The 57671-nt window shown below is 47.0% G+C and carries 51 protein-coding genes and 1 pseudogene (1 of these 52 cut by a window edge); 33 read left to right on the top strand and 19 right to left on the bottom strand.

Going from position 1 to position 57671, the window contains the following annotated elements:
• Positions 1-1510: the 5' portion of an EAL domain-containing protein gene (locus tag OU793_RS04505; RefSeq protein WP_005478689.1), read on the bottom strand. Its footprint begins 926 nt before the window's first position; the window shows 1510 of its 2436 coding nt (coding positions 1-1510); the start codon lies at positions 1508-1510; its stop codon lies off the left edge, out of view.
• 213 nt (positions 1511-1723) lie between these two features.
• The gene (locus OU793_RS04500) at positions 1724-2632 is read right to left on the bottom strand and encodes a DMT family transporter (RefSeq protein WP_140103875.1); all 909 of its coding nucleotides are present in this window, start codon (positions 2630-2632) and stop codon (positions 1724-1726) included.
• Positions 2633-2801: 169 nt separating this feature from the next.
• Between OU793_RS04500 and rmuC the strand changes: the two genes are divergently transcribed.
• The 7 genes from rmuC (at position 2802) to tatC (ending at position 8987) form a co-directional block, all read left to right on the top strand.
• Positions 2802-4346, top strand: coding sequence for a DNA recombination protein RmuC (gene rmuC / locus OU793_RS04495; protein ID WP_029856048.1), 1545 nt, complete (start codon positions 2802-2804; stop codon positions 4344-4346).
• A gap of 78 nt (positions 4347-4424) precedes the next feature.
• A complete protein-coding gene (gene ubiE / locus OU793_RS04490; RefSeq protein WP_005456853.1) occupies positions 4425-5204 on the top strand; it encodes a bifunctional demethylmenaquinone methyltransferase/2-methoxy-6-polyprenyl-1,4-benzoquinol methylase UbiE in 780 nt (259 codons plus the stop codon).
• An 11-nt stretch (positions 5205-5215) separates the two neighbouring features.
• On the top strand, positions 5216-5851 hold the full coding sequence (locus tag OU793_RS04485; RefSeq protein WP_140103874.1) for an SCP2 domain-containing protein: 636 nt from the start codon (positions 5216-5218) through the stop codon (positions 5849-5851).
• Positions 5848-7482, top strand: coding sequence for a ubiquinone biosynthesis regulatory protein kinase UbiB (ubiB, locus tag OU793_RS04480; RefSeq protein WP_015296064.1), 1635 nt, complete (start codon positions 5848-5850; stop codon positions 7480-7482). Before OU793_RS04485 ends, ubiB begins: the two co-directional genes overlap by 4 nt.
• 48 nt (positions 7483-7530) lie before the next feature.
• Positions 7531-7776, top strand: a complete 246-nt coding sequence (gene tatA / locus OU793_RS04475) for a Sec-independent protein translocase subunit TatA (protein WP_005456852.1) — start codon at positions 7531-7533, stop codon at positions 7774-7776.
• Between the two features lie 3 nt (positions 7777-7779).
• Complete coding sequence (tatB, locus tag OU793_RS04470; protein WP_140103873.1) at positions 7780-8178, top strand: Sec-independent protein translocase protein TatB; 399 nt, start codon at positions 7780-7782, stop codon at positions 8176-8178.
• Between the two features lie 68 nt (positions 8179-8246).
• Positions 8247-8987, top strand: a complete 741-nt coding sequence (gene tatC / locus OU793_RS04465; RefSeq protein ID WP_005459771.1) for a twin-arginine translocase subunit TatC — start codon at positions 8247-8249, stop codon at positions 8985-8987.
• Between the two features lie 452 nt (positions 8988-9439).
• Here tatC and OU793_RS04460 read toward each other — a convergent pair whose 3' ends face one another.
• Complete coding sequence (locus tag OU793_RS04460; RefSeq protein WP_023583840.1) at positions 9440-10201, bottom strand: TatD family hydrolase; 762 nt, start codon at positions 10199-10201, stop codon at positions 9440-9442.
• A gap of 181 nt (positions 10202-10382) precedes the next feature.
• Between OU793_RS04460 and hemB the strand changes: the two genes are divergently transcribed.
• The 3 genes from hemB (at position 10383) to polA (ending at position 15405) form a co-directional block, all read left to right on the top strand.
• Positions 10383-11444 carry a porphobilinogen synthase gene (gene hemB, locus OU793_RS04455; protein ID WP_005489689.1) on the top strand — a complete coding sequence of 354 codons (1062 nt, stop codon included), beginning with the start codon at positions 10383-10385 and terminating at the stop codon, positions 11442-11444.
• A gap of 141 nt (positions 11445-11585) precedes the next feature.
• Positions 11586-12020: a GNAT family N-acetyltransferase gene (locus tag OU793_RS04450; RefSeq protein ID WP_024703506.1), complete on the top strand. Its 435-nt coding sequence runs from the start codon at positions 11586-11588 to the stop codon at positions 12018-12020.
• 616 nt (positions 12021-12636) lie between these two features.
• Complete coding sequence (polA, locus tag OU793_RS04445; protein ID WP_140103055.1) at positions 12637-15405, top strand: DNA polymerase I; 2769 nt, start codon at positions 12637-12639, stop codon at positions 15403-15405.
• A 760-nt stretch (positions 15406-16165) separates the two neighbouring features.
• On the opposite strand, the gene yihA is transcribed toward polA, so the two are convergent.
• Positions 16166-16825: a ribosome biogenesis GTP-binding protein YihA/YsxC gene (gene yihA, locus OU793_RS04440; protein ID WP_005456829.1), complete on the bottom strand. Its 660-nt coding sequence runs from the start codon at positions 16823-16825 to the stop codon at positions 16166-16168.
• Positions 16826-16984: 159 nt separating this feature from the next.
• Here yihA and OU793_RS04435 point away from each other — a divergent pair, with 159 nt between their 5' ends.
• The 5 genes from OU793_RS04435 (at position 16985) to hemN (ending at position 21654) form a co-directional block, all read left to right on the top strand.
• Entirely contained in the window at positions 16985-17602 is a 618-nt protein-coding gene (locus OU793_RS04435) for a cytochrome c (RefSeq protein ID WP_005478649.1), read from the top strand.
• A gap of 798 nt (positions 17603-18400) precedes the next feature.
• Positions 18401-19039: a class I SAM-dependent methyltransferase gene (locus tag OU793_RS04430; protein ID WP_180793841.1), complete on the top strand. Its 639-nt coding sequence runs from the start codon at positions 18401-18403 to the stop codon at positions 19037-19039.
• Positions 19039-19581: a Der GTPase-activating protein YihI gene (gene yihI / locus OU793_RS04425; RefSeq protein WP_015296069.1), complete on the top strand. Its 543-nt coding sequence runs from the start codon at positions 19039-19041 to the stop codon at positions 19579-19581. Before OU793_RS04430 ends, yihI begins: the two co-directional genes overlap by 1 nt.
• 7 nt (positions 19582-19588) lie before the next feature.
• Positions 19589-20077 carry a DUF2489 domain-containing protein gene (locus tag OU793_RS04420; protein WP_005456843.1) on the top strand — a complete coding sequence of 163 codons (489 nt, stop codon included), beginning with the start codon at positions 19589-19591 and terminating at the stop codon, positions 20075-20077.
• Between the two features lie 185 nt (positions 20078-20262).
• On the top strand, positions 20263-21654 hold the full coding sequence (gene hemN / locus OU793_RS04415; RefSeq protein ID WP_005496689.1) for an oxygen-independent coproporphyrinogen III oxidase: 1392 nt from the start codon (positions 20263-20265) through the stop codon (positions 21652-21654).
• Positions 21655-21724: 70 nt separating this feature from the next.
• On the opposite strand, the gene add is transcribed toward hemN, so the two are convergent.
• The 6 genes from add to glnA form a co-directional block, all read right to left on the bottom strand.
• Positions 21725-22729: an adenosine deaminase gene (gene add / locus OU793_RS04410; protein WP_005478706.1), complete on the bottom strand. Its 1005-nt coding sequence runs from the start codon at positions 22727-22729 to the stop codon at positions 21725-21727.
• Between the two features lie 147 nt (positions 22730-22876).
• On the bottom strand, positions 22877-25423 hold the full coding sequence (locus tag OU793_RS04405) for an EAL domain-containing protein (RefSeq protein WP_140103058.1): 2547 nt from the start codon (positions 25421-25423) through the stop codon (positions 22877-22879).
• Between the two features lie 101 nt (positions 25424-25524).
• Positions 25525-26928, bottom strand: a complete 1404-nt coding sequence (gene glnG, locus OU793_RS04400) for a nitrogen regulation protein NR(I) (protein ID WP_025593269.1) — start codon at positions 26926-26928, stop codon at positions 25525-25527.
• A 58-nt stretch (positions 26929-26986) separates the two neighbouring features.
• Positions 26987-28033 (bottom strand): nitrogen regulation protein NR(II), encoded by a 1047-nt coding sequence (gene glnL, locus OU793_RS04395; RefSeq protein WP_005456815.1) that lies wholly within the window; start codon positions 28031-28033, stop codon positions 26987-26989.
• Positions 28034-28164: 131 nt separating this feature from the next.
• Entirely contained in the window at positions 28165-28746 is a 582-nt protein-coding gene (locus tag OU793_RS04390; RefSeq protein ID WP_005456803.1) for a DUF4124 domain-containing protein, read from the bottom strand.
• Positions 28747-28944: 198 nt separating this feature from the next.
• Positions 28945-30354, bottom strand: a complete 1410-nt coding sequence (gene glnA, locus OU793_RS04385; RefSeq protein ID WP_005456818.1) for a glutamate--ammonia ligase — start codon at positions 30352-30354, stop codon at positions 28945-28947.
• A gap of 529 nt (positions 30355-30883) precedes the next feature.
• Between glnA and typA the strand changes: the two genes are divergently transcribed.
• Positions 30884-32713: a translational GTPase TypA gene (gene typA / locus OU793_RS04380; RefSeq protein ID WP_005456840.1), complete on the top strand. Its 1830-nt coding sequence runs from the start codon at positions 30884-30886 to the stop codon at positions 32711-32713.
• Positions 32714-32785: 72 nt separating this feature from the next.
• Positions 32786-33328 (top strand): AAA family ATPase, encoded by a 543-nt coding sequence (locus OU793_RS04375; protein ID WP_023583838.1) that lies wholly within the window; start codon positions 32786-32788, stop codon positions 33326-33328.
• Between the two features lie 31 nt (positions 33329-33359).
• Here the strand turns inward: OU793_RS04375 and OU793_RS04370 are convergent, their stop codons facing one another.
• Positions 33360-34001 (bottom strand): DUF2959 domain-containing protein, encoded by a 642-nt coding sequence (locus tag OU793_RS04370; protein ID WP_005456820.1) that lies wholly within the window; start codon positions 33999-34001, stop codon positions 33360-33362.
• A gap of 34 nt (positions 34002-34035) precedes the next feature.
• Between OU793_RS04370 and OU793_RS04365 the strand changes: the two genes are divergently transcribed.
• From OU793_RS04365 to OU793_RS04355, 3 genes are all read left to right on the top strand, one after another.
• Entirely contained in the window at positions 34036-34965 is a 930-nt protein-coding gene (locus OU793_RS04365; RefSeq protein ID WP_274647729.1) for a virulence factor BrkB family protein, read from the top strand.
• Positions 34937-35371, top strand: coding sequence for a D-aminoacyl-tRNA deacylase (gene dtd, locus OU793_RS04360; RefSeq protein WP_005456795.1), 435 nt, complete (start codon positions 34937-34939; stop codon positions 35369-35371). The genes OU793_RS04365 and dtd overlap by 29 nt, the downstream gene beginning before the upstream one ends.
• Positions 35372-35479: 108 nt before the next feature.
• On the top strand, positions 35480-36397 hold the full coding sequence (locus OU793_RS04355; RefSeq protein ID WP_140103059.1) for a bifunctional GNAT family N-acetyltransferase/hotdog fold thioesterase: 918 nt from the start codon (positions 35480-35482) through the stop codon (positions 36395-36397).
• Here OU793_RS04355 and OU793_RS04350 read toward each other — a convergent pair.
• The 4 genes and pseudogenes from OU793_RS04350 to hslR all read right to left on the bottom strand — a co-directional run bounded on the left by OU793_RS04350 (position 36383) and on the right by hslR (position 41881).
• Positions 36383-38427 (bottom strand): annotated as a pseudogene (locus OU793_RS04350) (AsmA family protein). The gene OU793_RS04355 and the pseudogene OU793_RS04350 sit on opposite strands and share 15 nt — an antisense overlap.
• Before the next feature lie 195 nt (positions 38428-38622).
• A complete protein-coding gene (gene pckA, locus OU793_RS04345) occupies positions 38623-40251 on the bottom strand; it encodes a phosphoenolpyruvate carboxykinase (ATP) (protein WP_005478630.1) in 1629 nt (542 codons plus the stop codon).
• A gap of 336 nt (positions 40252-40587) precedes the next feature.
• Positions 40588-41463, bottom strand: a complete 876-nt coding sequence (gene hslO, locus OU793_RS04340; RefSeq protein WP_005465326.1) for an Hsp33 family molecular chaperone HslO — start codon at positions 41461-41463, stop codon at positions 40588-40590.
• A gap of 31 nt (positions 41464-41494) precedes the next feature.
• The gene (hslR, locus tag OU793_RS04335) at positions 41495-41881 is read right to left on the bottom strand and encodes a ribosome-associated heat shock protein Hsp15 (RefSeq protein WP_005465328.1); all 387 of its coding nucleotides are present in this window, start codon (positions 41879-41881) and stop codon (positions 41495-41497) included.
• Positions 41882-42136: 255 nt separating this feature from the next.
• On the opposite strand from hslR, the gene gspC reads away from it, so the two are divergent.
• The 12 genes from gspC to OU793_RS04275 all read left to right on the top strand — a co-directional run bounded on the left by gspC (position 42137) and on the right by OU793_RS04275 (position 53454).
• A complete protein-coding gene (gene gspC, locus OU793_RS04330; RefSeq protein WP_025816867.1) occupies positions 42137-43060 on the top strand; it encodes a type II secretion system protein GspC in 924 nt (307 codons plus the stop codon).
• A 36-nt stretch (positions 43061-43096) separates the two neighbouring features.
• Positions 43097-45121: a type II secretion system secretin GspD gene (gene gspD, locus OU793_RS04325; protein WP_005496714.1), complete on the top strand. Its 2025-nt coding sequence runs from the start codon at positions 43097-43099 to the stop codon at positions 45119-45121.
• Positions 45121-46623, top strand: coding sequence for a type II secretion system ATPase GspE (gene gspE / locus OU793_RS04320; RefSeq protein WP_025632841.1), 1503 nt, complete (start codon positions 45121-45123; stop codon positions 46621-46623). Before gspD ends, gspE begins: the two co-directional genes overlap by 1 nt.
• Positions 46623-47840, top strand: a complete 1218-nt coding sequence (gene gspF, locus OU793_RS04315; RefSeq protein WP_005465194.1) for a type II secretion system inner membrane protein GspF — start codon at positions 46623-46625, stop codon at positions 47838-47840. Before gspE ends, gspF begins: the two co-directional genes overlap by 1 nt.
• Positions 47841-47901: 61 nt before the next feature.
• Positions 47902-48345 (top strand): type II secretion system major pseudopilin GspG, encoded by a 444-nt coding sequence (gene gspG, locus OU793_RS04310; RefSeq protein WP_005465191.1) that lies wholly within the window; start codon positions 47902-47904, stop codon positions 48343-48345.
• Between the two features lie 30 nt (positions 48346-48375).
• Positions 48376-48972, top strand: a complete 597-nt coding sequence (gspH, locus tag OU793_RS04305; RefSeq protein ID WP_023624183.1) for a type II secretion system minor pseudopilin GspH — start codon at positions 48376-48378, stop codon at positions 48970-48972.
• A complete protein-coding gene (gene gspI / locus OU793_RS04300) occupies positions 48959-49348 on the top strand; it encodes a type II secretion system minor pseudopilin GspI (protein ID WP_005478722.1) in 390 nt (129 codons plus the stop codon). Before gspH ends, gspI begins: the two co-directional genes overlap by 14 nt.
• Positions 49335-50018, top strand: a complete 684-nt coding sequence (gene gspJ, locus OU793_RS04295; protein WP_020904375.1) for a type II secretion system minor pseudopilin GspJ — start codon at positions 49335-49337, stop codon at positions 50016-50018. Before gspI ends, gspJ begins: the two co-directional genes overlap by 14 nt.
• Positions 50011-51021 carry a type II secretion system minor pseudopilin GspK gene (gene gspK / locus OU793_RS04290; protein WP_005478666.1) on the top strand — a complete coding sequence of 337 codons (1011 nt, stop codon included), beginning with the start codon at positions 50011-50013 and terminating at the stop codon, positions 51019-51021. The genes gspJ and gspK overlap by 8 nt, the downstream gene beginning before the upstream one ends.
• Positions 50990-52192, top strand: coding sequence for a type II secretion system protein GspL (gene gspL, locus OU793_RS04285; protein WP_180793842.1), 1203 nt, complete (start codon positions 50990-50992; stop codon positions 52190-52192). Before gspK ends, gspL begins: the two co-directional genes overlap by 32 nt.
• Before the next feature lie 7 nt (positions 52193-52199).
• On the top strand, positions 52200-52691 hold the full coding sequence (locus OU793_RS04280; protein WP_005458943.1) for a type II secretion system protein M: 492 nt from the start codon (positions 52200-52202) through the stop codon (positions 52689-52691).
• Position 52692: 1 nt separating this feature from the next.
• The gene (locus tag OU793_RS04275) at positions 52693-53454 is read left to right on the top strand and encodes a type II secretion system protein N (protein ID WP_005496730.1); all 762 of its coding nucleotides are present in this window, start codon (positions 52693-52695) and stop codon (positions 53452-53454) included.
• Between the two features lie 284 nt (positions 53455-53738).
• Here the strand turns inward: OU793_RS04275 and cysQ are convergent, their stop codons facing one another.
• The 4 genes from cysQ to OU793_RS04255 all read right to left on the bottom strand — a co-directional run bounded on the left by cysQ (position 53739) and on the right by OU793_RS04255 (position 56804).
• A complete protein-coding gene (gene cysQ, locus OU793_RS04270; protein WP_005458987.1) occupies positions 53739-54566 on the bottom strand; it encodes a 3'(2'),5'-bisphosphate nucleotidase CysQ in 828 nt (275 codons plus the stop codon).
• 40 nt (positions 54567-54606) lie between these two features.
• Positions 54607-55176, bottom strand: coding sequence for an ADP compounds hydrolase NudE (nudE, locus tag OU793_RS04265; protein ID WP_005459019.1), 570 nt, complete (start codon positions 55174-55176; stop codon positions 54607-54609).
• A gap of 220 nt (positions 55177-55396) precedes the next feature.
• Positions 55397-55981 carry a Fe-S biogenesis protein NfuA gene (gene nfuA / locus OU793_RS04260; protein WP_005458964.1) on the bottom strand — a complete coding sequence of 195 codons (585 nt, stop codon included), beginning with the start codon at positions 55979-55981 and terminating at the stop codon, positions 55397-55399.
• A 97-nt stretch (positions 55982-56078) separates the two neighbouring features.
• A complete protein-coding gene (locus tag OU793_RS04255; protein ID WP_069485175.1) occupies positions 56079-56804 on the bottom strand; it encodes a ComF family protein in 726 nt (241 codons plus the stop codon).
• 84 nt (positions 56805-56888) lie between these two features.
• On the opposite strand from OU793_RS04255, the gene bioH reads away from it, so the two are divergent.
• The gene (gene bioH, locus OU793_RS04250; protein ID WP_193237427.1) at positions 56889-57656 is read left to right on the top strand and encodes a pimeloyl-ACP methyl ester esterase BioH; all 768 of its coding nucleotides are present in this window, start codon (positions 56889-56891) and stop codon (positions 57654-57656) included.
• Positions 57657-57671: the final 15 nt, after the last annotated feature.

Genomic DNA, 57671 nt, shown 5'->3' with positions numbered 1-57671 from the left:
CCAGATCGAACGGGCGGCGGAACACACCCAAAATCGAGCTTAACGTTTCGAGTAACGGAGAATCGCCGTCAATGTCTGGCAGTACGATGACAAATTCATCGCCACCGATGCGAGCCACATGCGCGTTCAGGTGCAAAATGTCTTGCAGGCGAACCGCCAGTTTCGACAACAGTTGATCACCACAGAAATGGCCCATGCTGTCGTTAATGTGCTTAAAGTGGTCGATATCAAGAAACAACGTAGCGAAAGGTTGTTCCATCTCGATGTGCTGTTCCAACAAGCTGATCAAATGGGTTCGGTTGGGTAAGTTGGTCAGCGGATCGTAAAACGCCATGCGTTGCAGTTTCTCTTCGTGCGCTTTGCGCACGGAGATGTCCTCAAACACACAGATGTAGTTAATTAGGTGGTTTTTGTCATCCATTACCGCGCTAATAGTGGCTAATTGCGGGTAAATGCTGCCATCACGTTTGCGGTTGATAAACTCGCCTTTCCATTGACCTTTGGTTTCAAGCTGCTGCCAAAGTTGTTGGTAAAAAGCATCATCATGGTGCCCAGAGCGGAGGATGTTCGGGTTCTTCCCAATCACTTCTTCGGCGCTGAATCCGGTGATCTGCGAGAACGCGTTGTTGACATCAATGATATTGGCATTGCTGTCGGTAATGACCATACCTTCTTGCGAGTTGTTGAAGATTTTCGACGCCAACGACAATTGCGTTTCCACCATCTTGCGACGGGTAATGTTGCGCGTCATGCCCAAAATGCCGATCAGGTCACCGGCCTGATTTCGTACCGGTGATTTGATGGTTTCCAGCCAAGTTGGGTTGTTGTTTTCATCAATTTGGCGACACTCTTCAACGATGTTCTGTGTGCCAGTAGCGACCACTAATCGGTCGGCATCAATGAATTTTTCCGCGCGCTCGGCGCTGAAAAGGTCAAAGTCGTTCTTCCCGACAATGTCATCGTTAGACTTTTTCCACGCCTGTTCCACGCTGCGGTTAGTCATGGCGTACAGACCATCAGTGGTTTTGATCCAGATGTGATCATCCAGACAATCGATGAATTCTTGCAGCGTTGGTAGTGGCTTGTTGGCGTGTGAGTGATGACGTTTGAGCTCTTGATGATAATGCTGGCTAACATCAAAACTGATGCGGCCTGCCAGTGCGCTCAGCCACGCAGAAACGGTTTGCTTTTGCTGCGTTGAGTGCGTCAACGTAACAACGGCAAACAGCTCCTCATTCGGTAGCCATACTGGGCACAGGCTCAGGTTTTCATCATCAAATTGTGAGCAAACTACGTCAAAGTGCGGCGCGGAAAATTGCGCGCAGTTTTGCTCAATCATCGCCACGATGGCGCGGTGATTTTGTGGCGAGGTGGATACCTCACTGGATAGCCATTGTTTGGTGTAGCTCAGGGTATAAAGTTGTCCCTGAGCTTGAGTGGCATCACAGCATTGCTGCAGAGCGTGTTGCCAGTCAGTCATCAACGGTGAAGGAATAGCGAAGCGAAACATAATTAGTAAAGTATCCTGAAGTGCCCACAAATATTTATAGGAATGTCGCCGTGTTTGGCGGCTGGGCTTTGGTTATATCGTATCCAACGCTTGAACAATTCCAAGCGACTGAAGGCACTTTCGATCAATAAAATGTTAGCGAGCTCTCTTTTTTATCCAACTCGTTTCATTTCTCCGTTTTCATATTGTCCTAGGTTTTTTGGGCATGACCAACTATTGCGATGCGTTCGCCGTCTTGGCTTTTTTACCCCAAGTCACCTGTTGGATGACCAAACCACTGATGATTAAGACAAGTCCAATCAACGTCGATGGGTGGATTTTTTCACCAATAATGGTGGCCAACAACATCAACGAGATAAATGGCGAAGCAAATATCAGGTTGCTGATGCGCGCCGTGTTTTGGGTTAACTTTAAGGCGCTCAACCACAGCACAAACGTCACTCCCATCTCAAACAAGCCGACGTATGTCACCGCCGCCCAGCCTTTGATGGAGATAGATTGCCAGCTTGCGCCTTCGTACCAACTCAATGCGATAGTGAATGGGATGGCAACCAAAAAGCCCAGCAAAACACCAACCACCGGATCGGCTTTGTTTTTGGTGTTGAGAATCCAGTAACCCGCCCAAAGTAACGTCGACAGCAGTGCCAAGCCAACGCCTAGCGGACTCTCAAACTGCATGCCAAGCACATTGCCTTGCGTTGCAATCACGATCACGCCGAGGTAACTGAATCCACACGCTATCCAATCTTTGCCACGAATCTTTTGCCCCAAAAACACCGCAGCCATCAGGGTGAGCGTAATGGCCCAGCTGTAGTTGATGGCCTGCGCTTGAGAAGCGGGCAGCAAATCGTACGCTTTAAATAGGATCAAGTAATACGCCAACGGGTTGATCAAACCAAGCAGCAAGTAGTACCAAGGATTAGAGAGAAAAGTAGCATTTAGCTGGTTTAATTTACCTTGCACACCGCACACAATCGTAAGCGCGATGGCAGAAACCATACTGGCGATACACAGCATTTGGATCGGCGTAAATTCCGCTAATGTCAGTTTAAATGCGGTTGCAACCGTTGACCAAAGTAATACTGCTGAGAGCCCAAATCCTAGGGCACGACGCTCGTTCATGATGCCTCTGTGTGATGATGTGCCGCTCTTTGCTGAAAGAGTGAGCGGGAGTGAGTATGTTGTACGGAGTGCCTAGTGTATGCGAGGATTTTTCATCCAACAAACTGGACATTTATCCAGTGTCTAAATACCATTGATAAAGATATAAAACATAGGCTAACTCGCTATTATGCAATGGATTCTTGAGCATCAATCTCTCATTCTTTCTTCTCTTTTTGCCGCGACAGCGAGCGGTGTCGCCGTTGGTTGGTGGGTAAAGCAGCGCTTTATTACCCAGACTCAACTACTCGGACAGCAGTTGGTGTCAGAAAAACAGCTTCACCAACAACAGCTTGAACAAGTAAAGCAAAGCCTTGCCGATGCGCAGCAAGAGTTGGATGAACTCGACAACGAGCGCGATAAAGCGGCCTTTGAAGTGCGCCAATCGCACGGCAAGTTGATGGCGGCCATGGAGAAATTGCGTTACTTCGAAGCCGTCAAACAAGAACGTCAGCAGTATTTTGATGAGCTGGGCCAAATGCGCGAACAAAAATCCCGTTTGGAAACGCAGCTTCGTGAGCAGCAGGCGCGCCACGAACAAATGAATCAGGCTAATGCGGAAAAACTGCAAATTTTAGAGCAGGCCGAAGTGCGTCTGAAACAACAGTTTGAGCACCTTGCCAATCAACTGTTTGAAGAGAAAACCGCGAAAGTCGATTTGCAAAACCGTCAAAGTTTAGAAGGGTTGTTGTCACCGTTAAAAGAGCAGTTAGAAGGTTTCAAAAAGCAAGTCAACGACAGCTTTAGCCAAGAAGCTAAAGAGCGTCATACGCTGGTGCATGAGCTGAAAAATCTGCAACGCCTCAATGAACAAATGACTCGAGAAGCCGTGAACCTGACCCAAGCGCTCAAAGGTGATAACAAACAGCAAGGTAACTGGGGTGAAGTGGTGTTGGCGCGTGTTTTAGCCGAATCGGGACTGCGCGAAGGGCACGAGTACGAAACGCAAGTGAACCTACAGAGCGAAGCAGGCAAGCGTTACCAACCGGATGTGATTGTGCATTTGCCACAAAACAAGCAAGTGGTGGTCGATTCGAAAATGGCATTGGTGGCGTACGAGCGCTACTTCAATGCTGAAACGGATGCTGAACGCGACCGCGCGTTAAGTGCTCACCTCACCGCACTGCGTGCGCACATCAAAGGTTTGAGCATGAAGGATTACCACAAGCTCAAAGGCATCCAAAGTCTCGATTATGTGCTGATGTTTATTCCGGTAGAGCCGGCGTTCCAAGTGGCGATTCAAGCCGACCCAAGCTTGATCAAAGACGCGATGGAGCAAAACATCATCTTGGTTAGCCCAACCACGTTGCTGGTGGCACTGCGCACCATCGACAATTTATGGCGCAACGAACGTCAGAATGAAAATGCCAAATTGATCGCCCAGCGCGCCACCAAACTGTACGACAAGCTGCGTTTATTCATCGACGACATGGAAGGGTTGGGCGGCGCATTAGACCGAGCGAACCAAACCTATCAAGGCGCTATGAACAAGCTGGCGACAGGCCGTGGCAACGTGATTCGTCAAGCAGAAAGCTTTAGACAGTTGGGGGTTGAAATCAAACGACCGATTTCTTCTGACCTTGCGCAGTTGGCGCAAAGTGATGCATTTTCAGAAAATGAATCACCAAATGAATCGTTAGTAGAAAGACATCCGGCTGAGGATAAAGTAAACTAATCGCCCGCAGTACAGAGGGCGACTTTCATTGTCAGCAAACGCCCTGTAGTGAACAAGTGCTGCCCAAGAGGAATTAGAATGACGGACACAAGCTTGCAATCCAATACAGCGTTAGAGAACGAAACGACCCACTTTGGTTTCACCACAGTGGCGAAAGAAGAAAAAGTGACCAAAGTTGCCGAAGTTTTCCACTCAGTGGCAGCGAAATACGACATCATGAACGACCTGATGTCAGGTGGTATTCACCGCCTTTGGAAGCGTTTTACGATCGATTGCAGTGGCGCTCGTCCTGGTCAGCGCATTCTGGATCTAGGTGGTGGTACGGGTGACCTAACCGCGAAATTCTCGCGTATTGTTGGTGACCAAGGCCACGTTGTTCTGGCAGATATTAACAACTCAATGCTGAATGTTGGCCGCGACAAACTGCGCGATAACGGCATTGTGGGTAACGTACACTACGTACAAGCAAACGCAGAAGAACTGCCTTTCCCAGATGATTACTTCGATGTGATCACCATCAGCTTCTGTCTTCGTAACGTAACCGACAAAGACAAAGCATTGCGTTCAATGTTCCGCGTCCTCAAGCCAGGTGGTCGTCTATTGGTTTTGGAATTCTCTAAACCAGTTCTCGAACCACTATCAAAAGTGTACGACGCGTACTCATTCCACCTATTGCCAAAAATGGGCGAATTGGTCGCGAATGACGCAGAAAGCTACCGCTACCTTGCTGAATCTATTCGCATGCACCCAGACCAAGAAACACTGGAAGGCATGATGCAAGACGCTGGCTTCGAAAACACCAAATACTACAACCTAACGGGTGGTATTGTGGCGTTGCACCGCGGTTACAAATTCTAAGGGTTAACGGCATGCCATTTGAACCTCTTATCACTGCTGTCATTGAAACTTCACTGAACACACTGATTAAAGACGATCCTGCATTGGGTCGTCGTTTAGCGCGTCTCAAGGGCCAAGTTATCCAAGTTCACCTCAAAGAAATCGACAAGACGCTGACGTTTGTTTTCAGTCAGCAGATTGATGTGCTGGGTAACTACGAAGGTCAGCCTGACTGCTATCTCTCGTTGAACTTGAGCGTGCTGCCTGAGCTGCGTGACCAAGCCAACATCACTCGCTTGATTAAGCAAGACAAGCTTGAACTTGAAGGTGATATTCAACTGGCGCAGAAATTTTCTCAGTTGATGACCGATTGCAAACCGGACATTGAAGAGTGGTTATCTCGCGTAACAGGCGATGTGGTTGCACACACTTTGGTACAAGGCACCAAAAACGTGGGTGGTTTCTTCGTTTCTCAAGCGGAAAAACATCAGCGTCACCTTGCTCAAGTGGTTACAGAAGAGTGGAAATTGGCACCCGCACCATTGGAAGTCGCGTATTTTTGCGATCAAGTGGATGAGGTACGCAGCCAAGCTTCTCGGGTTGAAGCGCGTCTCAATGCTCTATTGAGCAAAGTTAGTTCGGATAAGCCAGCGCTGGAGAAACCATGACGCCAGCAGAATTAAAGCGCTTATACCACATCATCAAAGTGCAGCTGGAATACGGCTTGGATGAGTTGTTGCCCGATCATCAACTGACCAAAGCGCCATTATTGATGCGTAAGAGCCTATTCTGGATAAAGAACCAACACCCAGAAAAACCGCTTGGCGAACGCTTACGTCTTGCGCTGCAAGAACTTGGCCCAGTGTGGATTAAGTTCGGTCAGATGATGTCAACGCGCCGCGACTTATTTCCTCCGCATATCGCCGATCCACTGGCGCTGTTGCAAGACCAAGTTGCACCGTTTGACGGCGAGCTGGCCAAGCAGCAGATGGAAAAAGCGTTAGGTGGGCCGTTAGAGAACTGGTTTACCGAGTTTGACATCAAACCGCTGGCGTCGGCGTCCATCGCACAGGTGCATACTGCGCGATTAAAAGACACTAACCAAGAAGTGGTATTAAAGGTTATCCGTCCAGATATTCGCCCGGTCATTGATTCAGATCTAAAACTGATGCACCGAATGGCGCGTATAGTCGCCGGAGCGATGCCTGAAGCACGTCGTTTAAAACCCGTTGAAGTCGTACGCGAGTACGAAAAAACCTTGCTCGACGAGCTCGATTTACGTCGTGAAGCGGCGAATGCCATTCAACTGCGTCGTAACTTCGAAGGCAGCGAAGAATTGTATGTTCCTGAAGTTTTTCCTGACTTCAGTAATGAAACTGTCATGGTTTCTGAGCGAATATATGGCATCCAAGTCTCTGATATTGAAGGCTTGGAAGCAAATGGCACCAATATGAAGTTGCTGGCGGAACGTGGTGTGAGTGTGTTCTTCACTCAGGTGTTCCGAGACAGTTTCTTTCATGCCGATATGCATCCCGGGAATGTGTTCGTTAAACCTGAACACCCAGAGAACCCAATGTGGATCGGGCTAGATTGCGGGATCGTTGGTACACTTAATAGTGAAGACAAGCGTTATCTGGCGGAAAACTTCCTCGCGTTTTTCAATCGTGACTATCGCCGAGTGGCGGAGTTGCACGTTGATTCAGGCTGGGTTCCGGCAGATACCAATGTCGATGAATTTGAGTTCGCGATTCGCATTGTGTGTGAGCCAATTTTTGCTAAGCCACTGTGTGAAATCTCTTTTGGCCATGTGCTGTTGAACCTGTTCAACACCGCACGTCGCTTTAATATGGAAGTGCAACCTCAATTAGTGCTGCTGCAAAAAACGCTGCTGTACGTTGAGGGGCTTGGTAGACAATTATATCCGCAGCTCGATTTGTGGGAGACCGCAAAGCCATTTCTTGAAGAATGGATGATGAATCAAGTGGGCCCGCAAGCTTTGGTTAATTCAATCAAAGATCGCGCGCCATTTTGGGCGGAGAAATTGCCGGAACTGCCGGAGCTACTTTACGATAGCCTCAAACAGGGTAAAGCGATGAACCAGCGTATGGATCAGCTTTATCAAGGTTATCGCCAAAGTAAGCGCCAGCAGGCGACAGGAAAGTTTTTATTTGGCGTTGGCGCCACTTTAGTCGTATGCTCGGCAATATTGGTGGATAACGCTTATGAGCAGCTTTCGATGGCCAGCGGTATCGCAGGTGTCACATTTTGGCTGCTTAGTTGGCGAGCTTATCGTCAATAGACGTTAAACTCTTGAAATAATTTTGTTTAAAGACCCGAGGTAAAAAGAATGGGTGGTATCAGTGTTTGGCAACTTCTAATCATTGCTGTAATTGTTGTATTGCTATTCGGAACTAAGAAACTACGTGGCATCGGTGGCGATCTAGGTAGTGCCGTTAAGGGCTTCAAAAAAGCAATGAGCGATGAAGATTCTGCGAAAAATGAAAAAGACGCAGACTTCGAGCCAAAAAGTTTAGAAAAACAGCAGCAAAAAGAAGCTGCACCTGAAACTAAAAAAGACAAAGAGCAGGCATAAAACGTGTTTGATATCGGTTTTTGGGAACTGGTATTAATATCTGTTGTTGGTCTGGTCGTTCTTGGACCGGAGCGTTTGCCTCATGCTATTCGAAGCGTGTCTCGCTTTATCGGTGCTGCTAAGAATATGGCAAATAGCGTTAAAGACGAATTGTCGCACGAGCTAAAAGTCCAAGAGCTGCAAGAAAACTTGCGCAAAGCTGAGCAAATGGGGATGGAAGATTTATCTCCTGAGCTCAAATCTTCGGTCGAAGAACTGAAGAAAGCCGCGCAATCTGTAAACCGCCCTTACGCTGATAAGGCGCAATCAGAAACGGAACCTGCAAAAGCAGAACCAGTGGCTGAACGTGCAGAAAAAGTGGAAGAGATTAAGGTTTCAGCGGCAGATAAGAAAGCCGAATAGTCTCATTAGGAGGAGCTACTAGTGACTGGTAGCTCCTTTTTGATCTGATTTTTAATAAGAGGTTTGCCATGTCTACCGTCGAGCAGACACAGCCTTTAATTAGTCATTTGTTGGAGCTTCGCAACCGACTACTGCGTTCAATTTTGGCAGTGTTGGTGGTGTTTGTCGGGCTAATTTATTTCTCTAACCACATTTATGAGTTTATCTCCGCACCTTTGGTTGAACGTTTACCAGAAGGCGCGACGATGATCGCAACCGATGTGGCATCACCATTTTTCACCCCTCTAAAACTGACGCTTATCGCCTCAGTATTTGTTGCGGTGCCGTTTATTTTGTATCAGGTTTGGGCTTTTGTTGCGCCAGGTCTGTACAAGCACGAACGTCGTTTGATCATGCCATTGCTGTTTTCTAGCTCGTTGCTGTTTTACTGTGGCGTGGCCTTTGCGTATTACGTGGTATTTCCACTGGTATTTGGCTTCTTTACTGCGATTTCTCTCGGTGGGGTTGAGTTTGCGACCGATATTTCGAGCTACCTAGATTTTGTGCTGGCGCTGTTTATGGCGTTTGGTATTGCGTTCGAAGTGCCAGTGGCGATTATCCTACTTTGTTGGACTGGGGCGACCACGCCGCAAGACCTAAAAGAGAAGCGTCCATACATTATTGTGGCTGCGTTCGTTGTCGGCATGCTGCTGACGCCGCCAGACATGATTTCGCAGACGTTACTTGCGATCCCAATGTGCTTACTGTTTGAGGTTGGTCTGTTCTTTGCTCGTTTTTACACTCGTAAAGATGAGGAAGAAGAGGAGTAATCCTTCAGTTTTTAGACAGTAAAAAGCGGGTTTTTATTGCGGTTGGTTTGCTATTTTGGGCTAACTACTTAACTTTCAACACGTAACCACATTTAGTACAGACATAAACTTCTTTGATGCCTAGCAGCTTTTGAAAAAAGTTGCGTGGTACGCGTTGCAAGTAAGCACCATGTGTACACATTTCAATATCCGTATTCATGTTGTTTTACACCTGTGCTAAGACGTAGGCGAATAGCAGTATAAGAAAAGAATGTGTCGAGTTGTGGACAGTCACAAGAAGCGTACTGATGAAATACGCATGATGCGAAGTGGGTAGGGTTACAAGTTAATAGTTATGTCTATCAACACTACAGTATTGCTGGTTGAGTCGTTTCAGGTTTGGCCTGTTCACCCAACCGTTTAGGCAATAAAAAGCGACCTAGTGTGGCCGCTTGTTGCGTTTGTTGTCTTGCTTAAATCTTGAATAAGTTTTTTGCATTTTCCGTGGTGATAGCATCTATGATGGCGACCTCTTCACCACGCAAGTCTGCTACTCGCTGCGCGACGAGCGACGTGTAAGCTGGCTCATTGCGTTTACCGCGATGCGGCACTGGCGCCAAATATGGGCAGTCTGTTTCTAAGATGATCCATTGCATATCTAAGTGTGGGATGACTTGGTCCATGCCGCCGTTTTTAAATGTCGATACACCGCCTAAACCAAGGTGGAAGCCCAACTCGTTAATTGCTCGCGCCTCTTCTAAGCTGCCACCAAAACAATGGAACACGCCACGCAGGCGACCGTCTTGCTCTTGACGAAGCAGAGTCAGCGTTTCTTCGATGGAATCACGGGTGTGGATCACCACAGGTAAATCCATCTCTTTTGCCCAATTGAGTTGGGTTACGAAAGCCATCTCTTGCTCTGCTTGGTGGGTTTTATCCCAATACAGGTCGATGCCGATTTCGCCCACGGCGATAAAGTTGTGTTTTTCGAACCAGCCTCGGATGATTTCTAGCGTTTGATCAACGTTGCTATCAACGTAACATGGGTGCAAACCCATCATTGAGTGGCACACTTCCGGATACGCTGCTTCGGTCTGCAGCATCGGTTCAATCGAGTCCAGATCGATATTCGGCAGCAAAATTTTAGTGATGCCTTGAGTTAAGGCGCGCTCAACCACTTCATCGCGGTCGTTATCAAATTCGCTCGCGTATATGTGCGCGTGGGTATCGATCATGGTCTTTCTCTGTACTTTGTCCGTTTGGTACGAGAAGTATACTTGAGTGTGAGTGCTGGGTCATTTTCAGTTTTTTTCATCGCCTTTTTCCAGATTGTCACTCGCAAGGTGCATCAAGAGTGATATGATTTTGTTCACCAGATGATTTGATCATCATAACCGTCCAGACAAGGAGAAAATGGTGTCTGTATCAATTCAAGGTCCATTCCCTGCACGCCGTATGCGTCGTTTACGTAAACACGATTTTAGTCGTCGTTTGATGGCTGAGAACCAACTTTCCGTGAATGATCTGATTTACCCAATGTTCATCCTTATGGGTAAAGATCGTCGTGAGAGCGTGGAATCCATGCCGGGTGTAGAGCGTTTGTCGATTGATTTAATGCTAGAAGAAGCACAATACCTCGCAAATCTAGGCGTTCCTGCCATCGCGCTTTTCCCTGTCGTAAACCAAGACGCTAAAAGCTTATGCGCTACCGAAGCTTACAATCCAGAAGGTTTGGTTCAGCGCGCAGTACGTGCACTAAAAGAGCACGTGCCTCAAATTGGTGTGATTACAGACGTCGCACTAGACCCGTTCACCACACATGGCCAAGACGGCATCATTGATGAAGATGGCTATGTGATGAACGATGAAACCACCGAAGTGCTAGTTAAGCAGGCATTGTCTCATGCCGAAGCGGGCGCAGATGTGGTTGCGCCATCAGACATGATGGATGGTCGTATCGGAGCTATCCGAGTTGCGCTAGAAGAAGCGGGCTACATTCATACTCAAATCATGGCTTACTCGGCTAAATACGCATCAAACTACTACGGCCCATTCCGAGATGCCGTCGGTTCTTCGTCTAATCTAAAAGGTGGTAACAAGAAAAACTACCAAATGGACCCAGCAAACATTGATGAAGCAATGCATGAAGTCGCAATGGACATCAATGAAGGGGCAGACATGGTGATGGTTAAGCCAGGTATGCCATACTTAGATGTAGTTCGCCGAGTGAAAACCGAGCTGCAAGTTCCGACATTTGCTTACCAAGTATCGGGCGAGTACGCGATGCACAAAGCGGCGATTCTTAATGGCTGGTTAAAAGAGCGCGAGACAGTAATGGAATCACTACTGTGCTTTAAGCGTGCGGGCGCCGATGGCATCCTGACTTACTTTGCAAAAGACGTTGCAGAGTGGTTAGCGGAAGAGAATGCACAAGCCGCTCAGCACCTAAAGATGGCTCGAGAAGCGACAGAAGAGTAATTATCGCTCAGTGAGAAAAACCAGACCGACAATAGTTGTTCGTCTGCATATACCCAAGTAACCTCAGGCGGATTACAAAAGGCTTGTATATCCCAAAAAATCCAAGGTGCTTGGGTATATTTATTTCTGGAGAAGAGAACAATGACAATGCTGATTCGTGAAGGCACGTTGGAAGAGGCACTTCAAGTGGTCACTCGAGTGAAAGAGTTTGCCAACGGAGAAACCTTAGATTCGATGTCACAGCGTCTTGGAGACAAAAACAGCCTAATCCTAGTGGCTGAGAAAAACGGTGCTATTGTCGGTTTTAAAATCGGCTACGAACTGGATGAAGACACCTTCTATAGTTGGTTTGGTGGTGTTGCGCCGCAAGCTCGAAATGAGGGAGTCGCGCAGATGTTGTTAGAGGCTCAAGAAGAATGGGTCGCAGAACAAGGCTATAAAACACTAAAAGTGAAATCTCGAAACCAATTTCCTGCCATGCTCAGATTGTTGTTGAGAAATGGATATCTTATTGAAAAATTTGAAGAAAAAATCAATCTTCGTGAATCGAGAGTGCATTTCATTAAAGCAATTTGAAAATAAATGAGATTTTTTCTCATTTAACTGTTGACTGTTAAATGAGAATCATTATTATTAATCCTGTCTTAGGGAATGAGGAAAGTTCACAAGGACGTTGAATTACTGATTAACAGAAGTTGATTAACTGGTGTTGAGAAGGTGATGAAACATTTATCCAAGAACTTGCACGAATTCTTTTTGACACGACATTGCTCACATTGCTTCCAGTGTAATTTATAGCTTCTTGGTTAAGCTGCCATGATATGGAACTGGCTTTACCACTTCTGCTAGGCGACCCAATTGGGTCGCTTTTTTCTTTTCTACGATTTCCATTTGACGTCACTATCCGTAACTTTTCCACATGACATGATCATTTTAAGATCGTTGATCTTCTCACCTTGTTTAAAAATAATCCTTTAAAAACAATAATATATATTTGTATTTTTTTGTCTTTTCTATCATTGTACAATCTGTGGATAATTTATATAAACAGAGTTATCCACAGGTGGTGGTAGTTTTCTTGAATAAATCGGAAAATTTCCGCGATCTGGATCGAACGAACAAGATAGATTCGGATCAGCAGTCATGGCATCCTAGGCAGATCTATTAAGTACTGATTTGGATACAGACAATTATGGCAAGTATTCCTGAAAATCCGCTGATTCTTATCGACGGTTCTTCTTACCTATATCGCGCTTTTCACGCTTACCCGGGCACGATGAGTAATGGTGAAATCCCAACCAACGCAGTTTACGGTGTGGTGAACATGCTACGCAGTATGATGCGTCAATTTGCGTCTGAGCGTATTGCGGTGGTGTTTGATGCGAAGGGTAAAACCTTCCGTGATGAGATGTATTCAGAATACAAAGCGAATCGTCCACCAATGCCGGACGATCTGCGTTGCCAAATTGAACCATTGCACAACGTTATTCGTGCGATGGGTTTGCCGTTGATCTGCGTTCCTGGCGTGGAAGCAGATGACGTCATCGGTACGTTGGCTTACCAAGCCTCGCAACAAGGCATGCCTGTTTTAATCAGTACTGGCGATAAAGATATGGCTCAGCTGGTGGATGACAACATTACCTTGATCAACACCATGACGAACGTAGTGATGGATCGTGAAGGGGTGGTGGAAAAATTTGGTATTCCGCCAGAGTTGATAATCGACTATCTAGCGTTGATGGGCGATAAAGTCGATAACATCCCTGGTGTTCCGGGTGTGGGCGACAAAACGGCGACTGCTTTGCTGCAGGGCATTGGTGGTCTTACTAAGTTGTACGAAAATCTGGATGATATCGCGGCACTTGGTTTCCGCGGTTCGAAAACCATGGCGAAGAAGCTGGTCGACAACAAAGACAACGCTATGCTGTCTTATGAGCTGGCTACCATCAAGCTGGATGTGGAACTGGAAGAAACACCAGAGTCGCTACTGAAAGCAGAGCCAAACAAAGACGAATTGATCAAACTGTATGGTCAGTTGACGTTTAAGTCTTGGTTGAACGAACTGCTTGAAGGCGGCTCAGGCTCTGCGCAAGCATCATCATCTTCTTCTTCGCATGCTGAAATGGAAACCTCAGCGGTAACGATTGATCGCAGTCAGTACGAAACCATTTTGGACGAAGCTTCTTTCAATGCGTGGCTAGAAAAACTTAAAGCGGCAGAGCTGTTTGCCTTTGATACCGAAACGGACAGCCTTGATTACATGGTGGCGAACCTCGTCGGTTTGTCATTTGCTATCGATGAAGGTATTGCGGCTTATGTTCCTGTCGCACACGATTATTTGGATGCGCCAGAGCAACTGGATCGCGATTGGGTTCTCGAGCAGCTGAAACCAATTCTTGAAGACGACGCTCAAGCGAAAGTCGGTCAGAACCTAAAATACGATGCGTCTGTGCTGGCACGTTACGGCATCGAGATGAAAGGCATCAAATACGACACTATGTTGGCGTCTTACGTTTACAACAGCGTAGGCGGCAAACACGACATGGACAGCTTGGCACTTCGTTTCCTACAACACAGCTGCATTTCATTCGAACAAATCGCGGGTAAAGGTAAAAACCAACTGACCTTCAACCAAATCGAGCTTGAGCAAGCATCGCCATACGCAGCTGAAGATGCAGACGTCACGCTTCGCTTGCACAATCGTCTGTTTGCTAACATCGAACAAGATGAAAAGCTAAAATCGGTTTACGAAGAAATCGAAATGCCGCTAGTCCCTGTTTTGTCTCGCATTGAGCGCACTGGTGTTCTGATTGATGACATGAAGCTGAGCGCTCAATCGGTAGAAATCGCGGCCCGTTTAGAAGAGCTTGAACAAAAAGCTTACGAAATCGCAGAACAAGAGTTCAACATGAACTCGCCGAAGCAGCTGCAAGCTATCCTATTTGAAAAAATGGGCCTACCTGTTGTGAAGAAGACACCATCTGGCACCCCTTCAACCAATGAAGAGGTGTTGCAAGAGCTTGCGTTGGATTACCCACTGCCAAAACTGATTTTAGAATACCGTGGTTTAGCGAAGCTGAAGTCGACATACACAGACAAACTGCCGAAGATGATCAACCCTTCTACTGGTCGTGTACACACCTCTTACCATCAAGCGGTGACTGCGACAGGTCGTTTGTCGTCTACCGATCCAAACTTGCAGAACATTCCAATCCGTAACGAAGAAGGTCGTCGTATTCGTCAGGCGTTTGTAGCTCCTGCTGGTTACAAGGTTCTGGCTGTCGACTACTCGCAAATCGAGCTGCGTATTATGGCGCACCTTTCTGGCGACCAAGCGCTGCTTGATGCCTTCCGTGACGGTAAAGACATTCACGCCGCAACCGCAGCAGAAATCATGGGAGTGTCTATTGATCAGGTATCAAGTGAGCAGCGTCGCCGTGCAAAAGCGGTGAACTTTGGTCTGATTTACGGCATGAGCGCATTCGGCTTGGCAAAACAGCTGGGCATTCCTCGTGGTGAAGCGCAAGCTTACATGGACAAATACTTCGAGCGTTACCCAGGTGTAATGCAGTACATGGAAGACACGCGCAGTGCAGCGGCTGATAAAGGTTATGTAGAAACCATTTTTGGTCGACGTTTGCATCTGCCAGAAATCAAATCGCGTAATGGTATGCGTCGTAAAGCAGCAGAACGAGCGGCGATCAATGCGCCAATGCAAGGCACTGCAGCGGACATTATTAAGAAAGCGATGCTGCTAGTGGATCAATGGATTCAAGAAGAAGGCAATGGTCGCGTAAAACTTTTGATGCAAGTACATGATGAACTGGTATTTGAAGTCGAAGAGTCGTCTTTGTCCGAAATTGAAAGTAAAGTACAAAAATTGATGGAATCTGCAGCAGAGTTGAAAGTGCCTTTAGTGGCAGAAGCTGGTCACGGTGACAACTGGGATCAAGCACACTAATCATTTTTAAATCAATTTGGTCGATTTAGTATGAGCCAGCGCACAAACGCTGGCTTTTTTGTGTCATTAAAAAAGCAACTTGGATTTGAAAATTAATGTTGCTTAATAAAACTTTCATGAAAAAAAACTACAAAAAATCTTTGCAATTCTGACCAATTGTTGTACATTAGATCGCGTAGGGTACAGAGGTAAGATGTTCTATCTTTCAGACCTTTTGTTTCACGTTATTGGATTAGGCTGATTTCAGCCCCGCCCCAGTCAGTTTTTGACTGGGGCGTTTTTTATTGGGCGAAAGAAAAATTCCTTTTAACTCAGTTTCTTATCCATTTTGGCGCTGTCCTCGCAATTCTCTCTCGCTAACTACTTGCTTCCACTGGTTTTTTGTCGTTATTTCTTCGACTCATTCATCCTGTAAATTTACGCCATTCACACTATTATTTTTTCTCGAAAGAAAGTAAGTTGGCCTTTCTGAGGGGTGAAACTTATCTAACTTATTGAATTTAATTTTCTTTATTAATGTTTGGTAAACGAAAAGACTCAAGATTAGAAAAGCAGATGACTTTTTGAACTATTGAAATCATTCGATAGTTCAGTAATGCTTTGCAACATAACAATAATTACCAATTTTTCTCTCCCGTTATCCCTGCCAGGAAGGTGGGGATTTTTATTGCCTGAAATTCCGGTTTTTTCTTTGTCTAGATAAACAAAAGCCCCACCAAATGGCAGGGCTGTGTCGAAAAAATTTAACAAATATTGTTAATTATTCTTCGTTGCTCTCTGGCATCTCTAGATCGTCTTCTTCAATCAGGTGAGCCAGTGCTGGTGCAAACCAGGTATCCAGTTTCGCGCGCAGCTGATCGACCCCTAATCCTTTTAAAGAAGAGAAAACATCAACCGAAACGTCACCACCGAAAGTTTCCACTTGTTTGCGAATTTTCAGAAGTGTCTGTTTACGTGCGCCACTTTTTAGCTTATCAGCTTTAGTTAGCAACACTTGTACTGGAATACGGCTATCGATAGCCCAGAAAATCATTTGCTGGTCGAGATCTTTCATTGGGTGACGAATGTCCATCAGAACCACTAGGCCTTTTAGGCACTCGCGTTTCTGTAGGTATTCACCTAAAGATTTCTGCCATTTATTTTTCATCTCTACCGGTACTTGAGCAAAACCATATCCCGGTAGATCGACAATGTGACAACCTTCTTCTACTTTGAATAGGTTGATCAATTGGGTACGACCAGGTGTTTTTGATGTCTTGGCTAAGCTTTTTTGATTAGTTAGACGGTTAAGTGCACTCGATTTACCAGCGTTTGAGCGTCCTGCAAACGCAATTTCGACACCTTCGTCCTCCGGTAAGTGGCGAATATCGGGCGCGCTGGTGATGAAATGCGTATTTTGGTAATGAATTTTTACGCTCACTGTTAACTCCATCTCGACTTTGTGTAGTCGATTGATTACTTTTTTGTGAAATTGTGTAAAATAACCGTGCTCGGCATAAGGTCGCCTATTGTACCATGAGTGTACGCGGTATGTTCACATTCCGTGGTACTGGAAGCTTGATAATTATAATGGAATGTCATGAAGAAATTAGCGCTAATTTTGAGTCTTTTAGCCAGTTGCTCAGTATGGGCCCAAGGTAATATTGAGGCTGGTAAAGCAAAATCACAAACCTGTGTCGCCTGTCACGGAGCAGATGGCAACAGTGCAATCGCAATGTACCCTAAACTAGCAGGCCAACACGCTAAGTATCTTGAGAAGCAGTTAAAAGATCTTAAGCTAGGTATGACAAGTGGTGGTAAACAAGGTCGTTACGATCCTGTAATGAGTGGCATGGCAATGCCGCTAAGCGATGAAGACATCGCAGATCTTGCAGCATACTACTCTTCTCTACCAACTTCAGAAAGCTCGACACCTGAAGATGTGGTAGCAAAAGGTAAAGTGCTTTACACCGCGGGTGATGCAGAGCGTGGTCTAACGGCATGTATGGCATGTCACGGTCCGCGTGGTAACGGTACTGAGCTTTCAGGTTTCCCTAAAATTTCTGGTCAGCACGCTGACTACATCAAAGCTCAGTTAGAAAAATTCCGTGATGGTAACCGTGGCAACGATATGAATGCCATGATGCGTGACATCGCGAAGAAAATGACAGATGAAGATATCGAAGTTCTGTCGAAATACGTTGGCGGTCTGCACTGATACCCCTACATAGTTCGAGCAAAGTTGTACAAAAATGCCCCAGCGATTTCGCTGGGGCATTTTTGTTGGTGATGTGGCTCACACATGATTTTTGAGGGTGTCATCGATATCTGCTCGAAAGCTTGTAAGACATTTGCCATACCTTCGATTGCGAATGTCTTCTTCTTATTTTTAACCTTTTGATTAATTGATGTTTTTAATTTTTGCGAAAAAATCATCGCTAATATTTCCTGCTGCTAACTTGTGAGTGCGTCGGGATTACGTAAAGTAGAAAGCGTTCACAGGGGGTGAATTGCAGGATTTCAGACCACGGATTCAAGGTCTTCATGGACGCAAGCTAGGATAGCTTGGTGATCGGAAAACGGAATTAGGTAGGCAAGGAGCCTGCTCGATACGGATGGTCATCTCGTCTTATGGTTAAGACAGTGGAAAGGATCAGGCACAGGAAGTTGCTCAGAAGACAGGAAGTAAAGGGATAGCCAAAACTCATCAGGAAGATGAAAAACAACACTTTTTGGCAAGGAAAGCACGAAAAACAAAAGGATTCTTGGTGCACTAAATGCGTGCAACACAGTTTCGCCACTTGATGGCACTTAGAAAGCGACAGTTTGACTGTCGCTTTTTTTATGCCGTTTTTTCTCGGCAACCACCAATCTGAAGAGGGATTACTACACTGATGCCTTTCGATGGGTTCTTAAACAAAGTTTTTTAACAAAAACTGCTGAAAAAGTATTCAGTGCCTCTCCAATCTGAGTTCACTTTCTGGTATGTTTCGCATCCCTGTTTGAGGAAGTCAGCATGCATACCTGTCCTTTATGCCACAATCAGTATACTCGTCACTATTTTGAAGATAAGCATCGCGAATATCTTCAATGTGATCAGTGCTACTTGGTATTCGTTAATCCAGACCAACGTTTGGATGCGGAAACTGAAAAAGCTCACTATGATTTGCATGAGAACAACCCAGAAGATATGGGCTATCGACGTTTTTTGTCGCGTATTGCTGACCCAATCACAGAGCGAATTTCACCACAATCGAACGGAATCGACTTTGGTTGTGGTCCGGGCCCGACGCTTTCCTTAATGCTAGAAGAAGCAGGGCACAACATGGCGTTGTACGATATTTACTATCACCCAGATACTGCGGTGCTAGAAAAGCAGTATGACTTCATGACAGCGACAGAGGTGATAGAGCACCTCTACCACCCTGATGTGGTGTGGAAGCAATGGTTGAATTTAGTTAAGCCAGGGGGCTGGATTGGCCTGATGACGAAAATGGTCATCGACGTGGAGGCTTTTAAATCATGGCACTATAAGAATGACCCAACTCACGTGGTGTTCTTTAGCCGCGATACCTTCCAGTTCCTTGCTGAGCGGGATAAGCTCGAACTCGAATTTATTGGTAATGATGTAATTTTACTGAGGAAGACCCAGTAATGAGCCGTAAAAAGAAATCTAGAAAGCCGGGTGCCGCTGGCGCACCTGAGTTTGTTGTAACTCGTAACCGTACCGAATCTGACGTTGAAGGCCGTCTACGCAAGCGCGCGAAAAAGCGTAAAGGCTTGAAGACAGGTAGCCGCAACTCAGAAGTTAACGAACAGAAAAAGCAATCTTCTGCGCAAAATCGTGACCCACGCTTAGGCAGCAAGAAGAAGATCCCTCTGATTGTTGAACCAGTGAAGAAGATGACGAAGCAAGAGCGTCGTCTATCTGCGGAACAAGAGCTAGAAATGCTAGAAAATGACGCGCAATTGAACGTGTTGTTGGATCGCATTGAAGCGGGTGAAAACCTAGGTACAGGTCTACAAAAATACGTGGATGAGAAGCTTGATCGTATTGAAAAGCTAATGGACCAACTTGGTCTGCTAGAACCTGAAGAAGAGGAAGATTTTACCGTTTCTTCTGCGAAAGGTTCTCGTAATGACGATGATTTATTAGCGGATTTCGACGATATTAACTTCGACGACTACAAAGGATAATTAAGCCATGAATGTAACCTTATTAGCTATTGCGGGTGCAGTGATCATTATCGCGCTGGCTTCTTATGCAGGTTACCTTCTGCTTCAATTGAAAAAGCAAAAGGAATTGCAACTGAAGCATCAAAAGTTGGCGATTGATAAACGTAATGCCAACATTTTTGAGAATGTGCATACCTTGTGTCAGGCAGGCATTCAAGGCCAGTGCGATTTGTCGGAAATCAGTATTCGCGTGTACTGCATCATGGATTATGTTCAAGGTGAGAATCGTGTGAACTTCGACGAAGTGTACCCTGCAATTTCCGAGCTTTACCATATCGTAAAAGATATGGCGCGCGGTGAAGATCGTCAGCAACTTGCCAAGAAAGAACGTATGCAACAGAACTTGACGCGTCAGAAAGCGGAAAGCCGCTTAACAGATGCGATCATCGAGGAACTCAAAGTGTTGCAGAAAAACGTCCAGCCACTGAATAATCAAATCAATATTCAGATGCTTTAACGATAATCCCCATTGGTTTGTTTTATGACCATTGGGGCTATCGTGATCACGCTAGCACTTCTTTGGATTTATAATTAAAAAGCCATCAGGTGTTGCCACGGTTGCCATCGTCGTATGGCAAAATAGCGATTCTGAATATCGGGTGACGGCTTTCGTTGCCCTAGCATTTAACGGAAAGTACCACCATGTCGAATCAACACACTGAATCGAAACAGCAAATCGTCTGGGATCAAGCGGTATTGGATAAGTACAACTATTCCGGTCCTCGCTATACGTCGTACCCAACGGCGCTGGAGTTTCATGAAGCGTTTACCATCTCAGACTATGATATGGCATGCACTCAGTACCCAGAGCGTCCGTTATCGCTGTACGTACACATTCCGTTTTGCCATAAGCTTTGCTACTACTGTGGTTGTAATAAAGTCATTACACGCCACTCGCACAAAGCGGATGAATACCTCGACGTGCTTGAACACGAAATTCGTCAACGTGCTGCATTGCTCGTTGGTCGCACCGTGACGCAATTGCATTTTGGTGGTGGTACACCGACGTTTCTATCTGAAAAGCAAATCACTCGCGTGATGAACTTGCTACGCCAAGAATTTACATTCAGTGATGATGCAGAAATCAGCATTGAAGTAGACCCGCGTGAAATTCAGATCACCATGTTGGATCACCTTCGTAGTGAAGGCTTCAACCGCCTGAGCATCGGCGTTCAGGACTTCAACAAAGAAGTGCAAAAACTGGTGAATCGTGAACAAGATGAAGAATTCATCTTTGCGATGGTGGCACGTGCGAAAGAGTTGGGTTTCCGTTCGACCAACCTCGATTTGATCTACGGTTTGCCGAAGCAGACCAAAGCCTCTTTTGCGAAGACGTTAGAACAAGTGCTGGAAATGCAGCCGGGTCGTCTGTCGGTCTTTAACTACGCACACATGCCGCAATTGTTTGCTGCGCAGCGTAAGATTAAAGACGAAGATTTGCCAAAAGCAGAAGAGAAAATGGCGATTCTCCAAGACACGATCGCAACTTTGACGGGTGCTGGCTACCAGTTCATCGGCATGGACCATTTTGCGATGCCTGACGACGAACTCGCCGTTGCGCAGCGCGAAGGTGTGTTGCATCGCAACTTCCAAGGCTACACCACTCAAGGTGAATGTGACTTGGTGGGCTTTGGTGTTTCTGCGATTTCAATGATTGGTGATGCGTACGCGCAAAACCAAAAAGAGCTCAAGAAGTACTACGCTCAAGTAAATGACCTTCGCCACGCATTGTGGAAAGGTGTCTCACTCGATTCGGATGACTTGCTCCGTCGTGAAGTCATTAAGCAGCTGATTTGTAACTTTAAGCTTGATAAAAAAGCGATCGAATCTGAATTCAGAGTGAAATTTGATCAGTACTTCAAAGAAGACCTGCAATTGCTGCAAACGTTCATCAATGATGAGTTGGTGGAAGTGGATGACAATGAAATTCGAGTAACACTGCGTGGTCGCCTGCTTATTCGTAACATCTGTATGAGCTTCGATAAATATCTGCGAGCAAAAGCGCGTCAGCAGCAATTCTCTCGCGTGATTTGATCATCGCTTGCCGATTCCAAATACAAAAAATGCCAGCAAATGCTGGCATTTTTTTTAATTTTTGCGCTGATTAAACGCGATCTTTAACTTTTTCTTTCAGTTCTGCTTTTTCTGCATCAGAAATGAAAGCAAGCTCAAGGCCATTGATTTGCGCTTGGCGAATCTGCTCTTGGCTCAGGCCGGCTGCTGGCGCCGCCACTTCGTATTCGTAAGGTAGCTCAATACCTTCTACCGCAGGATCATCCGTATTTAGACACGCTAGAACGCCGTGGTCTAGGAACTGTTTCAGTGGGTGATTTGCTAGAGAATCGACCGTACTGGTTTGGAAGTTCGACGTCAGGCACGATTCGATACCGATACGGTTTTCCGCTAGGTAATCCATCAGTTTTGGATCGTGAATCGCTTTCACACCGTGGCCGATACGCGTTGCACCAAGCTCTTGAATGGCTTGCCACATGCTTTCAGCGCCCGCCGCTTCACCAGCGTGAACTGTCACGTTTAGGCCTGCATCACGCACTTGTTTGAAGTGAGAGACAAAGCGCTCGCCCGGTTGGCCAAGCTCATCACCTGCAAGGTCTACTGCTACGATGTGGTCTTTCTGGCTTAGAATGGCATCCAGTTCTTGCTGACATGCATCTGTGCCAAATGTGCGGCTCATGATACCGATAAGGTTCGCTTTGATGCCAAAGTCGCGCATGCCTGCTTGTACGCCATCGACAACCGCTTCAACCACGCCAGCGACTGGCAGTTTGTGTTTCATCGCCATGTAGTATGGTGAGAAACGCAGTTCGGCGTAATCAATTTGTGCGTTTAGCGCATCTTCAACGTTTTCATAAGCAACGCGACGACAAGCGTCAAGATCGCCCAGTACTGCTACGCCCCAGTCAAGCTTAGAAAGGAAAGCAACAAGAGATGGTTCCGCTTCGACAATTTGAACGTGTGGAGTGAGAGACTCAATATCGTACGCTGGCAGAGCAATGCCAAATTTTTGGCCAAGCTCAAGGATAGTCTTAGTACGAATGTTACCGTCAAGGTGGCGGTGCAAATCAGTTAGAGGAAGATTCTTAGTTATCATTATGTCGATCCGGATAGTTATGAACTGGAACAGGGCCCAAACATTATCTGTGACAATACATGGGTAAGATTTGCAGTTAAGTATAAATAACAGTTAGGTAGATTGTCAGTAGAGGATGACTAGGAATTCAACGATTCTCGCTCTTTTCTACTTCATGTTAACCAAATGTGTTGGCCATTCATCCAGAGGAATTGGGCGACTGTAATAGAAACCTTGGACTTGATGGCAGCCCAGCGAGCGCAACAGTTGCGCTTGCGTGCTGTCTTCTACACCTTCTGCCACGACATTGGTTTTTAATCCTGCGGTGATATTGATCACTGCGGCTACTACTGAGCTGTCGAGGTTTTCTTTGGTGAGCTGATTGATGAACGTGCGATCGATCTTCAAGCAGGTGAACGGCAGTGAATGCAGATAACCAAGGGAAGAGTAACCCGTACCAAAATCGTCAATGGCAATGCCAATGCCCATATCACGCAACTTCGTCATGTTTTCCAGAGTCGTTGGTGCGCTATCAATAATGCGCGACTCGGTGATCTCTAATGTGAGGTTTTTGGCGGGCAGCTTGGTGACATCCAGCACTCGTGTCACGGTGTTGACAAATGCCGGGCAGGAGAGCTGATTGACCGAGATGTTCACGTGCAATTGGAAGTCTGACGGCCACTGTTTGTTCTCGATGGCTTTGTATGTGTCTCGGCACGCTTGCAGCAAGATTTGTTGGCCAATGGCTTTGATCATGCCGCTTTCCTCCGCGATTGGGATGAAATCTAATGGTGAAATCATACCGCTTTCGCTATTCCAGCGAGCTAGGGCTTCGGCGCCACATACGTTACCACTCGCGAGATCGATGATCGGCTGATAATGAGGCACAAATTCGCGCTTGTCGATGCCCGTTTGCATCTTCGTGAGCAGCTGAGTACGAAACTTCGATGCGCTCGCGAGTTCTGGGCTGTAGTAACAAATGCCCGTCAGTGGATCTTGCTTTGCGTAGCTCAGAGCAATGCTGGCATTGCGTAGCCAAAGCGGCATGTTCTCACCATGCTTGGTTTGCACAATCCCTAGTGAGATCTTCATCACCACGCTTTCACCTTCAACCATAAATGGTGCTGCGAACAGTTGTTGTAGGCGACGCTCTGTTAAACGGATGTCTTCGTCTTTATCCATATCTGGCATAAACAGCGCAAATTCATCGCCACCAATTCGGGCCAGCATGGTGTTGTCTGGGAATTGTTGCTTCAGCCTTTCTGCGATGCTAACCAACAGCTGATCACCATTGTGGTGTCCCACGCTGTCGTTGATATCTCTAAATTTGTTGATCCCCAATAAGAACAAACTACCGTGACACAAATTGGGTTTGTTTTCGCAGATTTCGATTAATCCTTGGCGGCTGTAGAGTCGAGTCAATGAGTCATACACTAGCTGATCGCGCAGCGCCTTAAATGAGGCTTTGAGGTTGCTGGCCATTTCATTAAAGGCTTTTGCGAGCACGGTCGTTTCGTACACACGGCCAGGTTGGGGCATTGAGCTATCCCAATCGCCATTTGCTAGGTGTTGAGCCGCATCGGCAGTAGCGTTGATTGGTCGAGTCACGCGTTCGAATATGACCCAACTAAAGCCGATACCAAACAAGCTGACGACGATACCAACAATCCAGCTTTTCTCTTGGCTTTTCGGTAAGAGGCCAAGCAAATCAGATTCCGAGATAGAAGTGCCGATGAACCAAGTTAAACCGTTTGGATCGTAGTAGGGCGTGATGCGGCTAAAAATACGTTGGCCGCTGTGATCAAACTCAAACGTATACGGTTGGTCTGTATGGTACAAGTCAAAACCACGCACGCGGGAGGCGCTGATTTTGATGATCGGGTCTGCGCTTTCAGAGGCGAACAAGCGTTGGCCTTTATCCGAAAACTTTGTGCCCCAAGACACTACGCTGCCTGGGCCAGAATGTGCCACTAATCGGTGTTCTTGGTCCATGATAAAGACCGATGCTTTGGTGTTCTTCTTGATGACGCGGAGAAACTCGTTGAAGGTATTGATACGAATGTCTGTCACCAATACGCCCGCAAATTCTTGGTGTTCGTACACCGGTGTCATAGCAGATAAGGTGATGTCTTGGCGTTCATCCGCATTGGTGTAGATTTTTGACCACATCGGTTTTTCGTCTTTGGCGACAGGTTGATACCAAGGACGAGTTCTTGGATCGTAAGGCGTGATGACAGTACGAATATCGTTACTGACATGATCTGTGCCGTAGATGATTAACTTACCATCGGTGTATTTATCTTGAACCATCAAGGTGTAATCGTCGGAGATCTCGCGACGAAAACCCGCGAAATCGCCAGTTTCCGAACCAAAAGCAATCACGTCCAGCTGCGGAATAGAACGGTATAGGTTCTGAAACGCGCTCAATAAGTAGGCTTGGACATCTCGCGTATCATGGGGATGGTACAGGTTGTGATAACTCACGTTATGAGCAAGTGTCATCACCGCCGTAAACGGCTTTCGCAGATAACTATTGAGGTGGTCGTAGACACTTTCGGTCAACACCGACAGCTGTTTATCGCTGATGTCGGTCACCACCTCTTCATAGCTTTGTTTTTGGACGTAGACAATCACACCGATAGCCAGTAAGAAAATCATCACAAAAGGGATGAGTACAGCAGTACGTAGTGTAATTTGAGTCTTTGCAGTAGACATTGCCTAGTCACATTAGGGATGGTTCACCTTAATTGTACTGACATTTCTGTTAATATCGAGCGATAAGCACTCTCATTGTTAACTCACTGCTTAAGTGACGGTCAGTACAACTCTTTTAACTTTCTGGTTAGCGTATTGCGTCCCCAGCCTAATACTTTAGCGGCATCTTGCTTGTGACCTTTAGTGTGCTCCAGTGCAGCTTCTAATAAAATGCGCTCAAATTCTGGTAATGCGAAAGAAAGTAGTTCTTTATCCCCCGCAGCGAGCGATTGACGTGCCCAGTCCGCCAATTGTTCTTGCCAGCTACCTTTGGTTGAATCCGAAACGGTTTTCTTCTCTTCCAAAAGCTCTGAAGGCAAATCGTTCGGTAATACTTCACTGCCACTCGCCATCACGGTTAACCAGCGACAAATGTTTTCTAGCTGACGTACGTTGCCCGGCCAATTGAGTCGATTGAGAATTTCGACCGTCGACGGGTGCAAGGTTTTGGTTTCCACTCCAAGCTCATCTGCGGCGCGTACCAGAAAGTGTTGTGTGAGCTTTTCAATGTCTTGTTTGCGTTCACGAAGCGCAGGAATTTGTACGCGAATGACGTTCAAGCGGTGGAACAAGTCTTCACGAAAATCGCCTTGGTGTACCAGCTTTTCGAGGTTTTGGTGCGTGGCGGCGACAATACGTACATCGACACGAATCGGAGAGTGACCACCAACACGGTAGAACTGGCCATCCGCCAACACGCGCAGCAAACGTGTCTGGATATCCAGCGGCATGTCCCCGATTTCGTCCAAAAAGAGCGTGCCTCCGTTGGCTTGCTCGAAGCGGCCTTGACGAACACTGTTCGCGCCCGTAAATGCGCCTTTTTCGTGACCGAACAACTCAGACTCAATCAAGTCTTTTGGAATCGCGGCCATATTGAGAGCGATAAAAGGTTTGTTGGCGCGAGGGCTATGGCGGTGAAGGGCATGAGCAACCAGCTCTTTACCCGTACCGGACTCACCGTTGATCAGAACGGAAATCGACGAGCGAGAAAGGCGGCCAATAGCGCGGAACACTTCCTGCATTGCTGGCGCTTCACCGATGATCTCTGGCGTGTCGGCCGGGGTATCTTCTGAAGACAATTGCTCGCGTTTGTTTTCATGGCTGTGGGCAATCGCACGTTCGACCAGCGTTAAGGTTTCATCGATATCAAACGGTTTTGGCAGGTACTCGAACGCGCCTTTTTGATAGGCGTTGACGGCAGCATCTAAGTCGGAATGCGCGGTCATGATGATCACGGGTAAATCAGGGTAATCACGTTGCACTTGCTTGAGCAGTTCTAATCCGTCGATGCCGGGCATGCGAATATCAGACACCAGTACGTCTGGCACTTCGCGCTCAAGCGCCATCAAAACGCTTTCCCCATCGGCATAGGTTTCGCATTTTATGTTGGCTGAGGAGAGCGTTTTCTCCATCACCCAGCGAATCGAACTGTCGTCATCGACGACCCAAACATATCCTTTACTCATGTACTAATCCTTGCAGCAAAAACCGTAAATTGGCGCTCAACGAAATCCATTCGTGAGGTCAAATCGGCAAATATATTGTAAAAGTGGTGTGGCCAGGCCAGCTTTCAACGTCGATTTTTCCGTTGTGCTGGTCGATCAAATTTTGTGAGATGGACAACCCAAGTCCGGTGCCGCCTTCGCGCCCGCTGACCATGGGATAAAACAAGGTGTCCTGTAATTCTGGTGGAATGCCCGGCCCGTTATCAGTGATCTCGACGCGCGCCGCTAATTTGCAGCGTTTGCCATGAATGTTGGCTTGATGCACCGTTCTGGTGCGAATGGTGATGTTGCCGTGCTCTTGATGAGCAAGAATTTGTGCCGCGTTGCTGACGATGTTCAGCATCGCTTGTTCTATTTGATCCGCATCCATCAAAATCTCAGGCAAGCTCGGGTCGTAGTCGCGTTCGATGATGATCGAGTTTTGAGATTCTAACTCGACCAATTGGCGTACTTTCTCCAGAATTTGGTGCAGATTTTCTTGTGTCTTTTTGCCCGGTTTCTGTGGGCCAAGTAGGCGGTCGACTAATGCTCTTAGTCGATCGGCTTGTTCGATAATGATGTGGGTGTATTCGGTTAACGATGGATCGGGCAACATTTTTTCCAGCAGCTGCGCCGCACCGCGTAATCCGCCAAGTGGATTTTTGATCTCATGAGCTAAACCGCGCACGAGCAGTTTGGCGGCTTGTTGCTGTGCGTGTTGGTTGAGCTCTTGAGTGAGGCGTCGTTGTTGATCTATTTTGCGCATTTCAACCAACAGCATGAGCTGTCGTTGCCAAGTGATTGGACTTACCGTGACTTCCAGCATTAGCGGACGACCATCGACGACAAACGTCACGTCACTGTCGGTAATGCTTTGACCACTTTGCAATGGCTGAGTCAGTAAGGCCAAGTCCAACGATGCATGCTGAATCAGTTGAGAAAGCGATTGTTCGACAATGCGTTTGGCGCTTTGCGAAAACAACAGCTCAGCGGCTGGATTGGCATAGCGGATGGCCAATCCATCATCAAGAATCAGCGTTGCTGTGACCATGTTGTTGAGTATGGCACTAGGGAGACTGGTATCCACATTACGTCCTTGTTTGCGTTGAGATTGTGCAATGCACAATAATGGTGCAATAGAACGTTAAGTATGGCGAAGAAAGCTCAGAAGAAAAAGTAAAAAGCCTCATTGTGATGCGACTTTTTTACTCCGATTTTCTATTTTGCCCCTTTTACGGTCGGCTTAACGCTTGCTCTATGTAAATGCACCGTTATAGGGCTAGTAGATGCAATAAGCTTGCCGCTTCGTTTAGCATGAACCGCGATAGTATGTGTGCCGCGATCGATGTTGTTTAATTGCCAAGTGAGCTGCGTTTGAGGTGCGCCATAAGGTTTCCCATCGAAGAACAGTTGCAGTTGTTCACCAATGCCCAGCTTACGATTGGCTTCCAGCTGGATATTGATCAAGCCACGATTACTACGAATGGTTTCATTGTGTTGAGGTGTGAGCATCGCCAGCTGCAAAGGTTGAGGCTTATCCGTTTTCTTTTCTGGCTCTTCTTCTGGTTCGGGGGCTGCTTTGGCTTGTGGCGCAAGTGATTCCGTGCTCTCGACTTCTGGTGCTGGTGCACTGGCTTCAAGATTGGGCAATGCGATGGTCTTCGCACCTTGGTTTGGGGTGTCACTGAAGTGCACTACGCCGTTTTCGTCTACCCAAGTATAAGCGACCTGAGCCGAGGCTACAGAGGCCAGTAGCGTGCCGCTGAGTATACATAGCGATGGAATAAGCTGAACTTTCATGGCTCACCTTCTTTTGATCGATGATTTCACGTTTCAATGGCTTAGGCCTTTGACCTACAAGGTAAAAATAGCCCAAGCGTATTTTTATTATCCCCTCATGTTAAACGGCGAATCTTGACTGACGAATACAAAAAAGGCCCGCCTGCGAGGCGAGCCTAATATTTTGTTACTGTGTTTACATTTTACACAGTTTGAACCTTATACAGAGTAGTAAAGTTCGAACTCAAGTGGGTGAGTTGCCATGTTGATGCGCTCAACGTCTTTTGACTTAAGTGCGATGTAAGAATCGATAAAGTCGTCAGAGAATACGCCGCCCGCAGTTAAGAACTCACGGTCTTCGTTTAGTGCATTTAGAGCCACTTCTAGAGACTCAGCCACTTTAGGAATCTCAGCTGCTTCTTCTGCTGGTAGATCGTAAAGGTCTTTGTCCATCGCTTCGCCTGGGTGGATCTTGTTCTTGATACCGTCAAGACCAGCCATCAGTAGACAAGCAAACGCTAGGTATGGGTTTGCTGCTGGATCTGGGAAGCGAGCTTCGATACGACGTGCTTTCGGGCTTGGTACCACTGGGATACGGATAGAAGCTGAACGGTTACGTGCAGAGTAAGCAAGCATAACTGGTGCTTCAAATCCAGGTACAAGACGCTTGTACGAGTTTGTTGATGGGTTAGCAAACGCGTTGATTGCACGAGCGTGTTTGATGATACCGCCGATGTAGTAAAGCGCTGTTTCAGATAGACCGCCGTACTTGTCGCCAGCAAACAGGTTAACGCCGTCTTTTGCTAGAGATTGGTGAACGTGCATGCCAGAGCCGTTGTCGCCAACGAGTGGTTTAGGCATGAATGTCGCTGTTTTACCAAATGCGTGAGCAACGTTATGTACTACGTATTTGTAAATTTGGATTTCGTCAGCTTTCGTTGTTAGCGTATTAAAACGAGTTGCGATTTCGTTTTGACCCGCAGTCGCCACTTCGTGGTGGTGCGCTTCAACAACTAGGCCCATTTCTTCCATGATTAGACACATTGCAGAGCGGATGTCTTGAGAAGAGTCAACAGGAGCTACTGGGAAGTAACCGCCTTTAACGCCAGGACGGTGACCTTTGTTACCGCCTTCGATGTCGCTGCCTGTGTTCCATGCTGCTTCGATGTCGTCAATCTTGAAGAAGGAACCTGACATGTCGTTAGAGAACTTCACGTCATCGAATAGGAAGAATTCTGGCTCAGGACCAACAAGCACTGTATCTGCGATACCTGTTGAGCGCATGTAGTCTTCAGCGCGTTTTGCGATAGAGCGTGGGTCACGGTCGTAACCTTGCATTGTTGCAGGTTCTAGGATGTCACAACGGATGTTTAGCGTTGCATCTTCCGTGAATGGGTCAAGCACAGCTGAAGATGCGTCTGGCATCATTACCATGTCTGACTCGTTGATGCCTTTCCAGCCAGCAACTGATGAACCATCGAACATTTTACCTTCTTCGAAGAAGTCTGCATCGATTTGGTGAGCAGGAATCGAAATGTGCTGCTCTTTACCTTTTGTATCAGTGAAGCGTAGGTCAACAAACTTTACTTCGTTTTCTTGGATCAGCGATAGAACGTTTTCTACTGACATCTTGGATAACCTCCAGTGTTAATAAGCGGTAAAAGCTCGATTTATGAAATATTCATGAACCCGGCATTGATTAATCTTTTTGACTTTTCATTAATCGATGCTGTGTTTACTAAAGCCAAAACCGTGCCAAAAAAAATATTCCATTAATTTCAATGAATTGTGTTTTTAGATGCTAGTTTGGTGCAAATGCTTGCACCAAAATGATCTACGCTTGCACTAAAGTGGTGCGCATTAAGATTGTTGCACCACAATGTGACAGCAGCATTGCTTATTCAGCCCAGTTTTTGAGCAAGAGTCAATTTGTATTGTGCAACGATTAGAATAAAGTTGTGTTTTATCAATTCGTTCAGCGGAAGAAAGTGGGCATTAAGCGTAAAATTCACAGAAATGCTCGGGAGTAGATCACATATTTCTAGGCTTTTTGCTAAAATCTGGTACATTATGGCCGTTTTTTTAATCAGCAAATGTCACCAGAGAGCACCCGTTCTCAGCGTGGGGGCATTTCATCTATCTAAGTGAATCAATATCCATGGCTACTCCACAGATTGATAAATTAAGAAATATCGCGATTATCGCGCACGTTGACCACGGTAAAACAACGTTGGTTGACAAGCTGCTACAACAATCAGGCACGCTAGAGTCTCGCGGTGAAGCTGAAGAGCGAGTCATGGACTCGAACGACATCGAGAAAGAGCGCGGTATTACAATCCTTGCTAAAAACACAGCAATTAACTGGAACGATTACCGTATCAACATCGTAGATACTCCGGGACACGCGGACTTCGGTGGTGAAGTAGAACGTATCATGTCGATGGTAGACTCTGTACTACTTATCGTTGACGCGGTTGACGGCCCAATGCCACAAACGCGCTTCGTAACGCAAAAAGCATTTGCGCACGGTCTTAAGCCAATCGTTGTAATCAACAAGATTGACCGCCCAGGCGCTCGTCCTGATTGGGTTATGGACCAAGTGTTCGACCTATTCGACAACCTAGGTGCAACTGATGACCAGCTAGACTTTAAAGTGGTTTACGCATCAGCACTTAACGGTTGGGCTTCTCTAGAAGAAGGCGAAACTGGCGAGAACATGGAACCACTATTCCAAACTATCGTTGATGTTGTTGACGCACCAAATGTTGACCTTGATGGTCCACTACAGATGCAAGTTTCTCAGCTAGACTACAGCTCTTACGTTGGTGTTATCGGTGTTGCTCGTGTAACTCGTGGTAGCGTTAAAGCAAACCAACAAGTAACTATCATTGGTGCTGACGGTAAAACTCGTAACGGTAAAGTTGGCACAGTAATGGGCTACCTAGGCCTAGAGCGTCACGAAGTTGAGCAAGCTAACGCAGGTGATATCATTGCGATCACTGGTCTTGGCGAGCTAAAAATCTCTGACACTATCTGTGCACAAAACGCAGTAGAAGCACTACCTGCACTGTCTGTTGATGAACCAACAGTAACGATGACGTTCCAAGTAAACACGTCTCCATTCGCTGGTAAAGAAGGTAAGTTTGTAACTTCACGTAACATCCTTGAGCGTCTAGAGAAAGAACTGGTACACAACGTTGCACTACGCGTTGAGCAAACAGACGATCCAGACAAATTCCGCGTATCAGGCCGTGGTGAACTTCACCTATCTATCCTGATCGAAAACATGCGTCGTGAAGGCTTCGAGCTAGCAGTATCTCGTCCAGAAGTAATCATCAAAGAAGAAGATGGTCAGCTAATGGAACCGTTCGAAACCGTAACTATCGACGTTATGGAAGAGCACCAAGGCGGTATCATGGAGAACATCGGGCTACGTAAAGGTGAGCTAAAAGATATGGCTCCAGACGGCAAAGGCCGTGTACGTATGGACTTCATCATGCCATCTCGTGGTCTGATCGGTTTCCAAACGGAATTCATGACACTAACTTCTGGTTCTGGTCTTCTTTACCATACGTTCGATCATTACGGCCCTCACAAAGGCGGTAACATCGGTCAACGTGTTAACGGTGTACTTATCGCGAACGCAGCTGGTAAAGCACTAACGAACGCATTGTTCAACCTTCAAGAGCGTGGTCGTCTATTCATCGGTCACGGTGTAGAAGTTTACGAAGGCATGGTTATCGGTATTCACAGCCGCGACAATGACCTAACAGTAAACGCACTGAAAGGTAAGCAGCTAACCAACGTTCGTGCATCTGGTACAGATGACGCACAGGTTCTTACTCCGCCAATCGTTATGACTCTAGAACAAGCTCTAGAATTCATCGATGACGACGAACTAGTAGAAGTCACACCTGAAAGCATCCGTATCCGTAAGAAATTCCTAACGGAAAGCGACCGTAAGCGTGCTTCACGTTCAGCAAAATAATTTGCTGTAGCGGATTAGCTTAAATACAAGCCCCGAGTTAAGCTCGGGGCTTGTTGTTTTTAGGGAGATAACATGAAGCCGATTGTGATTACCGGTGGTCCAGGAGCGGGCAAAACAACGTTACTCAACGCGTTAGGCAAACAAGGCTACGCCACGTTTGCTGAAGGCTCACGCTCGTTGATAGAGCAGCAAAGTGCGTTGGACAATGGCATTTTGCCGTGGACCAATCTGCCTGAGTTTGCCAAATTGTGTCTTAACCTAATGAGTGAGCAAAAGCGTGAAGCGTTGAATACTAACGTGGCTTTTGTAGATCGCGCGATTCCAGATATTGTTGCTTATCTGCAAGTCGGTGGTTGTCACGTTGACCAAGCTTTCTTAACTGAAAGTGCTGGGTACCATAGTCAGGTGCTTACTTGTCGACCTGAAGCGTCCATTTACGTACAAGATGAAGTGCGTCCGCACAGCTTTGAAGAAGCGCTGAAAATCCATCAAACCCTAATCAATACTTATGTTGAGCTCGGATATCAAGTGGTGGAAGTGCCATGGGGCAGTGTCGAAGATCGCGTGGGCTTTGTTCGAAGAGTAATAGGCTTAGTCGGCGAGGTAGCAGACTAAAACCTCCTCGCGAGGAGGAGGCCTGAATGATTTACTTTTGATTAAGCTTTTGCAGGAACTTATCCGATTCAGCGATCGCTTCGTTCATTTGTTTGATGGCAAATTGAATGTCTTTCTCTAAGCTAGAGAACTCGCCTTGCAAAGAACCAATCGCACTCGCGTTGAGGTTGTGTTTTAGATACAGCGTGTTATCACGCAGTGTGTTCAGCACTGGCGTCATCTTTTTCTCTGCGCGCTTCATTGCGCTGAGCATGGTTTTGTAAGAGGCTTTGGTTTCACGCAGTTTTTGTTCGCTTGAGCGGCGCAGTTTCGCACTGGTGTACAAGTCTAACTCGCCTTGCCATTCTTCAAACAGGGCATCAGAGACATCTTCGATTGCAGCAATACGGTCACGCACATCTTGAGCGGCTTTTTCGCTGTCTTCGTATTTGTCATTGATGTTGTTGTAAACGCTTTCTAATTCACCACCGTCAAAATTGGTTAGTGCTGATAAGGCTTCAAGTGCGCTAGTGAATTCTTCTTGTGCTTCTTGTTGTGATTCTTTGGCATCTTCCACTCGGTCAACCATAATATCTCGTTTATGGTAGCCCACTTGCTCCATCGCAGAGTAATACGCAGATTGACACCCTGTTAAAGTGAAAATTGATAGTACAATTGCTAATAAATAAGGCATTCTTATGTCCTCGACGCTAATTATGGGATGAACTATGAACCAGTTATCAGAGAGTTACAAGGCGAGATTGAGCAATCTACTGCCAAGTTGCGTCGCGTTTTTTAAGTATCTTCTTAAGCGTTTGACGCATGATCGCGTTAATGTAAATGCTGGCTACCTTGCCTATATTACCTTGCTATCCATCGTGCCAATGTTAACGGTACTGTTATCAATATTGTCGAAGTTCCCTGTTTTCGCGAACGTTGGCGAAGTGCTGCAAGGCTACATCATCGAAAACTTTGTACCGGCATCTGGTGAGGCGGTGCACACTGCACTGCAAGAGTTTGTGGCGAACACTGGCAAAATGAGTGCCGTCGGTGGTGGCTTCTTGTTTATTGCTGCGCTGATGCTGATCTCCAACATCGATAAAAATCTAAACTACATCTGGCGAGTCAAAGATAAGCGCCGTTTGGTGTTCTCATTTTCGATGTATTGGATGGTATTAACGCTGGGGCCGATTTTAGTCGGCGCGAGTATTGCAGCAACGTCTTATGTCACGTCGTTACAAATCTTAGAAAATGAAACGCTGTCTGGCGCCTTCAATTTGTTCTTACGCTGGTTGCCGCTCTTGCTGTCATTTTTTGCATTTTTAGGTTTGTACATTTTGGTGCCAAACAAAAAAGTGCATTTAGCGCATGGTGCTGTAGGTATACTGTTTGAATTAAGTAAGAAAGGCTTTGCCCTCTATATCACTCAGTTCCCGTCTTACCAGCTGATTTACGGCGCTTTAGCCGCAATTCCTATCTTGTTTGTCTGGGTTTACTTGTGCTGGATGATCGTCTTGCTGGGGGCAGAAGTCACCGCAGCATTGGGTGAGCAAGAGCACTGGAGTGAAGATCTAGACATGATACACTCGTCGGCTGAATCTCAGTTAGCAAATGAAGGAAGCGAGAGTAGTGATAGCGCTAATTCAACGAGTCAGTGAAGCGGCCGTTCGTGTAGACGGTGAAGTGGTTGGGGAAATCAATACAGGTCTTCTTGTCCTACTTGGTGTTGAGAAGGACGACGATGAAGCCAAAGCAAAACGTTTGATGGAACGTGTGACCACCTACCGAGTCTTTGAAGACGACGAAGGAAAAATGAACCTCAACGTCAAACAAGTGAACGGTAAGGTTTTGGTGGTGTCTCAATTTACGTTACCGGCAGATACCAAGAAAGGCACACGTGCAGGCTTTTCTCGTGGTGCGCATCCAGCCGACGCTGAACGTCTGTATGACTACTTTTCTGACTTGTGTGAGCAGGAATTGCCAACCGAGCGTGGTCGCTTCGCGGCCGATATGAAAGTGTCATTAATTAATGACGGCCCAGTGACTTTTTGGCTACAGGTCTAATCTGGCGTGGATACACCCATGGTCTAAGCTATATACCCAAGTGATTTGATTTTACTTGGGTATTTTCTCCCCAAGATTCTTACTGATTTGCACTTTCAAAGGATTGATATGTTCAAACTCATAACTCCAACAACCGAAAATCAGCTTAACAAGTACTATCAATTTCGTTGGCAAATGCTTCGAGAGCCATGGCGCATGCCAGTAGGCTCTGAACGTGATGAATATGATGTGGTGAGCCATCACCGCATGATTGTGGATAGCCGTGGCCGTCCAATGGCGATCGGACGTTTGTACATTACTCCGGATAACGATGGCCAAATCCGCTATATGGCGGTGAAAGGCAATCGTCGCAGCAAAGGCATGGGCTCACTGGTGTTGGTCGCGTTGGAATCGCTTGCGCGCCAAGAAGGTGCGAAACGTTTGGTATGTAATGCCCGTGAAGATGCGATTGCGTTTTATGAAAAAAATGGTTTTGAACGTCGTGGAGAGTTGACCGATGAACGCGGTCCGGTCCGTCACCAACAAATGGTGAAGCCGCTTGATCCGATGGCGAATGTGTTACGTCGCCCAGAATGGTGCACGGAATTGCAGCAGCGCTGGGAAGCGCAGATCCCAATTGCGGACAAAATGGGCATCAAAATCAACCAATACACCGGTTATCAGTTCGAATGCAGTGCCCAGCTCAATCCGAATTTGAACCCGCACAATACGATGTTTGCTGGTTCGGCATTTACGTTGGCAACGCTGACGGGATGGGGAATGACGTGGTTACTGCTCAAAGAGCGCGGTTTGCATGGCGATATTGTTCTGGCAGACAGCTCGATTCGTTATCGTCATCCGGTGGAGCAAAATCCGGTGGCGAGTACCTCGCTTGATGGTATCAGTGGTGATTTGGATCGCTTGGCGTCAGGGCGCAAGGCGCGCATTATCATCCATGTGGTGATTTACAGCGGCGATACGCCTGCGGTTGATTTCGTTGGCACGTACATGCTGTTGCCCAACTATTCGCAGCTACTCAGTTGCTAGTTCTTCTTCGGCTACGACCTCGTTCGTAGCCGGCTCTAACTCTTCTGTTATCTCCTCAACCAGCTCTTCTTCCGGTTGCTCTAGATTCACCTCTGCAATGCCATGAAAGCTCGATTCCTCCGGCTGAGCATCGTTCGTTGGTACGTTCGGCGTTAAGTGGTCTGGCTGTTGTGGTGAGTCGCAGTCATTACGTGATATTTCACCATCGAGCAGATCGCCTATGATTATGCCGCAGTGATCCTTGAGCTGGAATGTCAAACCGCTGAGTGGGTTGTTGGCCATGTCAAATTCGCCGCTAATCTGACCGGAGATGACATTGCCGGAGATGGTTACAGGCTTGAGCGATACTGCGCCCCGCTGCGCGTGCACTCGAATCGGGGAAAACGTGATGCTCTTAAGCGACTTATCGGCTTGTGAGCGTAGTGTCGTTTCTCGTAGGTTTGCTTCCACTTGCCCCGTTAAGCTGTACGCCAACATGTTGTTGTCACCAGATAGACCTTGCAGGTCGAGATTGAGGTCAGAAAATCCATCTACCGCAAATACATCTGGCAGGTATGGGTGGAGCAGTTTGAGTGGAATGCCATCCGCACTCAAATTAAGCGCCCAAGGTTGGCTTGCCGTACTTAAATCGAGTTGACCAAAGCCTTCAATGTAGCCTTGTTCTAGTGGGGCAAACAGACGTGAGAGTTGCCATAACCCTTGCTCACTTTGTGTCGAAATCGCAGCATGAGAAGACAGAACTTGGTCGTAGCTCGCATTCACGACACTCGCGTCGAGACTGCCATGCCATACGCCCCAAAAACGGTGCTGGCGCTTTATTTTCCTTCGACGTTTAAGCCAGAGAGTTGCCAGAATGGTTCGTGCGCTAATTGGATTATCTGACTACGTTCAATATCAAGTTCTTGGATATCCACTTCTTGTAACGCGCTGGTGGCGGCCTTCCACCAATCCTTGTTGTCATCAGACTGGATAGCCCATTTCAATCCTTGAACAGAAGCCGTGTCGAGTTGCCAGTGCGTCGGTTTGAATTGACCAGAAACCTGTACGCGGCCTTGCTGCCAATCTAGGCTCAGTTCTTGGAGCTGGATATTCTCGGGCGTGAAAATGGCGTTCAAGCGTGGCTCTATTGCGGTTTGCTCTTGGAAACGAACACTGTCAGCTTGTAAAGACACTTTGGCAGTGGCATTCCATAGAGATGCAGGCAGTGAGGCATCTTCAACGGACAGTTCAAGGTTTTGCCAGTGCCATTCCCCCCATTCAATATCGGCGTTAAGCAAGTCGAGGCTATTAATGTGGTTAATGGTGAACGGCAATTCTTGCCACGGTTTAGAGAGTAAAGATTGTCGCTGTGCATTGGTGATTGCCAACTTATCAATCGTGACATTGACCAAAGACCAGCCTTGCGGATATTGCTCACCTTGCCCTGAGATTTGGCTATTGCGCCATTTAAAAGACGTGCCATAGAGGGTGCTGTTTTGGGCTTGATAATCCACATCAACCAGTACTTTTTGTATCGCCTCACCGTGCCAATACATTTGCTCTGCAGAAGCCTGAATAGCGCCGTAAGGCCATAATTGTTGAGCGTTTAGCCAAGTAGGATCTTGGATTTGGATACTCAATCCAGTTACGGAAAAGCGCGCATCCGCGTAATCAATATTTTTCAGCGCAATCTGGTGGAACTGGATCGACTCTAAGTTAGGCCGTGTCGGTATGCCTTTTTTTAGACTCACCCCATCGATCAGCAAGCTATCGATAATCCATTTCCCATCTCGTCGTATGTCAGGGTTCAGCCACACGTCGACTTGTTCAATATAAGGCAGTTGAGCGTCTTGGGAGCGAACGTTTTGCAGCGAAAGGTGGTAAGGGAAGTCGTAATGAACGCGCTCCGCTTGGATCGGTAAGCCAAGGTAGGGTGAAACCCATTGCCATGTAGAATTGGCGTATGAGGTGGTTAACAGCGCAATAATGGTCGCCGGAAAGGCAATCAATACCACCAGTAAGAGAATTAGAATTCGACGCGCTGTTTTCATCCCTGCCAGAACCTGTAAGTGAAGTGTCGGAAAACTGATGAGGTCAGTTATACAAATAACCCAGTTAGGCTTTAGCTTGTATCAATCTGGTGTGGGATTCAATAAAAAGCCCCTCAAAAGAGGGGCTTGAAGAGCATTTTTGTAACTAAGTCACTGTTGTCATCAAATCACAGGTCACTCAGTTTTGCTTCGGTATTAGTCCAGTTGAGGACCAGCCGCAACCAGTGCTTTACCTTCCGCGTTGTCTGTGTACTTATCAAAGTTATTGATAAAGCGCTCAGCCAAGTCTTTCGCTTTGCTTTCCCATTGTAGTGGGTCAACGTACGTGTCACGAGGGTCAAGGATGCTTGGATCCACACCTGGTAGTGACGTAGGTACTTCAAGGTTGAAGATTGGAATGTGCTTAGTTGGCGCATCTTCAATCGAGCCATCTAGGATCGCATCAATGATGCCGCGTGTATCTTGGATAGAGATACGTTTACCTGTGCCGTTCCAGCCGGTGTTCACTAGGTATGCTTCTGCACCTGCGGCTTCCATACGTTTTACCAGTACTTCTGCGTATTTAGTTGGGTGAAGCGTTAGGAACGCTGCGCCAAAACATGCAGAGAATGTTGGTGTTGGCTCAGTAATGCCTCGCTCTGTGCCAGCCAGTTTTGCAGTAAAGCCAGATAGGAAGTGGTATTTGGTTTGCTCTGGAGTCAACTTAGACACTGGCGGTAGCACGCCAAATGCGTCTGCCGATAGGAAGATCACTTTGTTTGCGTGACCGCCTTTTGATACTGGCTTAACGATGTTTTCGATGTGGTAGATAGGGTAAGAAACACGTGTGTTTTCTGTCTTAGAGCCGTCATCAAAATCGATAGAGCCGTCGCTACGAACCGTTACGTTTTCTAGCAGCGCATCGCGGCGGATCGCGTTGTAGATGTCTGGCTCCGCTTCTTTCGATAGCTTGATGGTTTTTGCGTAACAACCGCCTTCGAAGTTGAAGACACCATCGTCATCCCAGCCGTGCTCATCATCACCAATTAGAGCGCGTTTAGGGTCGGTAGAGAGTGTTGTTTTACCTGTACCAGATAGGCCGAAGAATACTGCTACGTCGCCGTCTTTGCCCATGTTGGCACTACAGTGCATCGAAGCGATGTCTTTCAGAGGAAGGAAGTAGTTCATCATCGCGAACATACCTTTCTTCATCTCGCCGCCGTACCAGGTACCACCGATCAGTTGTGTACGCTCAGTAAGGTTGAAGACCGTGAAGTTTTCAGAGTTCAGACCTTGCTCTTCCCATTTCGGGTTGGTGCATTTCGCGCCGTTCATTACTACGAAGTCAGGTTCAAACGTTGCAAGTTCTTCTTCGGTAGGACGAATGAACATGTTTTTTACGAAGTGTGCTTGCCATGCTACTTCTGTGATCACACGAATGCTCAAGCGAGTATCTGGGTTAGCACCACAGTAACCGTCAACGACAAATAGGCGTTTGCCAGACAACTGGTTAGTCACCAACTCTTTTAGGTCGTTCCACACTTCCTGAGTGATTGGTTTGTTGTCATTTTTTACGGTGTCAGAAGTCCACCACATGTGTTCTTCTGTCGTCGCATCTTTAACAATGTATTTATCTTTTGGTGAGCGACCAGTAAAGATGCCTGTATCAACAGCAACCGCACCTAATTCAGTAACCACACCGCGTTCGTAACCAGTTAGGTCAGCGCGCGTTTCTTCCTCAAACAGCAATTCGTAGCTTGGGTTGCGAACAACCTCTTTAACGTTATGCAGTCCGTGTTTGGTTAGATCAAGTGTTGCAGCCTTTGTATGTTCCATAACGGTCATAGGTGCTCCTTATAAGGATTTTTGTAGGGATTTTGTAAGAATGTTTTAATTTTTATCTGCTCACCATGCTAGCAACGGGGCGGGGAGAAAACAGGGAGATAGTTCAAAAATTGCCCATGATTTCACTAAGGTTTTAGGTAACCCGTCACATATTGGTGCGAATAGTTTATCGTGCGCGCAAACCTTTGCGCTAGGGCAAAACGATTATTAATTACTTAAAATTAAGCAGTTGTTTTATTACGTGGAAAGCCAGGTGTTACGGGGGGTAGATCACAAAAAGGCCAGCATAGTGCTGGCCTTTTGTGGGTAAATTACGTGCTTGATAAGCTATAAAAATTAATGCAGCGTTTTATTGCCGCCTGAAGCTTGCGTATACAGTTCGGTAACTTCTGTTTCATCGAATGTATATGTTGTGCCACAGTAATCACAGTGTAAAGAAACCGATCCTACTTCAGCTAAAATGTCGTAAATTTCAGCTTTCTCAACGGTAATGATTGCCGCGCCGCTGCGCTCACGTGAACAGCCACAGTGGAACGCTACTGGTTGAGGTTCGTACACACGTACTTTGTCTTGGTTGTATAGACGGTATAGTAGATCGTTCGCTTCTAGGCCAAACAGTTCTTCGTCTTTTACGGTGTTAGTCAGTTGCTCTAGGTGCTCGAAGTCATCTGGAGAACCAGTGCCATCAGGAATAACCTGAATAAGCATACCCGCCGCGTGCGGTTTACCTTCGAATTCGCCAGTGCGGATCCAAAGACGCGTTTTTAGCTGCTCAGAGTTAGCGAAGTAACCTTCTAACACTTCCGTCAGGTTTTCACCTTCTAGACCAACCACACCTTGGTAGCGCTCGCCTTTTTTCGGCTCGATAGTGATAACTAGGTAACCTTTACCCATCATTTCGTGCAGGCTAGCGTCATCAGCGATGTCACCTTCCCAGCGCGCCACTCCACGAACTTGTTGGTTGTGGTCGCCATTGATTACTGCAAGAGAAACAGGGCCGTCACCTTGAAGTTGGATTGTGATTGAGCCTTCGAATTTAAGAGTTGCAGTCAAAAGAGTCGTTGAAACGAGTAGCTCACCCAACAGTTTTTGTACTGCTGCCGGATATTCCTTGCTGGAGATAATACGTTGGTACGCTTCATCCAATTGTACCAACTCGCCACGCACTGAAAGATCTTCGAATAGGTAGCGGTTTAAAACATTATTTGCCATGGAGTGCTTTCCTCGTCGGTAATTCCGGCTTTTATTGGTGTTTGAACTTAATGATGTCTCGGCGCTGCTTTTTATCTGGGCGGCGTTCCGGACTAGGGTTGTGGGCGTTAAGTTTGCGTTGTGTCGCGTGTTCCTCACGTTTCGCTATACTTTCATTAGTTTCGCGATACAGGGTCTGTGCGACAGGGGCGCCTCGTCGTTGATCAGAAATCTTTTCGATAATTACGGTTTTTTCTTCGTTGCCTTGACGAAGTCTGATCTCAGCGCCCAACTCAACGATTTTACTCGGCTTGCTTCGTTGGCCATTATAGTGGACTTTACCACCATCGACCATATTACGAGCGATAGAGCGGGTTTTATAAAATCTTGCGGCCCATAGCCATTTATCTAGCCTAACGGCTTCATTTAGGGAACTCATAGAACACTACGCTATCTAATCACTGCCCGAATGTGGCAATGAGTGCTGGATTATTCACCTACAGATGGAGTCAAGGCGTATTTTTTTCAAGGGAGTTGGCAAAAACTGCATAAGAAAAAGGTATGAAAAGGAAGTTGTGATATAGTTCACTGCTCTTTGTTGAGTAATAATTTTATTGCAAATTTAGCAATTTAGAGTCGATAGTTATATTTTTATAGCCCAATTGACTAACGTTAGAATAAAGGAATCAATTCAGTGAAGCGTTTAGAGCTAAGTGCAGGATTATCAAGCAGACCGCTACTGGCTCAGATCAAGTCCAACCACCACGCAATTCAAGCGAAGCTCAGTTTGCTACTTACTTGCCTATTTATTGCGATAACTGGGTGGATACTCGGTAAAGTGGTGTGGTTAGCAATCCCTCAAACGTCTGATGTGCCAAAATGGAGGCCGTCGGCGGGTAACGTTATTGCCAGCAATAAATCGAATACGATTGATTTCAATGCCCTTCAAAGCGCCAACTTATTTGGCAAATACACCGAACAAAAGCCTGTGGTCGTTGAGCAACCTGTTGTGAAAGACGCCCCAAAAACACGCCTGAATCTTACCCTTGTTGGCGCCGTTGCTAGCAGCAATCCTCAAACCAGCTTAGCGGTGATCGCTAACCGTGGTAAGCAAGCGACCTACGGAATTAGCGAAGAAATTGAAGGTACGCGTGCCACACTAAAAGCGGTGTTGGTCGATCGCGTTATCATCGATAACGAAGGCCGAGATGAAACTCTAATGCTGGAAGGCGTTGAGTATAAAAAATTGTCAGAATCGCCGCAGGCTACTCGAGTGCAAGCTGCACAGAAAGAACCTGCGCCAGATGTGAGTGACAAACTAGAGCAAATCCGAGAGGAGATTGCGAAAGATCCACAGAGTGTCTTTAAATACATCACCATTTCTCCAGTGAAAAAAGACGACGCCATTATTGGCTACCGAGTTTCTCCGGGTCGTGATGCGGCGTTATTTAATGATGTGGGTCTAGAACCTGGTGATATTGCGGTGCAACTTAATGGGATCGATTTAAGTGATCCATCTTCTTCAGTACAACTGATGCAAGTGATGAGCGATCCGCAAGAACTGAATTTGACTGTTGAGCGAGATGGTCAGCAGTACGACATCTATATCCAATTGTAATACTTAGGCAACCAGCGTAAGTTCAGGGAGACATACGTGAAACATTGGTTTAGCAAAAGTGCTTGGTTACTGGCAGGGAGTCTACTCTGCGTTCCAGGTGCGATGGCAAATGAATTTAGTGCGAGTTTCAAAGGCACTGACATTCAAGAATTTATCAACATTGTTGGTCGTAACTTAGAAAAGACCATCATCGTTGACCCTTCGGTGCGCGGTAAAATCGACGTTCGCAGCTACGACGTGTTAAATGAAGAGCAATATTACAGCTTCTTCCTTAACGTGTTGGAAGTGTACGGCTATGCAGTCGTAGAAATGGACAACGGCGTACTCAAAGTCATCAAAGCAAAAGACTCTAAGACCTCTGCAATCCCTGTTATGGGTGATGGTAGCGCAAAAGGCGATAGCGTCATCACTCGCGTGGTTGCTGTGCGAAATGTCTCTGTTCGTGAATTGTCACCGCTATTGCGCCAGCTGATTGATAACGCCGGGGCGGGTAACGTGGTTCATTACGATCCAGCTAACATCATCCTGATCACCGGTCGTGCAGCGGTAGTAAACCGTCTAGCAGAAATCATCAAACGCGTTGACCAAGCTGGTGACAAAGAGATCGAGCTAGTAGAGCTTCGCAATGCCTCGGCTGCTGAAATGGTTCGTATCGTAGAAGCCCTGAACAAAACGACCAACCAAAAGAGTACGCCTGAGTTTCTTGAGCCAAAAATCGTCGCGGATGAGCGTACGAACTCGATTCTGATTTCTGGCGATCCGAAAGTACGTGCACGCCTGAAACGTTTGATTCGTCAACTTGACGTAGAAATGGCAACGAAAGGTAACAACCGAGTGGTTTACCTTAAGTATGCAAAAGCAGAAGACCTAGTTGATGTACTGAAAGGTGTCTCTGACAACCTGCAAGCCGAAAAACAAGCGGGTCAAAAAGGTGCATCCAGTGCACAACGCGGTGAAGTCGTGATTGCGGCTCATGAAGCAACCAACTCACTTGTTCTGACTGCGCCGCCAGATATCATGATGGCTTTGCAAGACGTAATTTCTCAATTAGATATTCGCCGTGCTCAGGTTCTGATTGAAGCCTTGATTGTTGAAATGGCCGAAGGTGATGGTATTAACCTAGGCGTTCAGTGGGGGTCACTAGAAACGGGTGCTGTGATCCAGTACGGCAACACAGGTGCGCCAATCGGCCAAGTCATGGTTGGTTTGGAAGAAGCGAAAGACGTTACCAAAACGGAAAGCTACTGGAATAGTGACACGAACAAGTGGGAAAACCGTCAGTACACTGAAGAAGGTGACTACTCAACACTTGCATCTGCTCTTGGCGGCGTAAATGGTGCAGCAATGAGCATCGTGATGGGTGACTGGACGGCGCTAATTAGTGCGGTTGCTTCGGATTCCAACTCAAACATCCTGTCTTCTCCAAGTATCACTGTGATGGATAACGGCGAAGCCTCATTCATCGTGGGTGAAGAAGTGCCTGTTATTACTGGCTCGACTGCTGGTTCAAACAACGACAACCCATTCCAAACCGTTGATCGTAAAGAAGTTGGCATCAAGCTCAAAGTTGTACCACAGATCAACGAAGGTGATTCTGTTCAGCTAAATATCGAACAAGAAGTCTCTAACGTATTGGGTGCCAATGGTGCCGTTGACGTTCGTTTCGCGAAGCGCCAACTTAACACTTCCGTGATGATTCAAGATGGTCAGATGCTGGTGCTAGGTGGTTTAGTTGATGAACGTGCACTAGAAAGTGAATCGAAAGTGCCACTGCTTGGTGATATTCCAGTATTGGGGCACTTGTTCAAATCAACCAGCACGCAAACCGAAAAACGTAACTTGATGGTCTTCATTAAGCCGACCATCATCCGTGATGGTATGACCGCAGATGGTATCACTCAGCGCAAATACAACTTTATTCGTGCAGAGCAGCTTTACAAAGCTGACCAAGGCTTGAAATTGATGCCAGATGAGAAGATCCCTGTGATCCCAGCATTTGGCCAAGATCGTAAGCATCCTGCTGAAATTCAAGCGTTTATCGATCAAATGGAAAAGAACTAATGGTAGATATGTTAGACACTGCGCCAAGTATGCGTCGTCTGCCATTCAGTTTTGCCAATCGCTTTAAACTGGTTTTGGAGACTGAGCATCCTGAGCGTCCTCCAATTCTTTACTATGTGGAGCCGCTAAATCCTGCGGCTCTGGTTGAAGTACGTCGTGTGCTTAAGCGCAGCTTCGTGCCTCAAGCTATCGACAAAGAATCCTTCGATAAAAAGCTGACTGAAGCGTATCAACGTGATTCATCAGAAGCTCGTCAATTGATGGAAGATATCGGTGCCGACAGTGACGATTTCTTCTCGTTGGCAGAAGAGCTACCGCATGATGAGGACTTGTTAGAGTCGGAAGACGATGCGCCAATCATCAAATTGATCAATGCCATGTTGGGTGAAGCGATCAAAGAAGGTGCGTCCGATATCCATATCGAAACGTTTGAAAAGACGCTTTCTATCCGCTTCCGTGTCGACGGCGTTCTGCGTGAAGTCTTGACGCCAAGTCGTAAGCTTGCGCCGTTATTGGTGTCGCGTGTGAAGGTTATGGCGAAGCTCGATATTGCTGAAAAGCGTGTGCCTCAAGATGGTCGTATCTCGCTACGTATTGGTGGCCGAGCGGTCGACGTGCGTGTTTCTACCATGCCATCCTCTCACGGTGAACGCGTGGTAATGCGTCTGTTAGATAAAAACGCAACGCGCCTTGACCTGCACAGTTTGGGCATGACTCCTTCGGTACACGACAACTTCCGTCACCTCATTGGTCGCCCGCACGGAATCATCTTGGTGACCGGCCCTACGGGTTCTGGTAAATCGACCACTTTGTACGCCGGCTTGCAAGAAATCAATAGCAACGAGCGCAACATTCTGACGGTGGAAGACCCAATCGAATTTGATATCGATGGCATTGGCCAGACCCAAGTTAACCCGAAAGTCGACATGACATTTGCGCGTGGTCTACGTGCGATCTTACGTCAGGACCCGGATGTGGTGATGGTTGGTGAGATCCGTGACTTAGAAACCGCGCAAATTGCGGTGCAAGCGTCTTTGACTGGTCACTTGGTAATGTCGACGCTGCATACCAACACCGCTGTTGGTGCGATCACGCGTCTGCGTGATATGGGCATTGAACCATTTTTGATCTCCTCTTCACTGCTTGGTGTGCTAGCGCAGCGTCTGGTTCGTACGCTCTGTTCTGACTGTAAAGAACCTTACGAAGCGGACAGCGAACAGAAAAAATTGTTTGGCATGACAGAAAGTGAATCGCTCATTCTACATCGCGCGAAAGGCTGTGAAGCGTGTAACCAAAAAGGTTATCGCGGACGTACCGGCATTCATGAATTAGTGCTTGTCGATGAAACGGTTCAAGAGCTGATTCACCGCGAAGCAGGTGAGCAAGAAGTGGAAAAAGCCGTTCGTAATCATACGCCAAGTATTCGTAGTGATGGTCTAAGCAAAGTACGTCGTGGTATTACGTCACTTGAAGAAGTGATGCGAGTGACGAAGGAAGCGTAATGGCAGCATTTGAATACAAAGCGCTGGATGCAAAAGGCAAACAAAAAAAAGGCACGATTGAAGGGGATAACGCTCGTCAAGTGCGCCAACGACTGAAAGAACAAGGAATGATCCCTGTTGAGGTCGTGGAAGCCAAAGCAAAGGCGGCTAAGTCTTCAGGCTCAGTGGGCTTCAAACGTGGTATCAAAACGGCTGAACTGGCTCTGATCACGCGTCAATTATCCACACTTGTTCAATCAGGTATGCCTCTTGAAGAGTGTCTTCGAGCAGTTTCTGAACAAGCAGAAAAGCCACGAATTCGCACCATGATCGCTGCCGTTCGCTCCAAAGTCACCGAAGGTTACCCATTGGCAGATAGCCTAGGTGATTATCCACACGTCTTTGACGAACTGTTTCGCTCTATGGTCGCCGCGGGTGAAAAATCTGGACACCTCGATACGGTTTTAGAGCGCTTGGCGGAGTACGTCGAAAACCGTCAGAAAATGCGTTCTAAGCTGTTGCAAGCGATGATCTACCCTGTCGTATTAGTGGTGTTTGCGGTGGCGATTGTCTCGTTCTTGTTGGCGACCGTGGTACCCAAAATCATCGAGCCGATCATTCAAATGGGGCAAGAGTTGCCACAGTCAACGCAATTTTTGCTGGCGGCTAGTGAGTTCGTCCAAGAGTGGGGGCTGATTATCTTTGCCGTGCTAGTAGTTTGTTTTTATGGCTTAAAACTGGCATTGCAAAAACCAGATTTTCGCTTGTCTTGGGACAGAAAAATCATCAGCTTGCCGCTCGTCGGTAAGATTTCTAAAGGCCTCAATACCGCTCGCTTCGCTCGTACCTTGTCGATCTGTACTTCAAGTGCGATCCCAATTCTTGAAGGTATGCGAGTGGCGGTTGATGTGATGTCGAACCGTTACGTAAAGCAGCAAGTGTTGATTGCTGCAGACAACGTCCGTGAAGGGGCAAGCTTGCGTAAAGCTCTGGATCAAACCCGTCTATTCCCACCGATGATGCTGCATATGATCGCCAGTGGTGAGCAGAGTGGTGAGTTAGAAAGCATGCTGACGCGTGCGGCGGACAACCAAGACCAAAACTTTGAATCTACGGTCAATATTGCGTTGGGAGTGTTCACTCCTGCCTTGATCGCATTAATGGCTGGATTGGTGTTATTCATTGTCATGGCGACCTTGATGCCGATGCTAGAAATGAATAACTTGATGAGCGGATAATATTCGAATTAAGGCGTGTCTAAATTAAGACGTGGCTTGAATCTAACTTTCGGAGAAAAAAATGAAATTTAAGCGTAGTAAGCAACACGGTTTCACACTGTTAGAAGTGATGGTAGTTGTTGTTATCTTGGGTATTTTGGCAAGTTTTGTTGTTCCAAACTTGCTAGGCAACAAAGAAAAGGCAGACCAACAAAAAGCGATCACTGACATTGTGGCGTTAGAGAACGCGTTGGATATGTACAAGCTAGACAACAGCGTGTACCCAACGACAGACCAAGGTCTAGACGCATTGGTTACTAAGCCTTCTAACCCAGAACCGCGCAACTACCGTGATGGTGGTTACATCAAGCGTCTTCCAAATGACCCTTGGGGCAATGCATACCAATACCTAAGCCCTGGTGACAACGGCACGATTGATATCTTCACTTTAGGTGCGGATGGTCAAGAGGGCGGTGAAGGTCCAGCAGCGGATATTGGCAACTGGAACATGCAAGACTTCCAATAAAATGAGCGCAAGCCAGCACTAATGAAACAAATGCGAAAACATAACGGTTTTACATTAATAGAAATCCTATTGGTGCTGGTTTTGCTATCTCTTACCGCGGTGGCGGTGATCACTACGTTGCCTACCAGTCAAAAAGACCTCTCTAAACAATACGCGCAAAGTTTCTTTCAGCGTTTGCAGTTGCTTAACGAAGAAGCCGTACTCAGCGGTAAAGATTTTGGTGTGCGTGTCGACGATACGAAAAAGACTTACACCCTGCTTAGCTTGACCGCTGAAGGCTGGAAGCCGCTAGAAATGAAGCAAATTCCAAGCAAAACCAAATTAGAAGATGACATTGCATTGCAATTGGATCTAGGTGGCGGTGCTTGGGATAAAGACGATCGTTTGTTCGAGCCGGGTTCACTGTTTGAAGACATGTTTGCCGACGAAACTGAAGAAAAGAAAGTGAAACCACCGCAAGTCTTCATTTTCTCGAGCGCAGAAGTCACGCCGTTTACCTTGTCTTTTTTCCCACAAAAAGGCGATGCGTTTAACGATGGTTGGCGAGTGATCGGAAAAGAGAGTGGGCAAATTCTGTTGGTAGCGCCAGGTGAAGAAGTGGAAGAGGATGCGAATGCGCAATTTTAAGCAAACTCAACCAAACTTAAACCGTCGCCGAGTGCGAGGGATGACGTTGCTTGAAGTGTTGGTTGCACTGGCTATTTTTGCCACCGCGGCGATCAGTGTGATTCGCTCTGTGAGTCAACACATCAACACAGTCAGCTACTTAGAAGAAAAGATGTTTGCAGCAATGGTTGTGGATAACCAAATGGCGAATGTGATGCTAGATACTGGCGCGCTGAAAGCCAAGAATGGTACCGAAGAGCTAGCAGGGCGTACATGGTATTGGAAAGTCACGCCTGTAGCCACCACGCAGCCATTGCTGAAAGCATTTGATGTAAGTGTTGCGACCGCGAAAAACGCGAGTCCAGTTGTTACGGTAAGAAGCTATGTGGCGCAGTAATCCCAATCGCGCAAATAAGCGCCGTACAGCAAAAGGTTTTACACTCATTGAAGTGCTGGTGTCGATAGCAATCTTTGCCAGTTTGAGCGTGGCGGCATACCAAGTGGTGTCGCAAGTTCAGCGCAGTAATGAGTTGTCGCAAGAGCGAACTCAGCGTTTGAATGAACTGCAACGCGCCATGGTGATGATGGATAACGACTTCCGCCAAATGGCATTGCGTCAAACGCGTACCAACGGCGAAGACCCTGCCGGGCAACTGATCTTTTGGTCGGATTATTTACTCGATTCCGACGCGAAAGGCCTAATGTTTGCACGTGTGGGGTGGCATAACCCGCAGCAACAGTTCCCGCGTGGTGAAGTGACTAAAGTGGGCTATCGCGTTAAAGAAGAAACCTTGCAGCGTGTTTGGTGGCGTTATCCAGATACCCCAGTTGGGCAGGAAGGCATTGTCACTCCGTTGCTGACACAGGTGGAATCTTTCGACATGCGTTTTTATGACGGTAAACAGTGGAAGAAAGAGTGGGACAGCAATAAAGAGTTGCCGAAAGCTGTCTCAGTTGTCTTGAAGTTGAAGGATTACGGTGAAATTGCGCGCACGTATCTAACGCCAGATGGCAAGCTTGCAGAAAGTGAAAGAAACAAAGCATCGGAGGGCAACAACAATGGCTAATCGTCAGCGCGGTGTTGCTTTGATTATTGTACTGATGTTGTTGGCGATTATGGCGACCATTGCTGCCACCATGTCTGAACGTTTGTTTTTGCAGTTTCAGCGCGGTTCAAACCAAATCCATTACCAGCAAGCATATTGGTACAGTGTTGGTGTTGAAGCCTTAGCTGAAGTGGGTATCGAGCAGAGCTACAAAGACAGCGATACCATCAACCTCAGCCAACCTTGGGCGATTAAAGAACAAGTGTACCCATTGGACTATGGTCAAGCAGCAGGGCGTATTTGGGATAAGCAAGCGTGCTTTAACCTCAATGTGTTAAGTCGAGTGCAGCCGACCGGACAACAAACCACTCGACCATATTTGGTTCAAGTGCTGCAGCGTTTGTTAGAAGAGTCGGATGTAGAGCCGTATCAAGCGGAAGTGATTGCCGATTCCACTTGGGAATACATTGATTCAGACAGCACAGTACGTTCAACCACCGGCGTGGAAGACAGCACCTACGAATCGATGAAACCTTCGTATTTAGCGGCTAATGGTTGGATGGCAGACAAAACTGAACTGCGCGCGGTATATCAAGTGAGTGGTGAAATTTATCAAAAGATTGAGCCCTTGGTATGTGCGATCCCAAGTGATGATTGGCGTTTAAACGTCAACACGATAGAGGTGGAACAAGCGCCGATTTTAGTCGCTATGTTTTCACCGAACTTGAGCAGCAGCGATGCGGTTCAACTGATAGAAAAGCGTCCCTTCGATGGTTGGGACAGCGTAGATGAATTTCTAGCGGAGTCAGAATTAACTGGCTTGAGCGATGATGTAAAGAAAAACGCCAAAGGCTATTTAGGAGTGGATAGCTCCTTCTTCGAATTGGATGCACAAGTGTTGGTGGATGATTCACGAGTACGTATCCGAAGCCTTTTGCAAAGTACAAATAGAGAAACGGTGACGGTCGTTCGCCGTCGTTTTGGAGGGATCAGTGAGCGAGTTTCTGACCGTTCGGCTGAGTAGCGAACAACAAAGTACCATTCCTTGGGTGGTGTGGTCGACAGAACAACAGGAAGTGATTGCCAGCGGTGAACTTGCCGGATGGGAACACTTGGACGAGTTGGTATCGTATACTGGCCAGCGCCAAGTCATCGCTTTACTAGCGAGTAATGATGTGGTGTTAACTCAGGTGGACATTCCGCCTGGTGCCACACGTCAGTTCGACAACATGTTGCCTTATTTGATTGAAGATGAAGTCGCGCAAGATGTGGATAGCTTGCACTTCACCGTATTGGGTAAGCAAGCGGATAAAGCACAAGTGTGTGCGGTCGAGCGTGCATGGGTACAAACCGTGCTACAGCGTTTTGCTAGCCAAGGGTTGACCATCAAACGCATCTTGCCAGATGTATTGGCATTGCCTGTCAGTGATGACAACAGCAGTGCGGCACTGATTGGTGAGCAATGGCTAATTCGTCACTCAGAGACGGAAGGCGCGGTGGTGGATTCGGCGTGGCTGGACCTTTATCTCTCTTCTTACCTGCAAAACCATGAAGGTTGGCAACTCGAATGCTACAGTTCCGTGCCAGAATCGACGGTTGAGAGCGTATGGGTTCCTAAGCCAGAAGAAATGACGATGGCGTTGCTCGCAAAAGGCGTCGCGAGTAGTAAAACGAACCTGTTAACTGGCGAGTTTAAGCCGAAGTCTTCTTGGGGTAAGTACTGGAAAGTTTGGCAAAAGGCGGCTATCGCTGCGGGCGTTTTGTTAGTGGTGGTCGTGGCTCAGCAACTTCTCGTCGTCCACAAGTACGAGGCGCAAGCACAAGCCTATCGTGAAGAAAGCGAACGTATTTTCCGTCAGGTTTTCCCAAACAAGAATCGAATTCCGACCGTAAGTTATTTAAAGCGTCAAATGACAGATGAAGAGCGCCGTTTATCTGGTGGCTCAACAGATGTTGCGATGTTGTCTTGGCTTGCTGCCTTGCCAGCAACGCTTGGTCAGGTGAAAGATCTAGAAATCACCAGTTTTAAGTATGACGGCCAACGTGGTGAAGTGCGCATTCACGCACGTAGCTCAGACTTCCAGCCTTTTGAGCAGGCTCGTGTGAAGTTGGCTGAGAAGTTTAATGTTGAGCAAGGTCAGCTTAATCGCAGCGATAACGTTGTGATGGGTAGCTTTGTGTTGAAGCGTCAGTGAGGTGATGATGAAGAATTTAATTTCTCAAGCGCAAGCTTGGTGGAGTGGCATCTCTCAGCGTGAACAACGACTTGTGCTGGGCTGTGGTGCATTCGCCATCCTTGGCATTCTTTACTGGGGGCTGCTGCAGCCGATGAGCCAACGTGCAGAGTTGGCGCAATCTCGTATCCAAAGTGAAAAGCAATTGCTTACATGGGTACAAGACAAAGCTGATGACATTACCGCATTGAGAAAAAGCGGGGGTGTCAGTTTTTCCAATCAGCCACTTAACCAACTTGTCTCTTCATCAGCGCGCCGTTTTAAGGTGGAACTGATTCGTGTGCAACCACGCAACGACAGTGTGCAAGTGTGGATTAAACCGCTCGCATTCAACCAGTTGGTGGATTGGCTACGCTACTTGAAAGAGCAGCAAGGCATTGAAGTTGAATTTTTAGACATCGATCGTACAGACCAAGCGGGCATGATTGATGTGAACCGTCTGCAATTTAAGCGAGGTTAAGGTGAAGCGAGCAGTACTTTACGTTGTAATCTTTATCGTTTGTTTTTCTGTTAGCTTGATCATGGGGTTACCTGTTTCTTGGGTTCTCCAGCAAGCCCCCACTGTGAAAGGGCTCGACATACAAGGTGCTCACGGTTCCGTTTGGCAAGGTCAGGCTTCTAGCGTGCGTTGGCAGCGTCAAAACCTAGGGCAAGTGAATTGGGATTTCCAATGGTCTAGCTTGTTTACCGGCAAAGCCGAATTTTCGGTACGTTTTGGGCGCGGCAGCGATATGAACATTCGCGGTCGAGGTTTAGTTGGATACAGTCTCAGCGATGGCCCTTACGCGGAAAATTTGGTGGCGTCGATCCCGGCATCGAAAGCCGTCGAACAAGCGCGCCTGCCGGTGCCTGTTAGTGTTGATGGCCAGCTGGAGTTGAACATTCGTCATGCGACTTACGCAGCTCCGTGGTGTAAAACTGGTGAAGGCACATTGGTTTGGAGTGCCAGTGGCATTCAAAGTCCAGTGGGAAGCTTAGAGCTCGGCCCTGTTATTGCTGATTTGAAATGCCAGGATAGCGTGCTAACTGCATCAGGTGAGCAAACCAGTAAGCAAGTTTCCTCGGCGTTTTCAGCGGAGCTGATGCCGAATCAACGCTATTCAACGAAAGCGTGGTTTAAACCTGGCGCAGATTTCCCATCAAGCATGGGGGAGCAGTTGAAATGGCTTGGACAGCCAAACGCACAAGGTCAATACGAGTTTGACTATAAAGGCAGATTCTAATTTTAAGCCAACGTAATACAGAAAAGAGCTGCCAATGTGCAGCTCTTTTTGTTTTTGGATCATAGTAGGCCAAACCCTCTATTCGCTTTACGTAAATAAACGAGGGACAAAGTTGGTTGTTTAAGTGGTTGTATTTTAATTGGATTGTGTGGTTTGTGCAGTTTGATTAGCTTTAGGTATATGGCAGGTCAAATACTGTTAAAGCTGCTCATGCGGAAAAAGAAAAGGCCGTGAACGGAATTCACGGCCTAATGATACAAGTTGAGTTACGCAAGTATAAGTACTTAATCTTTGCGTTGCAGGATGTCATCCCAAGGCAAATTCGTATCGCCCAGCACGATAAAGTTCGGGTTCTCTAGCGTTTCCCGTTCGTTGTAAGACAAAGGTTCGAGGTGAGTGCTGAGAATACGTCCGCCGGCTTCTTCCACGATGCATTGCGTTGCTGCTGTATCCCATTCGCCAGTAGGGCCCAAACGTAAATAGCAATCGACCGCTCCTTCCGCCACCAAACACGCTTTTAGTGCTGCAGAACCGAGAGGAATTAAGTCGTAGTTCCAAGCGCTGCTCATGCGGCTGGTGATGCGATTAATGTCTTGGCGACGGCTGATAGCAATGGCAATGTTTTGTCCTGCTTGTTCATGTTTGTGCGTGTGGATTTTCACGCTTTCAGACATGTCTGGGATTTTCCACGCACCTTTGCCGCTGTATGCGTAATACGTGACGCCAGAAACAGGCCCATACACCACGCCCATCGCTGGTTTGTTGTTGTCAATTAACGCAATGATAGTCGCAAAGTCGCCACTGCGTGCAATGAATTCTTGTGTGCCATCTAATGGGTCGACCAACCAATAACGCTGCCATTGTGCGCGCTGCTCTAAGCTGATGTCGGCGGCTTCTTCAGACAACACGGGGATGTCTGGTGTCAGTTCACTTAAACGTTCAGTGATGAGTTTGTGCGCGGCAATATCGGCGCTTGTGACCGGTGTTTCATCACTTTTGGTATACGCTTCATATTGCTTTTTCTCGTAGATATCGAGAATCATTTGTCCCGCACTGCGGGCAATTTCGATAACTTGAGGAAGCAGGTGAGATAGATCTTTTGTCATTGGCATAGGTGATAGTCCTTACTCACAATATTTTCGGTTTACACCGTTATTGATTGTTGTTGTGAGTGGTGTTTGGTAAGTGTTTCAGTGCCAACATTAACGCCGTGATGCTTCGTGCTTCACAGAAGTCCAAATGCGTTAATAGCTCTTCGGCTTGTGCGAGTGGCCAGCGCACAATTTCTAACGGCTCTGGTTCGTCACCTTCTTGCTTTTCAGGGTATAGCGATTGACCTAGAAACAGCGTCATCTTGCTCGAAAAATAAGAAGGAGCAAGGATCACTTGTTTTAACGGGGTGAGTTCCTTACAACCAAAACCAATTTCTTCTTTTAGTTCTCGGTCAGCGGCCTGATGTGGCGTTTCACCGGGATCGATAAGACCTTTAGGAAAACCCAGTTCGTAGCGCTCTGTACCAGCAGCGTATTCACGTACCAACAGTAAATCGCCCTGCTCGGTTACCGGTACAACCATTACGGCATCGCGACCACTTGGCTTCATGCGCTCATAAGTGCGATGCTCGCCATTGGAGAAGCGAAGGTCGAGGGCTTCCACAGCAAACAGTTTTGATCGAGCGACCGTCTGACAAGAGAGAATCTCTGGTGGGGTCCTTTTCGACATGGCGCTGACTCCTTGGTGTCGTTGGCTTTTGTAAGGTGCGTAAGATTCTTAATATATGAGAACTCTGCAAGAGTTGCTAGTTTGATTTCATCGCTTCGGCAGTGTTCGCTCGATAACCTTGAAAGAGGTCGTGTGTGACGAAGAATCTCACGTGTTTAATGGATTGTTCAGATACAAAAATGGGAGACCAAAGCCTCCCATTTTCACCGACGATAAGCTCTTAGTAGTAAGAGTGGTCACCACGGTCGTGTTCTGTTGCATCTCGAACTGCTGTTAGCTCACCAACGAACTGGTTTAGTAGCTCTTTCTCGATGCCTTCTTTTAGTGTTACGTCAACCATTGAACAACCGTTACAGCCGCCACCGAATGCAACGATAGCTACGCCTGCTTCAGTTATCTCAACCAAGTTCACGTGACCGCCGTGGCCAGCAAGCTGTGGGTTAACTTGAGTTTGGATAACGTACTCAACACGCTCAACAAGTGGCGCATCGTCCGACACTTTACGCATTTTTGCGTTTGGTGCTTTCAATGTCAGTTGAGAACCCATTTTGTCGGTAACGAAGTCGATTTCAGCGTCTTCAAGGAAAGGTAGGCTTAGCTCATCCACGTAAGCTGAAAAACCTGCGTAAGGGATCTCAGTGTCGGTCGCTTCAACCGCTTCTGGTGGGCAGTAAGATACGCCACACTCAGCGTTTTGTGTACCTGGGTTCACAACGAAAATACGAATGTTAGTGCCTTCTGGCTGTTGGCCTAGAAGGTTAGCGAAATGCGTTTGCGCAGTTTCTGTAATAGTAATATTTGACACGACGAATACCTGAGTAATTTTGTAGGTTACTGCTGCTATTCTACTCCTGTTGACGTATGGGTCTAGTCTTTTTGATGCTAAGGCATGGCGAAGCGATCTAGACAGCACCAGGAGCAGGGGTTCTGCAGATGCAGTAAATATCGACGGTTTCTACGCCAACTTCAAGTAGTAAATGACATAATTGTCGAACCGTGCTTCCCGTCGTGACCACATCATCTACTATTGCGACGTGGTTATACTTTGGTGGCTGATTTAAGGTGAAAGCGCCTTTTAAATTCTGTTCTCGACTGGATTTCTTGTACCCGCGCTGCGACTGGGCGTGTTTTACGCGGCGAAACACGTGATTATCAAACCTCACATTAAGGTGGCCAGCCAAATGTCGCGCCAATATGTCGCTCTGATTAAAGCCTCGATACAAGTAGCGTTGCCAGTGCAATGGCACTGTGGTGATAAGCGGAGCGGGAGTTGAAATGCGCTGGGCAAGCAATTGCGTTAAAGCGCGAACATGCCATGTTTGTCCGTGATCTTTGAAGCGTTGTACTTCTCGAGACAGCGGAAAATCGTAGTCTCCCAAGGTAAATAGCCGTTGCCACGGTGGAGGCTCGGAGAGGCACTCGCCGCAAATACTCTCTATATTCGCTTCCTCAGCTTTTAAGCTCAATCCACAGCGTTGGCAGCGTTTTACTGGCGTAAGATATTGATAACAGTGACCACACCAACGCAGCGCATTGGGTTGAGCGGCAGCCTGAATCGGGAAACGACATAAACCGCATTGACTGCTGAGCACACGATGCATGATGTTTTGCCAGTGATGAGATAACATACCGCTTATTCAAGGTTAGATTTTGCACAGCCTAACGCTTGAGTGAAGCAATAAGGAATAAAATAAGTGGGAGAGATTGAGAGCATGAGCACGAATTTACACTGGCAGTCGTTCGGTCAGGGACCGGATTTGGTGTTGCTGCATGGCTGGGGGATGAATGGCGCGGTTTGGCAGCAAACGGTCGAATCTCTGCAGACCGATTTTTGTGTCCATGTCGTCGATCTTCCTGGATACGGCTTTAGCGCTGAGCATCATGGTGAAGACCTCGCACAAATCGCTGCCATGGTACTAAAAGACGCGCCAGAGAAAGCAGTGTGGCTAGGTTGGTCGCTGGGTGGTTTGGTTGCCACGCACATTGCGCTCAATGCTCCTCAGCGAGTGAGTAAGCTGATCACCGTCGCCAGCTCACCAAAATTTGCCGCAGAAAAACCGTGGCGCGGCATTCAACCGAATGTACTGAGCGCGTTCACCTCTCAGTTACTAGAAGATTTCTCACTGACCATTGAGCGCTTTATGGCGCTGCAAGCCATGGGAAGTCCGTCTGCACGTAAAGATGTTAAACAACTCAAACAAGCGGTGCTATCGCGTCCTCAGCCGAACCCTGAGTCACTATTGGTTGGCTTAAATATTTTGGCGGATGTTGACCTGCGTGATGCTTTGATTTCCCTGAACATGCCGATGCTACGTCTTTACGGTCGTTTGGATGGTTTGGTGCCGATTAAAGTGGCGACCGATCTCAGCCAGCAACTGCCTCACACGCAACAGTTTGTCTTTTCTCAATCTTCTCATGCACCGTTCATGACCGAACATGATGAATTTTGTGCGAAAGTTCGAGATTTCGCTCAGGATTAAAATCGTGCAGTGAAA

The sequence above is a fragment of the Vibrio sp. VP6 genome (genome assembly GCF_028823755.1).
GTDB lineage: Bacteria > Pseudomonadota > Gammaproteobacteria > Enterobacterales > Vibrionaceae > Vibrio > Vibrio parahaemolyticus.
This window is presented reverse-complemented; position numbering and strand designations above follow the sequence as displayed.

Excerpts from the sequence above, each read along its gene's own strand:
- OU793_RS04500 (WP_140103875.1), bottom strand. The coding sequence starts at position 2,632 with ATGAACGAGCGTCGTGCCCTAGGATTTGGGCTCTCAGCAGTATTACTT.
- nudE (WP_005459019.1), bottom strand. The coding sequence starts at position 55,176 with ATGTCGAAAAGGACCCCACCAGAGATTCTCTCTTGTCAGACGGTCGCT.
- add (WP_005478706.1), bottom strand. The coding sequence starts at position 22,729 with ATGATAACTAAGAATCTTCCTCTAACTGATTTGCACCGCCACCTTGAC.
- glnG (WP_025593269.1), bottom strand. The coding sequence starts at position 26,928 with ATGAGTAAAGGATATGTTTGGGTCGTCGATGACGACAGTTCGATTCGC.
- ubiB (WP_015296064.1), top strand. The coding sequence starts at position 5,848 with ATGACGCCAGCAGAATTAAAGCGCTTATACCACATCATCAAAGTGCAG.
- hemN (WP_005496689.1), top strand. The coding sequence starts at position 20,263 with ATGTCGAATCAACACACTGAATCGAAACAGCAAATCGTCTGGGATCAA.
- pckA (WP_005478630.1), bottom strand. The coding sequence starts at position 40,251 with ATGACCGTTATGGAACATACAAAGGCTGCAACACTTGATCTAACCAAA.
- hslO (WP_005465326.1), bottom strand. The coding sequence starts at position 41,463 with ATGGCAAATAATGTTTTAAACCGCTACCTATTCGAAGATCTTTCAGTG.
- OU793_RS04390 (WP_005456803.1), bottom strand. The coding sequence starts at position 28,746 with ATGAAAGTTCAGCTTATTCCATCGCTATGTATACTCAGCGGCACGCTA.
- gspI (WP_005478722.1), top strand. The coding sequence starts at position 48,959 with ATGCGCAATTTTAAGCAAACTCAACCAAACTTAAACCGTCGCCGAGTG.
- gspF (WP_005465194.1), top strand. The coding sequence starts at position 46,623 with ATGGCAGCATTTGAATACAAAGCGCTGGATGCAAAAGGCAAACAAAAA.
- gspE (WP_025632841.1), top strand. The coding sequence starts at position 45,121 with ATGGTAGATATGTTAGACACTGCGCCAAGTATGCGTCGTCTGCCATTC.
- polA (WP_140103055.1), top strand. The coding sequence starts at position 12,637 with ATGGCAAGTATTCCTGAAAATCCGCTGATTCTTATCGACGGTTCTTCT.
- OU793_RS04375 (WP_023583838.1), top strand. The coding sequence starts at position 32,786 with ATGAAGCCGATTGTGATTACCGGTGGTCCAGGAGCGGGCAAAACAACG.
- OU793_RS04430 (WP_180793841.1), top strand. The coding sequence starts at position 18,401 with ATGCATACCTGTCCTTTATGCCACAATCAGTATACTCGTCACTATTTT.
- OU793_RS04255 (WP_069485175.1), bottom strand. The coding sequence starts at position 56,804 with ATGTTATCTCATCACTGGCAAAACATCATGCATCGTGTGCTCAGCAGT.
- gspH (WP_023624183.1), top strand. The coding sequence starts at position 48,376 with ATGCGAAAACATAACGGTTTTACATTAATAGAAATCCTATTGGTGCTG.
- rmuC (WP_029856048.1), top strand. The coding sequence starts at position 2,802 with ATGCAATGGATTCTTGAGCATCAATCTCTCATTCTTTCTTCTCTTTTT.
- OU793_RS04435 (WP_005478649.1), top strand. The coding sequence starts at position 16,985 with ATGAAGAAATTAGCGCTAATTTTGAGTCTTTTAGCCAGTTGCTCAGTA.
- gspJ (WP_020904375.1), top strand. The coding sequence starts at position 49,335 with ATGTGGCGCAGTAATCCCAATCGCGCAAATAAGCGCCGTACAGCAAAA.
- glnA (WP_005456818.1), bottom strand. The coding sequence starts at position 30,354 with ATGTCAGTAGAAAACGTTCTATCGCTGATCCAAGAAAACGAAGTAAAG.
- gspG (WP_005465191.1), top strand. The coding sequence starts at position 47,902 with ATGAAATTTAAGCGTAGTAAGCAACACGGTTTCACACTGTTAGAAGTG.
- OU793_RS04355 (WP_140103059.1), top strand. The coding sequence starts at position 35,480 with ATGTTCAAACTCATAACTCCAACAACCGAAAATCAGCTTAACAAGTAC.
- OU793_RS04405 (WP_140103058.1), bottom strand. The coding sequence starts at position 25,423 with ATGTCTACTGCAAAGACTCAAATTACACTACGTACTGCTGTACTCATC.
- yihI (WP_015296069.1), top strand. The coding sequence starts at position 19,039 with ATGAGCCGTAAAAAGAAATCTAGAAAGCCGGGTGCCGCTGGCGCACCT.
- gspK (WP_005478666.1), top strand. The coding sequence starts at position 50,011 with ATGGCTAATCGTCAGCGCGGTGTTGCTTTGATTATTGTACTGATGTTG.
- tatC (WP_005459771.1), top strand. The coding sequence starts at position 8,247 with ATGTCTACCGTCGAGCAGACACAGCCTTTAATTAGTCATTTGTTGGAG.
- OU793_RS04450 (WP_024703506.1), top strand. The coding sequence starts at position 11,586 with ATGACAATGCTGATTCGTGAAGGCACGTTGGAAGAGGCACTTCAAGTG.
- OU793_RS04485 (WP_140103874.1), top strand. The coding sequence starts at position 5,216 with ATGCCATTTGAACCTCTTATCACTGCTGTCATTGAAACTTCACTGAAC.
- bioH (WP_193237427.1), top strand. The coding sequence starts at position 56,889 with ATGAGCACGAATTTACACTGGCAGTCGTTCGGTCAGGGACCGGATTTG.
- typA (WP_005456840.1), top strand. The coding sequence starts at position 30,884 with ATGGCTACTCCACAGATTGATAAATTAAGAAATATCGCGATTATCGCG.
- tatA (WP_005456852.1), top strand. The coding sequence starts at position 7,531 with ATGGGTGGTATCAGTGTTTGGCAACTTCTAATCATTGCTGTAATTGTT.
- hslR (WP_005465328.1), bottom strand. The coding sequence starts at position 41,881 with ATGAGTTCCCTAAATGAAGCCGTTAGGCTAGATAAATGGCTATGGGCC.
- cysQ (WP_005458987.1), bottom strand. The coding sequence starts at position 54,566 with ATGCCAATGACAAAAGATCTATCTCACCTGCTTCCTCAAGTTATCGAA.
- OU793_RS04370 (WP_005456820.1), bottom strand. The coding sequence starts at position 34,001 with ATGCCTTATTTATTAGCAATTGTACTATCAATTTTCACTTTAACAGGG.
- OU793_RS04420 (WP_005456843.1), top strand. The coding sequence starts at position 19,589 with ATGAATGTAACCTTATTAGCTATTGCGGGTGCAGTGATCATTATCGCG.
- OU793_RS04365 (WP_274647729.1), top strand. The coding sequence starts at position 34,036 with ATGAACCAGTTATCAGAGAGTTACAAGGCGAGATTGAGCAATCTACTG.
- OU793_RS04460 (WP_023583840.1), bottom strand. The coding sequence starts at position 10,201 with ATGATCGATACCCACGCGCACATATACGCGAGCGAATTTGATAACGAC.
- ubiE (WP_005456853.1), top strand. The coding sequence starts at position 4,425 with ATGACGGACACAAGCTTGCAATCCAATACAGCGTTAGAGAACGAAACG.
- OU793_RS04280 (WP_005458943.1), top strand. The coding sequence starts at position 52,200 with ATGAAGAATTTAATTTCTCAAGCGCAAGCTTGGTGGAGTGGCATCTCT.